The following is a 44,657-nucleotide window of genomic DNA, read 5'->3' as shown; positions in this document are numbered from 1 at the left end:
GAGGACGTATACGGTGTGACGCCTGCCCGGTGCCGGAAGGTTAATTGATGGGGTTAGCTTCGGCGAAGCTCTTGATCGAAGCCCCGGTAAACGGCGGCCGTAACTATAACGGTCCTAAGGTAGCGAAATTCCTTGTCGGGTAAGTTCCGACCTGCACGAATGGCGTAACGATGGCCACGCTGTCTCCACCAGAGACTCAGTGAAATTGAAATCGCTGTTAAGATGCAGTGTACCCGCGGCTAGACGGAAAGACCCCGTGAACCTTTACTACAGCTTTGCACTGAACTTTGAGCCTATTTGTGTAGGATAGGTGGGAGGCTTTGAAGCATTAACGCTAGTTATTGTGGAGCCGTCCTTGAAATACCACCCTGGTATGTTTGAGGTTCTAACTCTGGTCCGTTACCCGGATCGAGGACAGTGTATGGTGGGTAGTTTGACTGGGGCGGTCTCCTCCCAAAGAGTAACGGAGGAGTACGAAGGTGCACTCAGCATGGTCGGAAATCATGCAATGAGCATAATGGTATAAGTGCGCTTGACTGCGAGACAGACATGTCGAGCAGGTACGAAAGTAGGTCATAGTGATCCGGTGGTTCTGTATGGAAGGGCCATCGCTCAACGGATAAAAGGTACTCCGGGGATAACAGGCTGATACCGCCCAAGAGTTCACATCGACGGCGGTGTTTGGCACCTCGATGTCGGCTCATCACATCCTGGGGCTGAAGCCGGTCCCAAGGGTATGGCTGTTCGCCATTTAAAGTGGTACGCGAGCTGGGTTTAGAACGTCGTGAGACAGTTCGGTCCCTATCTGCCGTGGGCGTTGGAGATTTGAGAAGAGTTGCTCCTAGTACGAGAGGACCGGAGTGAACGAACCTCTGGTGTTCCGGTTGTCACGCCAGTGGCATTGCCGGGTAGCTATGTTCGGACGGGATAACCGCTGAAAGCATCTAAGCGGGAAGCCTCCTTCAAGATAAGATCTCCCTGGGAACTTGATTCCCCTAAAGGGCCGTGGAAGACTACCACGTTGATAGGCTGGGTGTGGAAGCGTTGTGAGGCGTTGAGCTAACCAGTACTAATTGCCCGTGCGGCTTGACCATACAACAGAGATGGTTACTAACGACTAGCGCAAGCTAGCGGATTGTGAGTTAGAGACACACAATTGATCGACTTGCGGTGTATTACTACAGATTGTTTTACCGACTTATTTGGGGTTATCGCCGGTCATATGACCGAGGCAAACAGCGATAACACGGCAGGCCAAGCAAAATTGCTTATAAGACCAACGCCAACCCAAGCCAGTTTGCCTGACGACCATAGAGTTGTGGAACCACCTGATCCCTTGCCGAACTCAGAAGTGAAACGCAACATCGCCGATGGTAGTGTGGGGTTTCCCCATGTGAGAGTAGGTCATCGTCAGGCTTCTAATCCGAAAGGGCCACCCAGTTGGGTGGCCCTTTTTTTATGCGTGAAAAAATATTTAATAAAATAAAAAATAAAAAATATCGGTTAAATAAATTAATAATAAAAACAGAAAAGCTAGAGAGATTAGAATTGGATCCTGGGTTGGAATTTATCGCCAGAAAAAATAGCCAAAAATCTGGCTGGAAAATCCAATAAGAAAAATACACGCTCAGAAAAATCCAAGAAAACCTCTGGCGCTTTTAATAAAGGCTTTTTCCCACACACCTTTACCACGAAAATAAATAACAGCTGCTATTTATTAATATCTGTCCTCCCACCACTGAGTTTATCTGAATAGTTTTACCGCACTACTCGTAGGATTCTCAAAATAAATACTTCGAATAACAAGAAAACCTCTACCGCAAAAAAAAGAAATTCCACTGAAAAAAATACTGAAAAAATACCGATAAGGCATCGGTGATTTTTTGTGCGCTTGGCCGATGTCACACAACTGTAAGGCCGGGAGCGGATATACCAGAGTTATGCACAAGTCTATCCAAGCATTCTGTTAATAACGGCAGACTTGTGGAAATCCCCCAGAATCGGTGGTGTTTTTTTACACGGTAAAACGGTCCCCACGGGAAATGGGGCCTGGCAGTGGATATCCCTGAGTTATGCACAGGTCTATCCATGGATTCTGTTAGTAACAGCCTCGTCATGAACCTGTCATCGGTGATAAACAATAAGCGGCTTTGGGAACTGTGGGTAAAAGCGGGGTTGGTACGGAAGTCTTCAGGGGGGACGCTGGGAAAAAGCCCCTTGAGTGGGGCTTTAGAATCAGTAACAGTCTGTGGGCGCGGTATTACTGCTCATAAGCATTATCTGGAACCAAATCGTAATTCATTTCCTTTAAGCTGAGCTCGTCAAGGGGAACCAGTTGGGTAGGCAAAGAGAAGCTGCGCAGTGGTTTATCCTCAGACCAATCCAGGATCTCAATTACCTCAGCCTCTTCTTGCAATTCGTGCAATAAGGCCTTTAGGGCAATGGTGTTGGCTGAAGCTAGGGAGTGATAATGATGTTGTCCACTCAGCTTGACGAAACGCGATTCTTTGTCGGCCTCCTCAATACGCAACCAGGCAGTACCATTGTTCAGGCCAGACTCACCCAGGATCAGAGGCCCGAGAGGATCTTCACAGACTGTGGTTAAGTTAGCGTCTGTGGGGGGAAGTAATGCGCCAACCCAGACCCAACCAGAGAGACTAATACGACTTAATTGCCATTCGCACAGCCAGACAGTTTGGTCATCATCAATACGAAACTCTCGGTATTCTCGTTGCCCAAGGTAGCTGTCAAAGCTGACTTCCTCATTGGGGTTATCCCGACGGAAGCTGTGTAGTTGCTGGGTCATCTCATAATTGACTTCCCAATGTTTTCTGAGACGCCACTGCATAGGGTATTGGCCCCATTCAACGAGGTACTCCTCTCTCTCGCGAACGGTTTCAACTACTCGCCAGAAGGCCCCGTCAATTAATATGCAGGTATCACCAATTTTGCAGCCTGGGGCGATGATGCTGCATTCCGGTGAAGCTTCCGAGGCGCTGACAATATGTTCTGCGCGCCCTTCTATCACATCGTACCAGGGGAACCCGTGGCGCAAGGGTGGGGGGAAGGCCAATGGTGGCCGGCCGCCGAGTAAGCGACGAAAAGTACCGACTTCTCAATTTCCAGGTCAGAGAGTGTATAGCCTTCCTGCTGGGTGATCTGGCCCCAGGCAAAGGCGGCTCGGATTAAGTGTTTTTCACGGTCTGAAAAGCTCATGGATACAGTCATGGGCAAGCTAAAACAGAAACCTTACCACTGTGGGCAGACGGGTGCTAATGCAATTCAGTGGCATAGGGTAGTAAGCGACAGGATCAGTCAAGGTTCGATACACTGGAATACTCGCCATATAGATAAGGAGAAAATTGTCGTGATATGGATGTGGAGGTTATTTTTCTGCTGCGTTGGGTTGAGTGGACTTGTCTCAAAAGCAGTGATGGCAGGCCAGGAGAAAATTAGTCTGGAAGACTGCTATCTGGATGGCTGGCAATATTCTTTGCAGTGTTCACGGCTTGCGGTAGGGGAAGGCGATGTCCAGGTTAACCTGGCTGTGATGGTATCGCCGGCGTTAGATGAGAGCGGAGTGGAGCCTCTGTACCTTCTTGCTGGGGGGCCAGGTCAAGCCGCAAGTGATCTCGCAGTTCTGTTGAATAAGTTCCGTAAAATAAATCAGAATCGAGCAATTGTACTGGTGGATCGGCGAGGGGCAGGACTGTCCCGTCCTTTCAGCTGCGGCATCGATCGCGATACACCAAATGATTTGGACCTGATTTCAAAGTCACTGGCAGACTGTTATCTAAAGCAGACAACATTTGCTAACTCACTGAGCAGTCGCCAGACGGTTGAAGATCTTGAATTGGTGCGTAAATATTTCGGGCACGAGAAAATCTCTCTATGGGGGGGCTCCTGGGGAACTCGAACGGCTTTGCTTTACCAGCAGTGGTACCCGGATAGTCTGAGTGCTCTGGTGCTTGATGCGGTGGCACCTATCGATACAAAGGTGTTTTTAAGTGCCTCGGCTGCAGAGCAAGCTATTCAAATTCTGGCGAGGGATTGTCAATCAGATCCGGGCTGTTCAAGGTTTGGTGACTGGAGAGAAGTATTGGATCAATTGCTGGTTGATTGGGATGATTCCATTGGAGAAAACCTTCCCGACCCAAGTACCGGAAGGTTTACTGCGCACACCATGTCACGCTGGGCATTGCAAAGTATGATCCGGGCAGCTCTGTATTCTCCTGAAGCATCAGCACAATTACCATTCGCGATTACTGAAGCTGGCCTGGGAAATTATTTGCCATTGGCAGGTATATCCGGCCTTTTTTCCGATACAACTACGGGGATGTCTCTCGGGCTGACCTTCTCTGTTGCCTGCTCAGAAGAGCTGTACCGTATCAGTGAGGAAGAGGTTTCTTCGGATATTGCCGGCACGTTTGTTGGTAACGCTTTCCTTGATTTTTTCTCCCGTGGCTGTGAAGTTTGGCCAGTACCGGAAAGGCGTTATGCAAAGCCTGAGCCTCGTGATCATCCTGTTCTTTTAATTTCGGGTGAAGCTGATCCGATAACGCCGCCTGACTATGCGAAAGAAAACCTTGATTACCTTTCCAACAAACAGCACCTAATTGTGAGGAGTGGTGGTCACATTAATTCTGTTAGGGGTTGTATTCCAACTTTGATCGGGGAGTTTCTTGAAGCTCCTGAAGTGCAGCTGGATCAGGCTTGTATCAAAGATATTCACAGGCCACCCTTTATGATCGGGGCCTATGGGCCAGAGTTGATTCACAGGCTAAATTCGGGCACTACAGAAAAGTCTACAAGGGGGGAGGAGCCGTGATCAAAGTTGATGCCGTCTGTAAGCAGTTCTCCGGAACCCCTGTGTTGCGAGACCTGAATTTTTCCATTCCGGATGGGCAGATAACAGCCTTGCTCGGTGCCAATGGCGCAGGTAAAACGACATGCCTGCGAATCATTACCGGTTTGTTAAAAGCGGATAGTGGAAATGTTTATGTCGGTGGTTTGGACACCTCAAAAAACCCAAAGGAAGTGCGCCGGCAATTAGGTGTTGTCGGGGACAGGGAAGGACTCTATGAGCGTCTAACGGTAGCGGAATACCTGTCTTTCTTCGCCAGTGCCCAAGGGTTGGCTGGAGTAGAGTTGGATGGAGCATTGCAGTCCGTAAGGGATGAGCTTGAGCTATCCAGTCTTTGGGGTCGTCGAACAAAGGGGTTTTCCCAAGGGGAGAGAATGAAGGTATCTCTTGCCCGTGCATTGGTGCATCGCCCCAGTCACTTGATACTGGATGAGCCCACTCGGGGCCTGGATGTTCTTGCTGCTAGATTGTTACGCAGAACACTTTTACAGTTGAAGGCAGAGGGGACAGCAATTTTATTTTCTAGCCATATTATGGCGGAGGTTACTGAACTCTCCGATAAGGTTTTAGTGATGGCGAATGGCGCCATTGTTGACAGTGGTACGCCGGATGAACTCAATACCCGGTCAGGAAGTAGTAATCTTGAAGACAGTTTTGTAAAACTTGCTTATGGCGCTCAAGCGGAAACCAGTCAACGGGGAGAAGTGGTATGAGCGTTATTGGAAATATTCTCTCGCAGCAATTACGAGCATTAATTCTCAAGGAGTTTCGTGAAGTTTGGCGTGATCGACGGGCTCTAATGATTGCTCTGGGTTTTACCCTATTATTCCCCGCGATAATGATCGGCAGTGGTGCTTTATCTTTTAAGGTGGTGTCTGAAACTGATTTCAGTGTAGCTATTATAGGCAGTGAATATGCCCCTTACTAGAGGAGCAGCTGCGTGGACCTGATTTTCGGGTTGAACAATTGAGCCAGGGGGCTCCACGCGAGCTTCTTGAGGAAAAGTATGATGCAGTCCTGCAAATAGATGAGGGCTTTGAAGCGGAATACCGTAGTTTTCTGTCTCCAAAAATCTATCTGTATGTCGATGGATCTAATAAGTCCGGGGGACGAGGTATACAGCTTATTCAAGAGCGCCTGGGGGCACTTCAGCGAGTAATTATGCAGCAGCGCCTCTCTGCAAGAGGGATTGCGCCCCAGGTCCTGACTCCTTGGCAGGTACAGGTCAGGGATGTCAGTACCCCATCCAGTCGAGGGCTGGCTATCCTGGGGTTAATGGTACCGACACTATTGATCATGGCGCTAATGGTGTGCAGTACGGCTCCGTCAATTGATACTTCTGCGGGGGAGCGTGAACGTATGAGTATCGAAACCTTATTGCAACAGCCTTTTAGTGGTTGGCAAATCATTGTGGCGAAAGTTATTGCGGTGACCAGTATAGGCTGGTCTGGAGCGCTTTTTTCGCTCGTAGTTTTAACCCTGTCCTTTAGTCTGCTTCCATTGGCAGAGATCGGTGTACAGTTTTCAGCAGGGGTTAGTGCGCTTATAGCTATGGGTTTATTACTATTGCCGCTCGCACTATTGGTGGCCGTCCTGCAGATTCTCCTGGCTCTGCGCTCTCAGTCCTTTAAGGATGCGCAAATCCAGCTGAGCATTCTGCAAGGGTTGCCTGTCACACTGTTGTTGGTAGTCAACCTGTCCAATATCGAGCTGGACTCTCCCGCCTGGCAGATGACCCCATTAATTGGCCAGCAGCAGTGGCTCAGTCTGTTGATGGCGGGAGAGTCAATTTCTGTGCCTTTGGCTCTGGCTGGCTCTATGGTCACCCTTTCTTTGGTTGGGCTGTGTATATTAGTAGGTGCACGTGCTCTGAGCCGTGAGAGCTTGCTTGGGGCGACCTAGCTGATGAATTGAGAGTTGTATTGGCATGAATGATTTCCGCGAGGGGCTGCTTAGCATTAATTTGCAGTCAATTGCAGATAACTACTTGGGGCTGACCAAGCGGTTGGCCGTTGGCAGTCGCTGTGGCGCAGTGGTCAAGGCGGATGCTTATGGGCTCGGCATGATTCAGGTAGCGCCAACCCTCTACCGGCACGGGTGTCGTGATTTCTTTGTTGCAACCCAGGCGGAAGGGGAGCGTCTTCGTGGCGAACTGGGTGATGATGTTCGTATCGTTATTCTCACCGGTGTGCGTACGGGAGCTGAATTGGAGTGTGCCCGTGCCGGGTTGATGCCAACATTGTTTACCCTGGAGCAGCTACGTAATTGGGTCGAAATTTGCGCCCGCGCCGAGCTTGCAGCGCCATGTGCGGTAAAAGTGGATTCGGGTATGACCCGCCTGGGACTCAGCTCTGAGGAGTTTGAATCACTGCTGGGAGACCGGCAATTATTGCAATCTGCTGATATTCGTATCCTCTTAAGTCATTTGGCTTGTGCGGATGAGCCCCACCACCCTCAAAATGACTTTCAGCTGCGCAGCTTTAAAGAGGCCGGAGAAAGATTACGTGACCTGTGCCCCGAGGTTCAATTGAGCCTCGCTAATTCCTCCGGCATTTTCCTCGGTGAGGATTATCATTTCGATATTGCGCGCCCCGGCTCTGCGCTCTATGGGATCAACCCGGTTCCAGGAACACCCAATCCAATGCGCTCCACCGTGGCGCTCAGTCTGCCTATAGTGCAAAAGCGCTTTGTAAGCTGCGAACAGTCAGTTGGTTATGGTGCCACTCAACAGGCCGCAGCAGGAAGCTGGTTGGCGGTGGCGCGTGGCGGCTATGCCGACGGTATAATCCGGGCCCAGGGGGGGCGTGGTCGAGGTTGGGCCTGTGGCCGCCAGTTGCCGATTGTCGGGCGTATATCTATGGATTCCACCACATTCGATATCTCTGCGTTATCAGACAAAGATCGGGAGTCCCTGCAGACGATAGAGATCTTAAACAGTGACCTGACGGTGGATGAGGTGGCAGGGTACGCTGGTACTATCGGCTACGAGGTCTTGACCAGCCTCGGGCACCGCTATTTCCGTCGCTATATAAAAAGTTGATTACCTTGCAAGAAACTATGGCAAAAAGCCCGCTCGAGCAGTTGCGCCCGGTATTGGAATTACTGGCGGATGGCGGCATGCATTCCGGTGAGTCTCTCGGCGCGACACTGGGTGTAAGTCGCGCAGCGGTGTGGAAGCAATTACAAAAGCTTGAGTACTACGGCTTGGTATTGGAATCGGTTAAAGGGCGGGGCTACCGCCTGCCCGGGGGGCTGGATTTACTTTCATCGGAAAAAATTGATAAAGGGCTCAGTGAAAAAGTTAAAGGGCTTTTGCGCGAGCTACTTCTATTTAACGAAGTAGGCTCCACCAATACACAGCTCCTGACTCGTATGGAGGAGGGCAGTGGGCATGGCGTTGCCATATTGGCCGAGCGCCAGAGTGCTGGCCGCGGACGTCGAGGACGCAACTGGATCAGCCCTTATGGGGCCGGGGTCAGCCTGTCCGTTGGCTGGGAATTTAGTGGCGGGGTACAGATTCTTGAGGGGTTAAGCCTAGCGGTGGGGGTGGCGTTGGCGCGGGCGCTGGAGCGCTTTTCTGTGCCTGATATCCGCCTCAAGTGGCCCAATGATATCTGGTGCCGTGGCCGCAAGCTCGCCGGAGTATTGCTTGAGCTAAAAGGTGATTTAACCGATCGCTGTGCTGTGGTTATCGGTATAGGCCTAAATAGTGGCCTGCGAGATGAAAGTGCCAATGCCATTGACCAGCCGTGGGCGGATTTACAGCAGGTTTGTCCAGGAGTTCCCCGCAATGATCTGGTTGCCGCGATACTTGATGAGTTATTGCCGCTGTTGCACGGGTATCCGCAGCGAGGTTTTGGTGCGTATCGCGATGTCTGGTCGAATCTGGATCAGTTTGCTGGCCAGCGGGTTACCCTGCAGGCGGGGTCTCAGGCTTGGACTGGTACCGCAGCTGGTGTGGATGATAAAGGTGCCTTTATCCTTGATATGGATGGAGAGCTGAAACACTTCCATGGTGGAGAAATTTCATTGCGGGGGCAGATTTGATACTCGAGATTGATATAGGTAATACCCGCGGTAAATGGCGCTTGCTGGAAGAGGGGCGGGTAAATACGCGTGGTCACTTCGGTACCGCTGAGCTTCGCGAGGGTCGGATGCCGGGAGGCTGGGATAAGCTGAGACTGGAGACACAGCCAAAAAGGGTGCGCGTAGTGAACGTAGCTGGACCTGTTGTCGCCGAGTCACTGGTGGAACATGTGCGTGCACTGTTTTCCCTGGAGGTGGAGTTTGCGCAGGTCCTGACAGAATGTGCGGGAGTGGCCTGCGGTTATGATAACCATCGTTTACTGGGAGCAGACCGCTGGTTGGCGATACTCGCCGCCTACGGCCGGGTCCAGCGAGCGGCGCTAATTGTGGACTGCGGCAGCGCGGTTACTCTCGATTTAATAGACAATAATGGCGAACATCTCGGCGGATATGTCGTTCCCGGAATCGGTTTGATGCAGCGCTCCCTGCGGCTGGATACACATGCAGCCAAAAGTGCAGAGGGATTAATCCTGATGGAATCCTTGGGCGCCGGGCGTAATACCGATGAGGCAATTAACCGTGGCTTACTTCTGATGGTGCTGGGGGCAATTGATCGGGCCCTCGCCGAGCTGCGTGAATGCACTGGTGAAGAGCCTATTATCTGGCTTACCGGTGGAGATGGGGCGCTGCTGTGTTCCCTTTATCAGAAGGAGCATCATCTGGTTCCGGAGCTGGTGTTGGATGGCTTGGCGTTGAGTAACCCCTAAATATAAAGACTGTTATGCGCTGGATCGCTCTTTTCTTAGTACTGCTTAACCTGGGGGTATTTGCCTGGTTTGCCGCTACCTCTTCGACAGCCGCTAATGCTGCCATAGCTAGTGGTGCAAGCGGGGATGCAGATGCCCGGGGAATTGTTCTTGTTACTGAGATGGCATCGGCGCAGCTGAGTCCGGTGAAAGAAGTGCCAGCCCCAGTATCGGTCGATGTCTCCGGTGAACAGTTATGCACCATAATCGGCCCCTTTCCTGAAGAGTACCGGGGGCAGGTTATTGTACAGCGTCTCTCAGCCCTCCAGGTTTCCGCCACTCTCCGAGAAATAGAAATGCAGGGGCCGATGCGCTATTGGGTATTTCTGCCACCACTACATTCTCGCCGAGAAGCGTTTAACCGGTTGCGTGAACTGCAGGCCCAGGGTATCGACAGTTATGTAATACCCAAGGGTACTCTCGCTGACGGCATTTCATTTGGTATTTTCAGCGACCGCGGCCGGGCTGAATCCCTTGCGGCAGAATTGGTGGCGAAGGGCATTGGGGCTCAGTCGCGCGAGGAGCCTCAAACCCATATGGAGCGGTGGATTATATTGGCACCGGGGCAGGCTGAGCATCTAGCTGGTGAATTCTGGCAGCAATTACAGGAAGAGCACCCCGAATTCGACCGGCGCCGGAACCTTTGTTCTGAGGTGGCGGAATGAAAGTCTCTCGGCTATAGGTCTTAATCCTCACGAGTTAATCTTTAGCGGCTGAATTTTTCTCCATGAGGCAAATGGCGACACAAAAAATTCTGATTTATCTGTAAAAAGGGTGTTGCGTGCCGGGATAACTTCCCATAGAATCCCGCCTCCATTGACGAGGCTGACTAATCAACTTCGACGATGGAAGGGATAGGGCTGGCGTAGCTCAGTTGGTAGAGCAGCTGACTTGTAATCAGCCGGTCGGGGGTTCGACTCCTCTCGCCAGCTCCATTTTATCCCGGTGCTGTCCATATTGAGTTTTGCTGCTAAGTCTGTGAAATTTAAAGAGAAAAATATTGACAGCGCGGCGGAAGGTGTGGAGAATGCACCCCGCATTGAGGCAGGGGTTCCCGAGTGGCCAAAGGGATCAGACTGTAAATCTGACGCGAAAGCTTCGGTGGTTCGAATCCACCCCCCTGCACCATTTTATACACCGTAAGGTGTTGCCGGCAAAACAGGTAGTTTTGTCTGGAGGCTCCCGCAAGCGGGCATAGTTCAATGGTAGAACCTCAGCCTTCCAAGCTGATGATGCGGGTTCGATCCCCGCTGCCCGCTCCAACTATGGGTTCGGCTGGGAGAGCTCTCCAGTAGGTGGGCCTTGTGGTCGCCTGAAGTGGCGAATTTTTGCTCATGTAGCTCAGGGGTAGAGCACACCCTTGGTAAGGGTGAGGTCGGCGGTTCAAATCCGCCCATGAGCTCCATATTTAATAGCCGCGAGAGTGAGAGCTCTTGCGGTTGTTTGTGTCCGGGGTCGGGGTTTTTCCGGGTCGGATGCGCATGTTCTGGACATAGATGATGTCATTGAAGGCTCATCTATATTAGGAGGCTGCAATGGCAAAAGAAAAGTTTGAACGTTCCAAGCCCCACGTGAACGTGGGCACCATTGGTCACGTTGACCACGGTAAAACCACCCTGACTGCTGCTCTGACCCGCGTATGTGCGGAAGTTTGGGGCGGTGACGCAGTTGCCTTCGACGGCATCGACAATGCTCCGGAAGAGCGTGAGCGCGGTATCACCATCGCTACCTCTCACGTTGAGTACGAGTCCCCGACTCGCCACTACGCGCACGTAGACTGCCCCGGACACGCCGACTACGTTAAGAACATGATCACCGGTGCTGCTCAGATGGACGGCGCTATCCTGGTATGTTCTGCAGCTGACGGCCCCATGCCTCAGACTCGCGAGCACATCCTGCTGTCCCGTCAGGTTGGTGTACCTTACATCGTTGTATTCCTGAACAAAGCGGACATGGTAGACGACGAAGAGCTGCTCGAACTGGTAGAAATGGAAGTTCGCGAACTTCTCGATCAGTACGAGTTCCCGGGTGATGACACTCCGATCATCGTTGGTTCTGCTCTGATGGCCCTGAATGGCGACGACGCCAACGAAATGGGTACTACCGCTGTTAAGAAGCTGGTTGAAACCCTGGACGAGTACATCCCTGAGCCAGAGCGCGCTGTAGATCAGCCGTTCCTGATGCCGATCGAAGACGTATTCTCTATCTCTGGCCGTGGTACTGTTGTAACCGGTCGTGTAGAGCGCGGTGTAATTAACACTGGCGACGAGATCGAAATCGTTGGTATCAAAGAGACCACTACCACCACCTGTACTGGTGTTGAAATGTTCCGCAAGCTGCTCGACGAAGGTCGTGCTGGTGAGAACATCGGCGCACTGCTGCGCGGCACCAAGCGTGACGAAGTAGAGCGTGGTCAGGTACTGGCTAAGCCGGGTTCCATCACTCCGCACACCAAGTTTGAAGCGGAAGTGTATGTGCTGTCCAAGGACGAAGGTGGTCGTCACACCCCGTTCTTTAAAGGCTACCGTCCTCAGTTCTACTTCCGTACCACTGATGTAACTGGTGCGTGTGAACTGCCAGAAGGCACGGAAATGGTAATGCCGGGCGACAACATTCAAATGGTTGTTACCCTGATCGCTCCGATCGCCATGGAAGACGGCCTGCGCTTCGCTATCCGCGAAGGTGGTCGTACCGTAGGTGCGGGCGTTGTTGCTAAGATCATTGAGTAATCTTTGATCTTCGTGCCGCCGGGGTTCCTCGGTGGCGCACTAGATGAGGGGGCAAGCTGTAGTCCTCTCCATCTTCGGGTGCCAAGGTGCTCGTGATGTACAGGCCAGTAGTTCAATTGGTAGAGCACCGGTCTCCAAAACCGGGTGTTGGGGGTTCGAGTCCCTCCTGGCCTGCCATTTTCAAACACTCCACTTTGAATGAGTTTGGGGGTGTCGCAGAACCCTACTTGTCAGTGGGGCTTTTGTGTTTTTAGCACTAAGGGCTTATCTATAGTGCGCTAAGGGCTTCATATATGAATGCTAAAGCAGAAGCGAAAACCTTTCGTCTTGACGGCCTGAAGTGGCTGCTAATAGTGCTGCTGGTTGGTGGTGCTGTGGCGGGCAACTCTTATTATGCCGAGTTTCCCCTGATCTACCGCGTGTTGGCAGTTACTGCCATCTGCTTGGTCGCTCTGGTTGTGGCAGTAAATACCGCCAAAGGTAATGCTCTCTGGCAACTGTTGCGCGAGGCGCAAACTGAGGTCAGGCGCGTGGTTTGGCCGACTCGCCAGGAGGCAACTCAAACCACAGTGGTTGTTGTGGTTTTTGTGTTGATTATGGCGTTAATTCTCTGGGCGCTGGACTCCGCTTTAGGTTGGGCGGCTTCCAAACTCATCGGCTAAAGGTTGATACATGTCAAAGCATTGGTATGTGGTCCAGGCTTACTCGGGATATGAGAAGCGTGTTGCCAGCACTCTGAAAGAGCGCATTGAGCTGCACGAAATGGATCATCTGTTTGGTGAAGTGCTGGTTCCCACTGAAGAAGTGGTGGAGATGCGGGCAGGGCAGAAGCGTAAGAGTGAGCGCAAATTTTTCCCGGGCTATGTCCTGGTGGAAATGGAGCTGAACGACGACACTTGGCACCTGGTGAAAGAAACTCCGCGAGTGCTCGGTTTTATCGGCGGTAAGGCAGACAGGCCTGCCCCTATTACTGACCGCGAGGCACAGGCTATCCTGAATCGCATTGACGATTCAGTTGACAAGCCCAAGCCCAAGACTCTGTTCGAGCCAGGTGAGATGGTTCGGGTTATCGACGGTCCATTTAATGACTTCAACGGTGTGGTCGAAGAAGTCAATTACGAGAAGAGCCGCTTGCGAGTGGCGGTATTAATTTTCGGGCGTTCCACCCCGGTTGAACTGGAGTTTGTTCAGGTAGAAAAAACCTGATACCAGTTTATTTATTTAGCCCTCTTTCGCCGCAAGGTGGAAGGGGGTTTTCGCGTCCCCGGAAAATAAGTTCATTCGGGGGTTTGGGGAGCCTGCTCCTTTAACCATAGCGGTTAGTTGTAGCGGGCGTTACCACCCATCTAAGAGGAGAGCTGTAATGGCTAAGAAAGTCGAAGCTTATATCAAGCTGCAAGTTAAGGCCGGTCAGGCCAACCCGAGTCCGCCCGTAGGTCCCGCACTGGGCCAGCACGGCGTGAACATCATGGAATTCTGTAAGGCGTTCAACGCCCAGACCCAGAGCCTTGAGCCGGGCCTGCCGGTGCCAGTTGTGATTTCTGTATACAGTGATCGCTCCTTCACCTTCATTATGAAGTCTCCGCCCGCAGCGGTACTGCTGCGCAAGGCCGCCAAGATCAAGAGTGGTTCCGGTCGCCCGAACACCGAAAAGGTGGGCAAGGTTACCCGTGCACAGCTGGAAGAGATCGTAGAAATGAAGAAGGCCGATCTGACTGCATCCGATATGGACGCGGCCGTGCGTACTATCGCCGGTTCCGCACGCAGTGCCGGTATCGAAGTGGAGGGTCTCTAAGTGGCTAAATTGAGCAAGCGTCAGCGCGCAATCGCTGAAAAAGTGGAAGCTGGCAAAGCGTACGGCATTGAAGAAGCCGTTGCTCTGCTGAAAGAACTGTCCAACGTCAAATTTGCAGAGACCGTAGACGCCTCTGTAAACCTGGGCATCGACCCGCGTAAATCCGACCAGGCTGTTCGTGGCGCGACTACTCTGCCGCACGGTACAGGTAAAGAAGTACGTGTTGCTGTCTTCACCCAGGGTGCCAATGCTGATGCCGCTAAAGAAGCGGGTGCTGATCTGATCGGTATGGACGAACTGGCTGCTGACGTGAAGGCTGGCAAAATGGACTTCGACGTAGTGATCGCCTCCCCGGATGCGATGCGCGTTGTGGGTCAGCTGGGCCAGATCCTCGGCCCGCGTGGCCTGATGCCGAACCCGAAGACCGGTACCGTAACTCCAGACGTCGCTACTGCAGTTAAAAATGCCAAAGCTGGTCAGGTGCGTTTCCGCGCTGACAAGGGTGGCATCATCCACGGTGGTATCGGCAAGGTTGGCTTTGAGCTGAATGCACTGCAGGAAAACCTGGAAGCACTGATTGCTGACCTGAAGAAGGCCAAGCCGGCTTCTGCCAAAGGTGTATTCCTGAAGAAGATCACCCTGAGCACCACTATGGGGCCAGGCCTGGTTATCGACCAGTCTTCTCTGAACATCTAATTATGGCTGTGCAGTCCCTGGGGGCTGCGCGCCGAAATGAACTTTGGGGTCCACCCTACGCTTCGGCAGGTGGGTGGGCCGTCAAAGACCGTAGGTGCCCGTTACGTTGAGGTTTAACGTGTCTGGCTTAATCCGAACTTCGGCCAGGTTGGCCAAAAAGAGGTTCGAGCCTACGCAGACGGTGTCGCCCAAACCAGTATTTTTACTGGATTTGAGCTTTATGCACCGGAACGGATCGGGCGATTAAGTCCGGTTTTTTTCAAATCCAGGAGTGACACTATGGCTATTGGACTCGTAGACAAGAAAGCGATTGTCGCAGATGTCCAGCAAGCTGCTGAGGGTGCCTTGTCTGCGGTAGTTGCGGATTCCCGCGGCGTGACCGTAAATGACATGACAGCCCTGCGCAAAGAGGCTCGCGAGAACGGCGTTTGGTTAAAAGTCGTCCGCAATACTCTGGCGCGTCGCGCTCTGGCAGGAACCGAATACGAATGTCTGACTGACAAATTCGTAGGTCCTAGCATTGTTGCATTTTCCAACGAACACCCAGGTGCCGGCGCGCGCATCCTGAGCAAGTTCGCTAAGGGCAATGACAAGCTGGAACTGAAAGGTGCTGCCTTCGAAGGCGTGATCACCGACGTCGAATTGTTGGCAAGTCTGCCGACATACGACGAGGCGATCGCCAAGTTGATGAGCGTGTTGAAAGAAGCATCTGCTGGCAAGCTGGTCCGCACTATTGCGGCCGTTCGCGACCAAAAAGAGCAGGAAGCTGCGTAATACATTCGCATTGGCGAATCGCGGTTTCAAAACGAAATACGAGCAGCTACTGCTCAAACCAATTCAGGTAATGACTCATGTCTCTGACTAAAGAAGATATCATCAACGCTGTTGCCGAAATGTCTGTAAAGGACGTTGTTGAACTGATCGAAGCAATGGAAGAGAAGTTCGGTGTAACTGCTGCTGCAGCAGTTGTTGCTGGCCCAGCTGCTGCTGAGGCCGCTGAAGAGAAGGATTCTTTCGACGTAGTCCTGACTTCCGCTGGCGATAAGAAAGTGAACGTGATTAAAGCTGTTCGCGGCCTCACCGGTCTGGGCTTGAAAGAAGCCAAAGGTCTGGTTGACGGTGCTCCGAGCCCGCTGAAAGAAGGCGTAACCAAAGACGAAGCTGAAGCCGCTAAGAAAGAGCTGGAAGAAGCTGGCGCAACTGTAGAACTGAAGTAATTCAGTTGTTGCGATTCCCGCTAACAGTCGCGTAAAGCGACAGGTAGCGGTAAGGCTGGTGGACTTTTGTCCGCCGGCCTTTTTGCCGTTTGCGGTACTGGGGTTTTTAGTGGTGCCGGCGGAACAAAAAAACCGTGGCAAACCTCATTTAACCATAGCGCAGCTGTGCTGCCTAAATGCAAGCGGAGAGGTTTCTGACCAGGACAGTCAATCTGTGTTGCTCAGAGGCTTCTCGCCCGGAGGGGCTCCCGACTGGAGTCCCACGAAGTCTTGTCACTGATCAAGCTGGGGAATTTGAATGGCTTACTCATATACTGAGAAAAAACGTATCCGCAAGGATTTTGGCAAACTGCCTAAGGTCATGGATGTGCCCTTCCTGCTTGCGATACAGCTGGATTCATATCGCAATTTTACGCAGGCCGATAAACGCCCCGACGACCGTGTGGACGTTGGCCTGCAGGCGGCGTTTAAATCTGTATTTCCGATTGTCAGCTATTCCGGCAATGCCGCTCTGGAGTATGTGAGTTATACGCTGGGTAAGCCCGCCTTTGACGTTAAGGAATGTACTCTGCGTGGTGTGACTTATGCATGCCCGTTACGCGTGCGAGTGCGCCTGATTATTTACGATAAAGAGTCTGCGAATAAGTCCATCAAGGACATCAAGGAGCAGGAAGTGTACATGGGCGAGATTCCGCTCATGACCGATAACGGTACTTTCGTGATCAACGGTACCGAACGTGTAATCGTATCCCAGCTGCACCGTTCCCCGGGTGTATTCTTCGATCACGACAAAGGCAAGACTCACTCTTCCGGTAAGTTGCTGTACGCTGCGCGCGTCATCCCCTACCGTGGCTCCTGGCTGGATTTTGAATTCGACCCGAAAGACCTGGTATTCGTACGTATCGATCGCCGTCGTAAACTGCCAGCCACCATCCTGTTGCGCGCCCTGGGTTTCTCCTCTCAGGAAATGCTGGAGATGTTCTTCGAAAGCAGCAAGTTTGAGCTGCATGATGATCACGTCAGCCTGGAGTTGATTCCGTCCCGCCTGCGTGGTGATGTTGCCTCCTTTGATATCAAGGATGGCCAGGGTAAGGTAATTGTGGAAGAGGGACGCCGGATTACCCCGCGTCATATCCGTCAGCTCGAAAAAGCCGGTGTGGAAAAGCTGGAAGCACCGCTTGAGTACCTGTTCAGCCGTGTTCTCGCGAACGATATTATCGATGAGTCCACAGGTGAAATCGCCGTTGAGTGTAATACCGAGATCACTGCAGAAGTGATCGCGCAACTGCGTGAACTGAATATTAAAAGTTTCGAGACGCTGTACACCAACGACCTGGATCGCGGTCCATTTATTTCTGACACCTTGCGCGCAGACCCTTCCCGCACCCAGTTGGAAGCCCTGGTGGAAATCTATCGCATGATGCGCCCGGGCGAGCCGCCCACCAAGGAATCCGCAGAGTCCCTGTTCGAGAACCTGTTCTTTACCGATGAGCGCTACGACCTGTCCGCAGTTGGCCGTATGAAGTTCAACCGCCGCCTCGGTCGTGAAGATGAAACTGGTGCTGGCACCTTGAGCAAAGAGGATATCGTCGACGTATTGAAGACGTTGATTTTTATCCGCAATGGCCAGGGTATGGTGGACGATATCGACCACCTGGGTAACCGTCGTGTGCGTTCCGTGGGCGAAATGGCTGAAAACCAGTTCCGCGTCGGTCTGGTACGTGTAGAGCGTGCAGTTAAAGAGCGTCTGTCTATGGCGGAGTCCGAAGGCTTGATGCCGCAGGACCTGATCAATGCCAAGCCGGTTGCCGCAGCCGTGAAAGAGTTTTTCGGCTCTTCGCAGCTGTCCCAGTTTATGGATCAGAACAACCCGCTGTCAGAAGTGACGCACAAGCGTCGTGTTTCCGCGCTTGGTCCGGGTGGTTTGACTCGTGAGCGTGCAGGCTTTGAGGTCCGCGACGTACACCCGACCCACTACGGTCGTGTATGTCCCATTGAGACGCCGGAAGGTCCGAACATTGGTCTGATCAACTCCCTGGCGACCTATGCTCGAGCCAACCACTACGGCTTCCTCGAGAGTGCCTATCGCAAAGTGGTTGACGGTAAAGTTACCGACGAAATCGAATACCTGTCAGCGATTAACGAAGCTAACTATGTTATCGCCCAGGCATCTGCTGCTGTTGATGATGAGGGTAGCTTCACCGATGACCTGGTGAGTGTGCGCCATCACAACGAATTCGCCCTGAAGGCACCGGCTGAAATCCAGTATATGGATGTGTCTGCCAAGCAGGTGGTTTCCGTGGCTGCGGCGATGATTCCGTTCCTCGAGCACGATGATGCCAACCGCGCCTTGATGGGCTCGAACATGCAACGCCAGGCGGTTCCGACCCTGCGTGCTGAAAAGCCGCTGGTGGGTACCGGCATGGAGCGTACCGTAGCGCGCGACTCGGGTGTGTGTGTGGTAGCCAAGCGTGGCGGTGTGATTGAGCGTGTCGACTCCAGCCGTGTAGTGGTGCGAGTGGCAGACGCCGAGGTTGAAGCCGGTGATGCAGGTGTGGATATCTACAACCTGACCAAGTACATCCGCTCCAACCAGAATACCTGTATCAACCAGCGCCCGATTGTTAGCACTGGCGATCGCGTATCCCGCGGCGACATCCTCGCCGATGGCCCATCTGTAGATCTGGGTGAGCTTGCCCTGGGCCAGAATATGCGCATCGCCTTTATGCCTTGGAATGGTTACAACTTTGAGGACTCCATCCTCATCAGTGAGCGCGTTGTACAGGAAGATCGCTTCACAACCATTCACATTCAGGAGCTGACCTGTATTGCCCGTGACACCAAACTGGGCAGTGAGGAAATCACCGCAGATATTCCCAATGTGGGTGAGTCTGCGCTGAACAAACTGGACGAATCCGGCATCGTCTATATCGGTGCGGAAGTGGGCGCGGGTGACATCCTTGTCGGTAAGGTAACTCCGAAAGGCGAAGCCCAGCTGACTCCAGAGGAGAAACTGCTGCGTGCGATCTTTGGTGAGAAGGCGTCCGATGTTAAGGACACTTCCCTGCGAGCGCCCAGCGGCACCCGCGGTACCGTGATTGACGTGCAGGTGTTCACCCGTGATGGTCTGCAGAAAGACCAGCGCTCCATCGATATCGAGAAGGCGCAGCTGGACGAAGTTCGCAAAGACCTGAATGAAGAATACCGCATTGTTGAAGGCGCAACTTTCGAGCGTCTGCAGCAAGCACTGCGGGACCAGAAGGCCGCTGGTGGTAAAGGTATCAGCAAGGGCCAGGAGCTGACCGCTGAATTGCTGGCTGCGCTGCCCCGCGAAGACTGGTTCAAGCTGCGTATGGAAGACGAAAGTCTGAACGAGCAGCTGGAAAAAGCCGAAGTCCAGTTGAAAGAGCGCCGCAAGCTGCTTGATGAAGCCTTCGAAGACAAGAAGAAAAAACTGGAGTCCGGTGATGACCTGGCTCCGGGCGTGCTGAAAATCGTTAAGGTTTACCTGGCGATCAAGCGCCGTATCCAGCCGGGTGACAAAATGGCCGGTCGCCACGGTAACAAGGGTGTGATCTCCGTGATCAAGCCGGTTGAGGATATGCCTTACGACCAGAATGGTGAGCCGGTGGATATCGTCCTGAACCCGCTGGGCGTTCCTTCGCGGATGAACGTGGGTCAGGTTCTGGAAATGCACTTGGGCATGGCCGCTAAGGGCCTCGGCGTAAAAGTCGACAAGATGATCAAGGAACAGCAGGAAATCGCCAAGGTGCGCGGATTCCTGGAAGAAGTCTACAACTCCACTGGCGGACGTAAGGAAGAGCTGGACGAGTTCTCCGATGAGGAAGTCATGACCATGGCGCAGAACCTGCGTCGCGGTGTACCCATGGCGACCCCGGTATTTGACGGTGCCGATGAAAGTGAGATCAAGCACCTGCTGCGTCTTGCGGATATCCCAGACTCGGGTCAGATCACCCTGCACGACGGCCGTACAGGCGATGCTTTCGAGCGTCCGGTGACTGTGGGCTACATGTACATGCTGAAGCTGAACCACTTGGTGGACGACAAGATGCACGCGCGTTCTACCGGTTCCTACAGCCTAGTTACCCAGCAGCCGCTGGGTGGTAAGGCACAGTTCGGTGGCCAGCGCTTCGGGGAGATGGAAGTGTGGGCACTGGAAGCTTACGGTGCTGCTTACACCCTGCAGGAAATGCTCACGGTTAAATCCGATGACGTGGAAGGGCGGACCAAGATGTACAAGAACATCGTGGACTCCGACCATCGTATGGAGCCGGGTATGCCGGAGTCCTTCAACGTACTGGTCAAGGAAATCCGCTCTCTCGGTATGAACTTCGAGCTCGAGCACGAGTAAGACCGAGTAGTGCAGCAACCTGTTAGCAGGTGAATTGAGACAAGCGCCGGTGCCCCTGAAAGCAGTAGGGCACCGGCCTACCCGGCACAGCGTATCGGCCGGGTTGACTACCCCTAGTGGAGGAAAGGCCTTGAAAGATTTATTAAATCTGGTGAAGTCCCAGGAACACCTGGAAGAGTTTGATGCGATTCGCATCGGTCTGGCCTCGCCGGACATGATTCGTTCCTGGTCCTACGGCGAAGTGAAAAAGCCGGAGACCATCAACTACCGTACCTTCAAGCCCGAGCGTGAAGGTCTGTTCTGCGCCAAGATCTTCGGTCCGGTGAAGGACTATGAGTGCCTGTGCGGTAAGTACAAGCGCATGAAGCACCGCGGTATTATCTGTGAGAAATGTGGCGTTGAAGTGACTAAGGCCAAGGTGCGTCGTGAGCGTATGGGCCACATCGAACTGGCCAGCCCGGTTGCGCACATCTGGTTCCTGAAGTCCCTGCCGTCCCGTATCGGCCTGTTGTTGGACATGACCCTGCGCGATATCGAGCGCGTTTTGTACTTCGAATCCTACGTGGTTACCGAGCCGGGTATGACCACCCTGGAGCGCGGTCAGCTGCTCAACGATGAGCAGTACTTCGAGGCGATGGAAGAGTTCGCCGACGAGTTTGAAGCGAAGATGGGTGCCGAGGCGATCCAGGAGCTGATGAGTGATATCGAGCTGCCTGCGGAAATCCAGCGTCTGCGCGAAGAGATTCCGGCGACCAACTCCGAGACCAAGATCAAGAAGTTGTCCAAGCGTCTGAAGCTGTTGGAAGCCTTCTACAAATCCGGAAACAACCCGGAGTGGATGATCATGCAGGCCCTGCCGGTATTGCCGCCGGATCTGCGCCCGCTGGTACCGCTGGATGGTGGTCGTTTCGCGACCTCCGACCTGAACGACCTCTACCGTCGTGTGATCAACCGTAACAACCGTCTGAAGCGTCTGCTTGAGCTGAACGCGCCGGACATTATCGTGCGCAACGAAAAGCGCATGCTGCAGGAATCTGTGGACGCACTGCTGGATAACGGCCGTCGCGGCCGCGCGATCACCGGCTCCAACAAGCGCCCGCTGAAGTCCCTGGCGGACATGATCAAAGGTAAGCAGGGTCGTTTCCGTCAGAACCTGCTGGGTAAGCGTGTGGACTACTCCGGTCGTTCCGTGATCGTGGTTGGTCCGACCCTGCGACTGCACCAGTGCGGCCTGCCCAAGAAAATGGCCCTGGAGCTGTTCAAGCCGTTCATTTTCGGCAAGCTCGAATCCCGTGGTCTGGCCACTACCATCAAAGCCGCGAAGAAAATGGTAGAGCGCGAGGAAGCGGTCGTTTGGGATATCCTCGACGAAGTGATCCGCGAGCACCCGGTACTGCTGAACCGCGCACCGACCCTGCACCGTCTGGGTATTCAGGCATTCGAGCCAGTACTGATTGAAGGTAAGGCAATCCAGCTGCACCCGCTGGTTTGTGCGGCCTATAACGCCGACTTCGATGGCGACCAGATGGCGGTACACGTACCGCTGACAATCGAGGCGCAGTTGGAATCCCGCGCGCTGATGATGTCCACCAACAACATCCTGTCGCCCGCCAACGGTGAGCCGATCATTGTACCCTCCCAGGACGTGGTACTGGGTCTGTACTGGATGACCCGCGAACGCGTTAATGATAAAGGTGAGGGCATGTTCTTCTCCGATATCAAAGAGGTGAGCCGTGCCTTTTATGCCAAGCAGGTAGGCCTGCAGGCGAAGGTTAAGGTGCGTATCCGCGAGAAGATCCTCGGTGAAGATGGTGAGAAACACGAAACCATCTCCGTACAGGACACCACTGTAGGCCGTGCACTGCTGTGGAATATCGTACCGGAAGGACTGCCCTTCGAGCTGGTTAACCAGCCGATGAAGAAGAAGTCTATTTCCCGTGTATTGAACGAGTGCTACCGCAAGGTGGGACTGAAGGCGACCGTAATCTTCGCCGACCAACTGATGTACACCGGTTTTGATTTCTCCACCAAGTCAGGCTCCTCCATCGGTGTGAACGATTTTGAGATCCCGGCCGAGAAGGCCGAGCTGATCGATGCCGCAGAAGCCGAAGTGAAGGAAATTGAAACTCAGTTCGCTTCCGGCCTGGTAACCCAGGGTGAGAAATACAACAAGGTCATCGACGTTTGGTCGCGCACCAACGACAAGGTGACCCAGGCGATGATGGCCGGTATCAAGAAAGAGAAGGTGATTGATCGCGAGGGCAAGGAGACCAAGCAGGACTCCTTCAATTCCGTCTTTATGTACGCCGACTCAGGCGCACGGGGTTCCGAGGCGCAGATTCGCCAGCTTGCCGGTATGCGTGGTCTGATGGCCCGTCCGGATGGCTCCATTATTGAGAACGCCATTACCGCGAACTTCCGTGAAGGTCTGACCGTACAGCAGTACTTCATCTCGACCCACGGTGCACGTAAAGGTCTGGCAGATACCGCACTGAAAACCGCTAACTCCGGTTACCTGACCCGTCGTTTGGTAGACGTGGCGCAGGATGTGGTAATTACCGAAGTGGATTGTGGTACTGACGACGGCCTGACTATGGCGCCGGTGATCGAGGGCGGTGACGTAATCGAGTCTCTCGGTGACCGTATCCTCGGTCGTGTTGTAGCCCGAGATGTCCTCAAACCCGGCAGTGAAGAGATCGCTGTTTCCGCCGGCACCATGATCGATGAGAAATGGGTTGAGCGCATCGAAGCCATGGGGATCGATGAGGTTCTGGTTCGCTCACCGATCAGCTGTACTACTTCACACGGTATCTGTGCCCAGTGTTATGGCCGCGACCTGGCCCGAGGCCATCGCGCCAACTCCGGTGAGTCTGTGGGCGTTGTTGCAGCCCAGTCTATCGGTGAGCCGGGCACCCAGCTGACCATGCGTACCTTCCACATCGGTGGTGCGGCAAGCCGCGCCTCTGCAGCTGACAGTATCCAGATCAAGCAGTCCGGTACTGTGCGTCTGCACAATCTGAAAACTGTAAAGACCGAAGTTGGCACCCTGGTAGCGGTTTCCCGTTCCGGTGAGCTGGCCATTGCCGATAGCGCCGGCCGCGAACGCGAGCGCTACAAGCTGCCTTATGGTGCGGTGATCAGTGTTTATGAAGGTGCCGAGGTTGACGGTGGCAAGATTGTAGCCAAGTGGGACCCGCATACCCACCCGATCATCACCGAAGTTGCCGGTTGGGTAAAACTGTCCGGAATGGAAGACGGGCTCTCTATCCGCAAGCAGACCGATGAAATTACCGGCCTGTCCTCTATCGAGGTGATCGACCCAGCTGAACGCCCGGCTGCAGGTAAAGACCTGCGTCCGGCGGTAACTCTGGTTGACGAAAACGGTAATGAGCTGACCCTGGCCAACAGTAATGCGCCCGCACACTACGCATTGCCACCGCGTGCCATCCTCAGCCTGGCCGACGGAAACAAGGTGAATGTGGGCGATGTTATCGCACGTATTCCACAGGAATCCGGCGGTACCAAGGACATTACCGGTGGTCTGCCACGCGTTGCTGACTTGTTTGAAGCGCGCAAGCCGAAAGAGCCGTCCATCCTGGCGGAGATCTCCGGTACTGTTTCCTTCGGTAAAGAAACCAAGGGTAAAGTCCGTCTGCAGATTACACCGCGTGACGGCAAGCCACTGGCGAACGGTAAGGACCACTATGAGGTTCTGATTCCTAAGCACCGCCAGTTGACTGTGTTTGAAGGTGAAACTGTAGAGAAGGGTGAGGTGATCTCTGATGGCCCATCCAACCCACACGACATCCTGCGCCTGAAAGGTGTTGAAGAACTGGCTCGTTATATCACCAACGAGATTCAGGAAGTTTACCGCCTCCAGGGTGTAGGTATTAACGACAAACACATTGAAACGATTGTGCGTCAGATGCTGCGCAAAGTGGAAATCACCGAAATGGGTGATTCCGGTTTCATTAAGGGCGACCAGGTTGAATACCAGCGCGTGATCGAAGAGAACGAGCAGCTGCGTGCCGAGAACAAGCAGCCTGCCCAGTTCGAGCGTCTGTTGCTGGGTATCACCAAGGCGTCTCTGGCCACCGAGTCCTTCCTGTCTGCAGCCTCCTTCCAGGAGACCACCCGCGTCCTGACCGAAGCGGCGGTAACCGGCAAGGAAGACAGCCTGCGCGGCCTGAAAGAAAACGTGGTTGTGGGTCGCCTGATCCCGGCGGGTACCGGTCTGGCCTACCATGCCGAGCGCAAGCGCAAGCGCAGCCTGCAGTTGGAAGAGAGCTTCGGCGAAGGGCCTTCCGCAGCAGAGGTGGAAGCTGCATTGACCGAGGCTCTGAAGTCCTCTGGCGAATAAGGCGTATACCCATCCCGTCCTTGTGGCGGGGTGGGGTATGCCCAGGCACTTCGGTGCCGAGTAAGATTGGCGACTGTCTGTGATGTAAGCACTTACTTCTGTCGCCGATTGACTAGGCGGGTTGTCGCTTATAGAATGCGGCCCCCGCTGATGTGGGGTGTTTCGTCCGACTTCCGGGTCGGCGTTACACACAGACGACAGGCCCTCACTGTTAGAGGTGGGGGCATTTTATTTTTGGAGTGATTTTTAATGGCAACGATCAACCAGTTGGTTCGTAAGCCGAGAAAACGCAAAGTCGAAAAAAGCGACGTTCCCGCCCTGCAGGCTAGCCCGCAGCGTCGTGGAGTTTGCACTCGTGTGTACACCACTACACCGAAGAAGCCGAACTCCGCACTGCGCAAGGTTTGCCGTGTGCGTCTCACCAATGGTTTCGAAGTAACTTCGTACATCGGTGGTGAAGGCCACAACCTGCAGGAGCACAGCGTGGTGCTGATTCGCGGCGGTCGTGTAAAAGACCTGCCGGGTGTGCGCTACCACACTGTACGCGGTGCACTTGACTGTGCCGGCGTAAACGACCGCAAGCAGGGCCGTTCTAAATACGGCGCCAAGCGTCCTAAAGGTTAATCACCTTTAACGATTTGCGTTTCGGTTTCCAACCGGAGTAAGGCTGAGCTCGCCGGATTGTAAAGTTTTACGGCGGCGTCTCAGATTAACCCTGAAGAGAGGCAATTCCTATGCCGAGAAGACGAGTAGTCGCTAAGCGCGAAGTACTGCCCGACCCCAAGTTCGGGAACGTCACACTGGCCAAGTTCATGAACCACGTCATGATCAGCGGCAAGAAATCAGTAGCAGAGCGTATCGTATACGGTGCCCTTGATACTATTTCTGAAAAATTGAACAAAGACCCGATCGAAGTATTTGAAGAGTCTTTGGAAAATATCGCGCCTATGGTGGAAGTAAAGTCCCGCCGTGTTGGTGGTGCGACTTATCAGGTGCCTGTAGAAGTGCGTCCCTCGCGCCGTACGGCTCTGGCAATGCGTTGGCTGGTAGAGTTCTCCCGTAAGCGCGGTGAGAAGTCCATGGCCCAGCGCCTGGCCAATGAAATGATTGATGCGGCTCAAAACAAGGGCGGCGCAGTCAAGAAGCGTGAAGATGTACACCGTATGGCGGAAGCCAACAAGGCGTTCTCTCACTACCGCTTCTAAGTCTGATGATTACCAACATCGGAAATTAATACCGAAAGGCAGCACGGAAATTTCCAGGCTGCCTTTTGCCGTTATATCGAGGATACAACTGTGGCACGTAAAACGCCTATCACACGTTACCGCAATATCGGTATCGTCGCCCACGTAGACGCTGGTAAAACTACCACTACAGAGCGCGTACTCTTCTACACCGGCTTGTCCCACAAAATTGGTGAGGTGCACGAAGGCGCCGCCACCATGGACTGGATGGAGCAGGAGCAAGAGCGTGGAATTACCATTACTTCCGCTGCAACGACCTGTTTCTGGGCTGGCATGCAGCAGCAGTTCGATCAGCACCGTGTAAACATTATTGACACTCCAGGACACGTTGACTTCACCATCGAAGTTGAGCGCTCCCTGCGTGTACTCGACGGTGCTGTTGTTGTGCTGTGTGGCTCCTCTGGTGTTCAGCCTCAAACTGAAACCGTTTGGCGTCAGGCGAACAAATACGAAGTACCGCGCATGGTATTCGTCAACAAGATGGACCGCGCCGGTGCTAACTTCCGCGGCGTAGTAAGCCAGCTTAAAGACCGCCTGAACGCAAACGCTGTCCCTCTGCAAATGACTATCGGTGCTGAGGACGAGTTTAAAGGCGTTGTCGACCTGGTGAAGATGAAGGCCATTCTGTGGAATGAAGCCGACCAGGGCATGACTTTCGAATACGCTGACATTCCCGCTGAGATGCAGGATGAGTGCGACGAGATGCGCGAGTACCTGGTAGAGGCTGCGGCCGAAGCCAGCGAAGAGCTGATGGAAAAGTACCTGGAAGAGGGTGAGCTGACCGAAGAAGAAATCAAGGCAGCAATCCGTCAGCTTACTCTGGCCAACGAAATCGTACCGGTTCTGGGCGGCTCTGCGTTCAAGAACAAGGGTGTACAGGCTGTGCTGGACGCAGTTATTGAATACCTGCCGGCGCCGACTGAAGTTAAGGCGATCGAAGGTACTCTGGAAGATGGCGAAACTGTTGAGAGCCGCGAAGCTGACGACAATGCACCGTTCGCTGCGCTGGCGTTCAAAATTGCTACCGATCCCTTCGTTGGTACCCTGACTTTCTTCCGCGTTTACTCCGGTAAGCTGGAGAGCGGTACTGCGGTGTACAACTCCGTAAAAATGAAGAAAGAACGTGTTGGTCGTATGGTGCAGATGCACTCTAACGACCGCCAGGAGATCAAAGAAGTACTGGCAGGTGATATTGCTGCCGCGATCGGCCTGAAAGATGTAACTACTGGTGACACCCTGTGTTCCGAGAGCAACAAGATTGTTCTGGAGCGTATGGAGTTCCCAGAGCCGGTAATCTCTGTAGCGGTTGAGCCTAAGTCCAAGCCGGACCAGGAAAAAATGGGTATCGCATTGGGCAAGTTGGCCCAGGAAGACCCGTCTTTCCGTGTGAAAACCGACGAAGAAACTGGCCAGACCATCATCTCCGGAATGGGTGAGTTGCACCTGGACATCATCGTTGACCGTATGCGCCGTGAATTCAGTGTTGAGGCGAACATCGGTAAGCCTCAGGTGGCCTACCGCGAGACCATTCGCAACACCTCTGAGATCGAAGGTAAGTTCGTTCGTCAGTCCGGTGGTCGTGGTCAGTACGGTCACGTATGGGTGAAGTTCGAGCCCGCAGAAGACGAGTCTCAGGAAGGTCTGGAATTCGTTAACGAAATTGTGGGCGGTGCGGTACCGAAGGAATATATTCCGGCGGTGCAGAAAGGTATCGAAGAGCAGATGAAGAACGGTGTTCTGGCTGGCTACCCGCTGCTGGGCCTGAAGGCGACTCTGTACGACGGTTCCTTCCACGATGTGGATTCCAATGAAATGGCGTTTAAAATCGCCGGCTCCATGGCGACCAAGAAACTGTCCAGTCATGGCGGTGCAGTGCTGCTCGAGCCGATGATGAAGGTGGAAGTGGTAACGCCAGAAGAGAACATGGGTGATGTGGTTGGCGACCTCAATCGTCGTCGTGGCCTCATCCAGGGTATGGAAGATAACCCCGCTGGTAAGGTTGTTAATGCGGAAGTACCTTTGGCTGAGATGTTCGGTTATGCAACCGATCTTCGCTCTGCTACCCAGGGCCGTGCTACCTACACCATGGAGTTCCTGAAGTACGCCGAAGCGCCGAAAAATGTTGCCGATGAGATCATGGCAAAGAACAAAGCCTAATTAACTTCTGCTCAAAAGAGCCCCGGTGGATACTGGGGTTTCTTTGGCAAACTTTTAGCTAGAGGACATCTAAGATGGCAAAAGAAAAGTTTGAACGTTCCAAGCCCCACGTGAACGTGGGCACCATTGGTCACGTTGACCACGGTAAAACCACCCTGACTGCTGCTCTGACCCGCGTATGTGCGGAAGTTTGGGGCGGTGACGCAGTTGCCTTCGACGGCATCGACAATGCTCCGGAAGAGCGTGAGCGCGGTATCACCATCGCTACCTCTCACGTTGAGTACGAGTCCCCGACTCGCCACTACGCGCACGTAGACTGCCCCGGACACGCCGACTACGTTAAGAACATGATCACCGGTGCTGCTCAGATGGACGGCGCTATCCTGGTATGTTCTGCAGCTGACGGCCCCATGCCTCAGACTCGCGAGCACATCCTGCTGTCCCGTCAGGTTGGTGTACCTTACATCGTTGTATTCCTGAACAAAGCGGACATGGTAGACGACGAAGAGCTGCTCGAACTGGTAGAAATGGAAGTTCGCGAACTTCTCGATCAGTACGAGTTCCCGGGTGATGACACTCCGATCATCGTTGGTTCTGCTCTGATGGCCCTGAATGGCGACGACGCCAACGAAATGGGTACTACCGCTGTTAAGAAGCTGGTTGAAACCCTGGACGAGTACATCCCTGAGCCAGAGCGCGCTGTAGATCAGCCGTTCCTGATGCCGATCGAAGACGTATTCTCTATCTCTGGCCGTGGTACTGTTGTAACCGGTCGTGTAGAGCGCGGTGTAATTAACACTGGCGACGAGATCGAAATCGTTGGTATCAAAGAGACCACTACCACCACCTGTACTGGTGTTGAAATGTTCCGCAAGCTGCTCGACGAAGGTCGTGCTGGTGAGAACATCGGCGCACTGCTACGCGGCACCAAGCGTGACGAAGTAGAGCGTGGTCAGGTACTGGCTAAGCCGGGTTCCATCACTCCGCACACCAAGTTTGAAGCGGAAGTGTATGTGCTGTCCAAGGACGAAGGTGGTCGTCACACCCCGTTCTTTAAAGGCTACCGTCCTCAGTTCTACTTCCGTACCACTGATGTAACTGGTGCGTGTGAACTGCCAGAAGGCACAGAAATGGTAATGCCGGGCGACAACATTCAAATGGTTGTTACCCTGATCGCTCCGATCGCCATGGAAGACGGCCTGCGCTTCGCTATCCGCGAAGGTGGTCGTACCGTAGGTGCGGGCGTTGTTGCCAAGATCATTGAGTAATAGTTACTCTTGATCTGAATAAAAAGCCGTAGCGGAGACGCTACGGCTTTTTTTGTTACGTACTCTAATTGCTGCTCGGTCATTTCTGTGATGTTTGTGAGAAGGGGTTGATCACCAACAAGAGCATGCAACGGATTCGTAATCCTTATGAAAGGGTAAGCGCTCAACTAACACTGTAGTGGCCAACTGTTTCCGGACAGTAAGTTAAGTTTTTCCTCTCCCTTTGCGGGTGGTATACCATCGTTGTGCTGATGAGGACGCTCTCTGTTGTAGTAGGTCATTAGGTAGTGACTGATGTCCATACTTGTCTCGGTGATGGAAGCGTAGCCAAGAGACGGTATCCATTCACTTTTCAAGCTACGAAACAGTCTTTCCATAGGTGCACTGTCCCAACAGTTTCCGCGACGACTCATACTCTGAGTCATCCGGTAGCGCCATAGCTGCCGCAGGAATATACTGACTACCTTGATCCGAGTGGAACCTGACGCCTGCCGGCTGACCGCGCATTTCTAGTGCGTTTACCGTCAGAGCTGCGTCCGGCTGTGCTGAGATTGCCCACCCAACAATACGACGTGCATACAGGTCTATCACTGTAACGAGATAGCACGAGCGTGAGCCGGCCCAGACATACATAATATCACCACACCAAACTGTATTTGGCTTCTCCACATTGAACTCGCGATTAAGCGCATTCGGTATATCCGGTCGTTCGACGGTTGCCTTTTTGTATTTGTGAGGAAGTAACTCCCAGCTGGTTGAGCAGCCCGATGATTGTTCGGCTGCCCGTAGCATTACGGCTACGATGAAAGACCCCGGTGTCCTTAAGCTACTTTACCCATCGGCGGATGCCGGTGGTGCCGACATCCAGTGACCGGGCCACTTCAGAAATCGAATAGCTCCGATCGACGACCAGGCGGGCAGCATCTAATTTTAACTCAGGAGAAAAAGATCGACGTTGTTTACTCATTGAACACCTCTGTCTCAGACGGCGACTTTACCAACTAAATTGGTGTCTGGGTTTAGTAGACCACTACAAATTGAGACCTTCTTGAACTACAGCGTGAAATCCCGATGTGTACCTTTTGCCGTCATACCTCACCTCGCTTGCGAGTTTTACCATCTTAGCGAAGCACCTGGAAATGATAGGCTATAAGATGTGAGTTGCTATACTTAAAAAAATTGCTTTTCCTTTATATTCCTGATGTCTTTTTCAATCAATATATTTAGTTGGTTTAGAACTATATCTGCATGAGTTTCTATAAAAAAGTGTTTACCAGGAAATTGATAGATCTCGGGGATAGATTTAAAATATTGCCCCCACTCACTGAGCCTACTCATAGGAACATTGTTATCTTTATTACTTCCAAATACACTTATTGAACAGTTAAAAAGTTTCCTTCTATTAAATTTATATGTGTCGGCAATAGAGAAATCAGCTCTCAAAGCAGGAAGTAATAGAGAGATAAGTTCCTTGTTATTAAAAATATCATCGGTCATGCCTCCGAATTTTCTCACCTGTGTGAGAAATTCTTCCCGTGGTAAATCAGAGATAGACGAGCGATGCAATTTTTTACTTGGTGGCAAGCTGCCGGATGCAATGAATCTAAGTGGCTCAGGATTACCTCTGATCTTAAGTTGGTATATTAGTTCTAGTCCAACACGGCTACCAAGACTGTGTCCGAAAATTATATATGGCCTATCCAGATACGGCTCGATCTCAGGAACCATTTCTTCAATAAGTGCCTCCATTGTAGTAAAAGGAGGTTCAAAAATTCGGCTGCCGCGACCGGGAAGTTGTATAGCATTCATCTCCGCTCCAAGTGATAGCTCTTTAGCCCAGCCGATGTAAGTTCCTACCCCACCGCCTGCGTAGGGTAAGCAAAAGACACGTATTTCAGCATCATGCCTTTTTCGTGGTTGCACAAGCCAGTGATTGCTCATGAAATATCCTAAAAATTACTTATTACTTATGCTTATGTATATGAAGTTGGGAAGGACGTTTCCCTATATACTTAAATCTAATAAGTTTCAATATTCTAAACAAATAGAAAGTAGAAGAGTATCAGGAATTTGAATTTTTTAAGCGTATAGGTACACGGCTTGCAATACTCGAATCTACACATGCGAAACCTAGAGAGTTTTAACTGGTGACTGCTGCTTATGGCATGCAACTATGAGAAAAACAACCCTAGAATTATTTTGACGAGAAGACGCTCTATAAATATTTAGTGTGTCTGTCTCGTTTAGCGTTTTCGATCAATCTGAATAAAGTTGGTTGAAAATAGTTATTGATATTTTGTAAATGTTGTATTTATTAAATTTCTAAATTCTGAACAAGAGCTGAGATTACGATCTTGCTGCTCATTGTGAGCTAAAAATATCTCAGCCTTAGCCTTATGTTTCACATACTCCCTTGCGTCAATCCTGACAAATTTCACACAAGATTGTTATTGCTTGAACCAAATGAGTTGTTTTTAACTTGATTGACGCAGATAAGTTCAAAGATTAACGGATCATACGCTACTACTGGGGTTTATCCAAAATTTAAGTGTAGAGTTTCTCGTTAAAATATTCTGTTGCTAATAAATGAGCTAGGTCCCGCCATGCCAGTAAGTACTTTTCGGTCACCTATGTAACTTTCACGACCATGACTAAAACGCATGTTATCCAGTAGCAGTAAGTCATTTCTCCTCCATGAAAATCGAATGGTATGTTTTTCATAGGATTTTCGGATTAACTCCAAAGCTTCCGGCTCTATCTCACTGCCGTCACCGTAGTAGGCATTCCTTGGTAGTCGATCAGTGCCAACAACCTTTAGCAAATCTTCGGTAACCTGCTTGTCCAAGCTAGAAATGTGAAAGAGGTGTGCCTGATTGAACCATATACGCTCTTTGCTTTCAGGGTGGACAATGAAACTTGGATTAACTTGGGTTGTTCTAAGTGATCCATCTTTGCTCCATTCACAATTTATATTATTATTCAAGCAGAAATGTTCCACTTCAGAGCGATCTTTGGTGCCAAAAACAACATCCCAAGGTAAATCGATATCCGAATAATTCCGTACGTACATGACGCCTTTGGACTCAAACTTCTCACGGATAGGAAGAGGAATATCAAGGTAGACATTTCTACTATTGGCAATAGGTGTAGCGCCCCCTGTATCGCTATCTACAACACAAAGGAATCCAATGCGAGTAGGCCAGTTGTTGCTGTACGAGTTTTCATTATGCTGTGGGATAAGCAGGTCGCTATGATATTCCGTTGCAGTAAATACATGACCTTTGAGTTCTGTTCTAGGTGTAGATCTGTAGATATAAGGGAGTAGTTCCATACCGAATATTTGTTGAAGTAAAGTTCCAAACTGTCGACTGCCGCCAATTGGCAACCCCCGAATCAACAAAGCACCGTGGTGACTGAGAATGTTATTAATGATAACGTTATTTTTTTGAATCCAATCGTATGTCTTTTTACCTTGGGGATTCACATCAACTTGGAATAGGGCTCCTGTTTTCATATCCTCCGGTATTAATTTTCCCTTGGAAAAATCCCCTTCCAGCTTGTTTACTTCAATAGTCATACTTCTTCCTTTTGATTTATTAACACTTTGCTGACAGATAAGCATATTTTTTCAAGCTTACCTATAAATTCATGATGGATAAACTCAATCTGGCTTGGCGATAGATGCTGGCGTGAAAATTCCAATTTGCAAGTGATGTCATTTCCTATGGGAGCGGCAGATATAAATAGTTTGATGGCATGATGGAAACGATCCCGAGTATATCGGAGTGAAATCGAAGCACCTTCCATTACAGTGTCGATAGGTACCGAGTTGTGATAATTTACGTAATTAAAAGAAGCATAAGTTAGATCTTCGACACCTTTGGTTTCAGCAAGGCGATCAAGAGGATACATACTATAAGTGTCCAAGTGGTAAAGCTGATTACCTATTTCTACTAGATTCTCTGACTGGTCTTCACCCAGCAGGAGATTTACTGGTAATAGATTCCAGAAGAGACCAAAAGCATGCATTGGGTCAGAGAGGCGTTCAGTTCTCCCATTAGTAACAACATCTACTGTTATGTTATGCGTTGCTAAAAGTCCTGATAGTGTTTCCATGTATGCCAGCAATAGAATGTTTTTAGCTGGTATGTTTTTATCGCGTGTAAAATTTGTTAGCTTTTTGGCTAAGCCTTCAGGAACTTTAAATTCTAATTCGTTAGGCTCTACATTGCCCCAGCTTTTCCGCAAAGGTATTGGAGGCATAGGTGCGAAATTGGAGAGAGATTGTTGCCACGCATCTGATGCTAGATCGGACTCACTAGCTTCAATCTCTAGAGCTACACGCTCTTTAAACACATTAGATGGTTTCAAATAGGGGAGGGATCCACCATTAGCCACTTTGTGGTAGAGAGTTAGCATTTCCTGCATTAACTCAATAAAACCCCAGCCATCTTCGATAGCATGATGCATTGAAATAAATAGACTGTGCTTCTTATCAGAGAGATTGCAAAGATGTATGCGAATTAGAGATTCACCTGACTCGGGGAGGAATGGTTTTTTGGTATCCTGTTCAATTAAATCGTGAAGATACTGATTTTTAGTGTTTTCTGATTTTCCGGTAAGATTGTGGTTTGTAACATAAAAATCGATGTTATCCCGAATAAATTGTATATATTTCCCTTCTTTCGATTTCCGGAATGAGGTTCGCAAAACGTCATGTTTATTTATAAGGTACAAGACAACTTGGCGAAAGATAACGGCATCTATTGCTACGCCATGTATTTCAAACAAAAGCTGTGGTTGGTAAATTCCTGGTTCCAGGGAGCTTTTGCTTGCCAATTTAAGCATGCACTTTTGTAGTGAAGTGACAGGATAGAAGTCATACTCACTATTTTGAGAATATTGCTCGGGGAGATTATTAGATAATAACTCCAAAGGCACCTTAGTTGCTACTTCATCGATATTGGTGAGTAGGCCGCTTGAAGATAGGGCACTAACAGTTTGATGGGCAAAGACATCTGCTACTGAAAATTGGACGCCTCTATCTTGAGAGTAACGTACTGCCTGAACTACTCGAATAGAATCTCCTCCTAAGCTAAAGAAATTCTCTTGAATACCAACCTTCTTCCTGTTGAGAACCTTTGCCCATGCATCACAAACAATCTGTTCTGCATAATTACGGGGAGGTTGATATTCTGTCCCCTCAATAGCACTTGACACCATTGAAGTAAGTGATTTCCGATCAACTTTTCCGTTCACTGTCAAAGGGATTTCGGCCAACCAAATGTATTGGGTTGGAACCATGTAACTGGGGAGAGACTGGTAGACATAGTGAGTCAGATCACGTTGTGCTGTTTCTTCAGAAATACCGACGACGAACGCTACGATTTGATTAAGGCCCTCATGCAGTAATGCTACACAGTGACTAACTGAGGTAAATCCTAGAATTAGTGACTCAATTTCTCCTAGCTCAATACGAAAACCTCGGAGTTTAATTTGATTATCTAAACGCTGTGCAAACTCGAGGCGACCATCGTCCAACCAGCGGACTCGGTCCCCGGTCTGGTAATATCGTCGAACCTGGCCGTCACCTGCATCGAGCCTCGGAAAGCGCTCGTTGGTCAGTTTCTGTTTATTGAGATAGCCGGTCGCCAAGCCTGCCCCTCCAATGAACAGCTCTCCAAAAACGCCAATAGGTGTTGGATGATAGTTATTATCAAGCACTCTCATAATAGTGTTGGGGATAGGGCGTCCGATTGGAACAGCGCCTGCTATTGGGAGTGAGTTCGATACAATTTCAACAACACAACCTACAGTCGCTTCAGTGGGACCATACTCATTTACGTACTCTGCCTTGGGTAAGATGTGTTGCCGCCATCGGGAAATCAGTGCTGCTGTTAATTGATCTCCTCCAATGATAAGACGGTGGGCTATAGGCGAGTTAATCCCCTCTAATAAGGGTATCAGGGCTTCCATGTGAGCAGGAGTGAGTTTAAATAGCAAGGGATCCGTTGAATCTCGGAGTAAATTTGCTAAGCCCTCAATGTCGGAGCTTGACTCTGATAATACAAATAACGTCTTTCCTGTCATTAGCGGAGTAAATAGGCTTGTGACAGTAGCATCAAAAGCAAGGGTAGAGCTAAGTACTGCTCCAGTTGTTCCTTCAGAATATGTCCTGGAATGAGCGAGGTAGTTGCCGAGATTGCCGTGGGAGACTAGCACACCTTTTGGTTTACCTGTTGAACCAGAAGTATAGATTGCGTAGGCGGCTGCTTTGCTTTGAACCTCCATGCCAGGTAAAGTATCTTCTCCGCCATAACCACTGAGCCATTCATCACTAGCTGCATCATCTAGAAGTAGTATGTCTGCAGCAGTAAGTGGAATTTTTGCTGATAGGTGAGACTGAATCAAAACCAGATCAATATCAGCATCATTCATAATATGACCCAGTCTTTCCTCTGGCAAGCTGGCTTCCAGTGGTACATAGGCAGCACCAGCTTTTAAAATACCTAACAGGCCAACGATAAGTTCCGCGGAGCGCTCAGCACAGAGGCCAATAAGGTGCCCAGGCTCAACTCCCGTCTCTAGTAAATAGCGAGCCAAACAGTCTGATTTCTGATCAAGTTCCTTATAGGTTAGAGCTACTGTCTCTGAGACTAGAGCGTGAACCTCTGGTGCCCTCCCTACTTGTATACGAAACTGATGTAGTGGCTGTAAGACATCTTTGTCGAGATGAGATACTGAGTTTTCTAGGAGTAATGTGTGTTCGGTTGGAGTGCGAAAATCAATTTCTAAAACTCGGCACCGGGGATTTTCCACAAACTTCTCAAGCGATGCCTCAAGATGGCTAGACATTCGCTTCACAGTCCCTTCCTTAAACAGGTCTAGGGCATACTCCCACAAAAATAAAATTCCATCATCCTGCTCCATAACATTTAAAGTTATATCGTATCGTGCTTGGTAACCGTCTTGCTCAAGGTACTCGCACTGAAGTCCAGTAAGATTGATATCACTTTTCTCATTATTGTGCAGTGATAGTAGAATTTGGACAGCAGGCTGATGACTTAAGCTCCTATCAGGTTGTATTTCTTCGAGCAGTTTTTCGAATGGAACCTGCTGGTTTTCATAGGCTGCTAATGAACGTTCCCGACTCTGATTAAGTAACTCGATAAATGTAGGGTTATCAGATAAGTCAGAACGTACGATCAGCGTGTTGATGAAGAAACCCACCAAAGAGGCAAGTTCAGAGTGGTCTCGATTTGCAACAGGTGTCCCTATGACAATATTAGTAGAGCCAGAATAGCGTGAGATGAATGTTGCGAAAGCAGCATTCATCAACATAAATAGTGTAACATCATGAGCTTGGGCAAGTTCTAGAAGGCGGTATTTTAATGATGCCGGCAGAAAGTGTGTATATCTACCACCGCGAAACGTAGCTACTGCCGGACGTGGGTAATCAAGTGGTAGCTCATGAATCGCTGGTATACCTGCTAACGCAGGTCGCCAGTAACTTAATTGTTTTTCAAGTCGCTCCCCACTTAACCATTCTCGCTGCCAAGCAGCGTAATCGGAGTACTGCAATGATAAAGTTGGCAGAGGATCGGGATCTCCAAGAGTAAATGATTCATATAAAGTAAAGAGTTCCCGAGTTAAAAGGCTCATGGACCAACCATCAGCAACAATATGATGCATATTGATGAGTAGTATATGAGAACTCTCAGACAGGCGAATAAGCGAAGCCCTAAGCATTAGGTCCTGCTCAAGGTTAAATGGTGTGTTGAGATCCTTACAAATGATCTTGCTAACAGTAGGTTCCGGTGTCGAATCACTAGAGAGATCAATAAGTGGTAAATCTAGATGGTTGTGATCAAGGACTACCTGTCTGACATCTCCAAATTCATTTTCTTTAAATACTGTACGTAGGACTGAATGGCGCTCTACGATTCGGCAAAATGCGCGATGAAACGCCCCTACATGTAGATCCCCCTTAAGCCGAATTGCCATTGGCATATTGTATTGATTACCCTCTGGATTTAGCTGGTGTACTAACCACAATCGCTGTTGGGCAAAAGATAATGGCTGTTCATTTCCTTGTGCTCGAGGAATCGTAAGGGGCTGTTTTCGGATACGATCAGAGAGGAAGTCAATAATTGCAGACTTATTTTTTTTAAGGAACAAGCGGGTCTCGTGGTTAATTGCTTCCAAATTACCCTCGAAAACTAACTTATCGCCGACTACGCGGGCCTTGACCCCCAAGTCTGCCAGGGCCAGCAATTGCTGCTTAATTCCCATCTTCCACTCCCACCAACTCATGAAAAACAGGTTCAATCACTTGGTCAGTTACGCGGCGATTGGCGATTTGATGAAGAGGTCGAAAATCCCTTGCACTGAGAAACTCTGGACGTGGCTTGTTGTGATCTGGCCTTGGAGTATTTGAGGTTGTGTTATAGGTAACGATAAGTAGGACTCGGTCTTGAGGTGAAAGATTCACAGAGGAAGAATGGGCCACCATCGGATCAAAAAGGGCCACATCGCCTGCCTCCCCCGTAAGGTACTTGACGCCATTATCGCGAACCAGACGATCGATATCAGCATGACCGATTTGGTAAGTCAAATCTTTGGATAGGTCCTGCTCCCAATCACCTGTATTTTTTGAGGATTCAGAGAGATCTCCAAATTTATGGCTGCCAGGTATTAAGCAGAGTGGGCCGTGTAACATATCTACATCATTCAATAGAATCGCAACATTAATTAGATTTGGACGAGGAATACCATCCCCATTTTTCCAAAAAATATAGTCCTGATGCCAGGGCCAAGCCTCACCTTTCATCCGTTGTTTCATATTAATTTTAAATTGATGCACATAACATGGCTCACCGAGGAATTCCTCAGCTGGTCCAAGGAGTCTAGGGTCGGCCACCAATTGCCTAAAGAAATTATCGTAAAGATGTGGACCATGGATACCTCGTATTGATTTTCGGTCATCTTCACGAACTATTCCCGGATGGGGTTCTTCAATATAGCGCGCAATGTGCTCATTGATTGCAACAATTTCCTCAGAACTGAAGCATTGGCGATGAATAGAGAGCCCATCCTGTTTTACTTGATCCGCAATACTCAAATTTCCCATGTTTCCTCTCCCCTTGTACGAATGTCCGTGTTCTGTGTGAGTTGGTTCAGGCGGTTTTCCTCGTCGATGAATTGAGCGAGGTCTCTTACTGTTTGGTAATCAAACGCAGATTTAATTGATAGGTCGATTGCCCATATGGACTGGGCTTCAGTAATTAATCGTGTGGCAAGTAGAGAATGTCCGCCGATAGCAAAGAAATTGTCCTTGACTCCAATACAATCTCGGCCAAGCAATTTCTGCCATAGGTTACACAGTCGAATTTCCGTATCAGTTTCTGGCTTTACATATCCGGTGTTCAGCAGATCACTTAGTTCGTACTGAGAGAGCTTTTTCCGGTCGACTTTGCCACTGCTATTTAGAGGTAGGTCATCCAGTAATACGATGGCCGTGGGAATCATGTAGTCAGGCAATAGCGATTTTAGGTGTTGACGTAAGGTCATTTCTAATCCTGACTCTTTCTTTGACACTACAAATGACACCAGCTGTTGACTATTCTCATCTACTAATACACAGTTATCGCGAACTGCAGAATGACCGGAGAGAGCAGTTTCTATAGCTCCTAGCTCTATACGGAAGCCTCGTAGTTTCACCTGAGTATCTAGTCTTCCCAGATATTCCAAAGTGCCGTCGGCTCGATAGCGGACGCGATCTCCAGTCTTGTAAAGTTTGGCCGTCTTATTGTTAGTGTTAAACGGGTCGGTTAGGAATGTTTTTGCTGTTAGATCATCTCGAGAAAGATAGCCGCGTGATAATCCAACACCGCCAATGTGTAGCTCCCCAACGACGCCAATGGGAACAGGCTTTAGGTGCGCGTCCAAGACATGAGCATCTATATTTGCTATCGGGCGACCAATAGACGGTAATTCAGGCCATGTCTTGCTTTGGCCTGACAACAAATGTGTCGTACATACATGAGTCTCTGAAGGACCGTAGTGATTGATTAGTTGGATATGTTGATGGCGTTTAAAGAATGTGCGGATCTGAGGAGTAATCTTCAGTTGCTCGGCAGTAGATAGGATTACTTTTACCTGCTCCAAAAATAAATCTCGCTCCAGAACCTCAGTGGTTAATGCTTGGAGTAGTGAGTAGGGCAGATTCATTACTGTCACTGATTGACGGCATATCAATTCTACTAGGCGGTCCAGATTAAGCCGGGTGGCTGAATCTATCATAACTACACGACCACCATGTAAAAGTGCTAAGCCAATATCAGTAAAGCTCATATCGAAGCCGATCGAAGCAAACTGGAGGGTGGTCATAGGACTACCAAGTGCAGGGGCATCCCAGTGCATTGTGCGGAGAAGGTTAACTAGCGGACGATGGGACATGCCGATCATCTTGGGTTCACCAGTAGATCCAGAGGTCGACAATACATAAGCTAAGTTGTCAGGGGTTACAGTAACCTCGGGAGCAGTGTCAGGATAACCTCCAAAATTATCCTTATCTAATACTACTGCAGGTACTTCCTGGAGATGCCTGAGAGTGGCTGTTGAGGCAACTACCTGACACGGTGCGGTTGCACGTATACGTTCGGCAATAATCGCATCGGTATAATCTGTGTCATATGGAACGTATGCGGCTCCAACTTTCCAAATAGCCAGGATTCCGGCCACCATGTCCAGCGAGCGCTCTAGGAGTAGACCCACTCGATCATCGGGAATGACTCCACGGGCAATTAGACAATGGGCGATTCGATTTGCGCGTAGTTCTAACTCTCCATAAGTCAAATGGTCATCACCAAAAACAACAGCAATTGAATTCGGTTTGTTTGCAGCATGAAGCTCAACAAATTTATGCAGACAAATTGGTTCAACCGTATCGTCTCGATACCCACTCACAATCTCAAAATAGTTACCCTTGGCTTTTTCAGATAAAAGAGGGAGTTCAGATATGGGAATATTTGGTGTTGTAAGAATACTGTCCAATAAAACGGCGAAACAATCTGCCATTCTTCGGATGCTATCTTCCATAAACAGATCTGTAGCGTATTCCCAAACCAGGGCAAGCCCATCTTGCGTTTCAGAAGCTGTCAGATTGAGGTCGAACTTGGCAATAGGCCATTCCGGCTGGATGTAATCTAAGGTTAAATCACCCAGGGATAATTCCTGTTGTTCGTTGTTTTGCAGGGAAAACATTATCTGAAATAATGGGTTGTGACTTAGGCTACGCTCGAGCTTTAGCTCCTCTACGAGCATCTCAAAGGGCACTTGTTGATGTTCATATGCTTCAAGAATATGAGCCCTGTTGCGTGTTAACAGTTCGGAGAATAACGGGTTGCCGTCAAGACGAGTACGCAAAGCAAGAGTGTTTACGAAGAATCCAACAAGAGGGGCCAACTCATTCTGTTCTCGGTTAGCAATGGGCGAGCCGATAACTACATCTTCCTCGCCTGAGTATCGGGCAATGAGACAAGCGAAAGCCGTTTGCAATAACATAAATAAAGTTGTGCTATGTGCATTGGCTAGGGCTTGCAACTTTGCAAGTTTTACCGTATTAATTTTTTGGTAGAAGTTTGCCCCTTTGAAACTGGAAGCTGCTGGTCTTGGGAAGTCAAGGGGGAGCTGGTGCAGGGGGGGAGTCCCTTCAAGAGTACGTTTCCAAAAATCTAATTTTTTAGCTAGGTACTCTCCTTGTAATCGTTTCCGTTGCCATACTGCATAGTCTGGATATTGTAGCTCTAACGGCTTTAGGGAGGAGTTACCAGTGATAAAATCACGATATAGTATACCTAGCTCATTTGTTAAAACGCTGATGGACCAGCCGTCAGAGGCAATGTGATGCATGTTTACTAGTAAGACATGATGATCGCTTTCGAGTCGGACTAGTTCCGCTCTTAACATTAGGTCACGGTCAAGGTGGAAAGGTTTCATTGCCTCATCGGCGGCAACAGATTTTAGTTTTTGTCGACGTGTCTTTTTTTCATAAATTGAAAAGTCATGAATCTCAAGGGGTACTGGCTGAGCTTTCTGAACAATTTGCCGAACCCCTTTTTCTGGGAGGTCGTGATAGGTAGTACGCAGAATCTGGTGTCGTGATAGAATTTGATTCAGAGCATAATTAAGAGCGGGAACAGAAAGCGATCCAACCATCTCCATAGCAATAGGCATATTGTACTGGATGCTGCCAGGTGAGATTTTATCGATAAGCCAGAGGCGATTTTGGGAATACGACAGAGGCCAGTTGTTTGAACCTCCAGTTGCAACGACTTTGTCAAGTGCTTGGGATTCGGATTGCTCAATTATCCCGGACAGCTCGTCGATAGTTTGGTGTTCAAAAACCGCACGTAAGGGTAGATCCACGCCAAAATACTCGCGGACCTTTGCCACCATCTTTGTTGCTGTTAGGGAGTTTCCACCGATGTCGAAGAAGGCTTCTCGGATGCCAATTTCCTGGTGCCCCAGAACCTCTCCCCAGATTGTGGCGAGAGTGGCTTGAGCTGGAGTCTCTGGCGCTTCGTGGGTGGCACCCAGCCGTCTAGGAGTATCCAAGGTAGCTAAGCGGCCCCGGTCTACCTTGCCGTTCTTATTTAAAGGGAAGCTGTCCACTACATGTAGAACCGCAGGTATCATGTAGTCAGGCAGGGTTTTGCGAAGTCGATTACGGACGGATTTCCCTATCGCTGCATTATCATTGGAGCCTGTAGACGGAGCGAAAAGTAGATAGGCTTCTAAGTGATTTTTCTCATCTTGCACTGTCACTACTGCGTCTTGTACGTCAGGGTCACAACGCAGAGCCTGCTCGATCTCAGGGAGTTCGATACGAAAACCACGGACTTTTACTTGGTAATCCTTCCGCCCGACGAACTCCAAAGTACCATTGTTTTGCCAGCGAACAAAGTCGCCTGTTCGGTAGAGCTTTTGTTTCTTGGGTGAGGTGAGAGCAATTTCAATTAACTTTTCGCGGCTCAACTCAGCTTGTCCAATATATCCTCGAGTTAGGCCGTTACCGGCTACATATAACTCCCCAATCACTCCCTGAGGGACTATTTGTTGTTTTTCGTCCAGAACGATCAGGTTGGCGTGAGGTGTGCTGCAAGAATACGATGTAGAGCTTCGTGGTGGACGAGCACCAATAGGTGCGCCACGTTCAAATTTGCCATTACGTGGGAAGGGGTAGCAACTACAGAATGTGGTAGTCTCTGTGGGGCCGTAGCCATTATAAATTTGGATTTCAGGGAAATGTTTGTAAACTCTGTGAACCGCATCAAAATTAACAATATCCCCACCAGCAAGAAGGAATTTTAACGAAGTTGACGGTGGTAAAGCTCGACTCCAGTGCTCGAAAAGAGATGCTGTGAGGAATATTGTATTGACACCATGGCGCTCAATTTCTGAATTCATACACTTTAGGTCAAAGATGTCTTCAGGGTATAAAATGAGCTCACCACCGTTAAGTAGGGGAGCCCATATTTCGAATGTAGCGGCATCGAAAGAAATTGATGAAATCTGTAAGGATTTTGTGGCCTTACTAAGTGGAATGAAGGCCCCGCTCTTAACCAAACTGGCCACAGAGCGTTGCTCTGTCATTACCCCCTTGGGGAGACCAGTTGAGCCAGAGGTAAAGCAAACGTATGCGAGATCATTCGGTGTTGAAGTCGTTTCGCTATCAGTAAGATCTTCTTCACATAGGTGATCTAGATCTTCAAAAGCCTCAAGTTCAAGAACTTTACAGGAGGAATTACCGATTACATTTACGGTGTCTCGTGTAGCGATCACTAAAGTCAAGTGACCGACTTCGATCATGGTATGTAAGCGTTCTTCAGGATAGGAAGGATCTAGTGGAACATAAGCAGCCCCAGCCTTTAGGATGGCCAGCATAGCGGTGATGAGCTCGTAAGAGCGATACATACAGAGGCCAATAAGATCTCCATTGGTGACTCCTTGCAACTGCAACATCCGAGCAAGACGATTTGCCTTTTTATTCAGTTCTCCATAGGTGAGAGCCGTAGCGCCCATTCGAACCGCTATTGCCCCCGGATGGATAGCTGATTGACTTTCAAAAAGGCGTGCTAAAGGTGCGTCAACATCGTACTCCTTATCGTTAACACATGGGTTGTCTACAGCTTCAGCAATTTCTGTTTTTGTTAAGTATGGCAAGTGACTGATTGGAGTGCTAGGAGAGTGAACCACAGATTCGACCATTCGACCAAAATGTTCACTCATTCGTGTGATTGTCTCAGCATCAAACAAATCAACTGCGTACTCCCAATGAATAATGAGACCGTCTTTGCCTTCGACCATATTTACAGTCAGGTCATACTTTGCAATATTATTACTAGGGGCCTCATCGAAAGGGGTCAGTTTGAGTCCAGGTAATGAAAATTCACCAGTAACATTGTTTTGAAGTGCCAGCATTATTTGAAATAAGGGGGTGTAACTCAGACTTCTATCTGGCTTTAAGGTATCTACAAGCTGCTCGAAAGGAACTTGCTGGTGTTCATAAGCCTCAAGCAGTGTTTCGCGAATAGTGCATAGCAAACTATGAAAATTGGGGTCACCTTCCAATTGGGTTCTAATAACCAAAGTGTTGACAAAAAAGCCTACGATTCCCTCTGTACCAGACGCTTCTCGATTAGCCACTGGACTACCAAAAACGATATCTTTATCACCAGAATATCGATACATTAGGCAAGTAAAAACTGCACTTAAAACCATGAATAAAGTGGCATTTTCTTCTTGTGCAATACTGGTCAACCTATCAACAATTGACTGTTCAATCCGGTGAGTAACCTTTCTAGAGGGGCTCCTAAAGACAGCTTTGCGTGGTCGATCAAGTGGTAAGTTGTGTACTGCTGGGAGATCTACTAACTGCTCTCTCCAATACTCCAATTGACGTTCCAGCAGTTGCTTTCCAGTATGATTAGCTTGCCAGTCCGCAAAGTCTGAATATTGGATTTTTAGTGGGAGAAGATTACTTCGGTGACCAGCTGCGAAGGAGGTGTAATGATTGTTAAGTTCGTTGACTAGGATCGGAATAGACCAGCCGTCCGACGC

30 protein-coding genes, 5 tRNA genes, 2 rRNA genes and 1 pseudogene (2 of these 38 running past the window's edge) are annotated in these 44,657 nt (G+C 50.2%); 29 read left to right on the top strand and 9 right to left on the bottom strand.

The genetic code is table 11. The features are described from left to right. The 3 genes from GL2_RS04370 to GL2_RS21425 all read left to right on the top strand — a co-directional run. Nucleotides 1-1,094 (top strand): 23S ribosomal RNA (locus GL2_RS04370); it begins 1,790 nt to the left of the window's first position. A gap of 206 nt (nt 1,095-1,300) precedes the next feature. Further along, nucleotides 1,301-1,416: ribosomal RNA gene (gene rrf, locus GL2_RS04365) — 5S ribosomal RNA — on the top strand. A 42-nt stretch (nt 1,417-1,458) separates the two neighbouring features. Beyond that, on the top strand, nt 1,459-1,614 hold the full coding sequence (locus GL2_RS21425) for a hypothetical protein (protein WP_172621045.1): 156 nt from the start codon (nt 1,459-1,461) through the stop codon (nt 1,612-1,614). Nucleotides 1,615-2,260: 646 nt separating this feature from the next. On the opposite strand, the gene GL2_RS04360 is transcribed toward GL2_RS21425, so the two are convergent. Further along, nucleotides 2,261-3,028, bottom strand: coding sequence for a hypothetical protein (locus GL2_RS04360; RefSeq protein WP_232053762.1), 768 nt, complete (start codon nt 3,026-3,028; stop codon nt 2,261-2,263). Further along, nucleotides 3,025-3,216, bottom strand: coding sequence for a hypothetical protein (locus tag GL2_RS21830; RefSeq protein WP_232053761.1), 192 nt, complete (start codon nt 3,214-3,216; stop codon nt 3,025-3,027). Before GL2_RS21830 ends, GL2_RS04360 begins: the two co-directional genes overlap by 4 nt. Nucleotides 3,217-3,226: 10 nt before the next feature. Between GL2_RS21830 and GL2_RS04355 the strand changes: the two genes are divergently transcribed. The 26 genes from GL2_RS04355 (at nt 3,227) to tuf (GL2_RS04230) (ending at nt 29,534) form a co-directional block, all read left to right on the top strand. After that, nucleotides 3,227-4,828 (top strand): alpha/beta fold hydrolase, encoded by a 1,602-nt coding sequence (locus GL2_RS04355; RefSeq protein ID WP_232053760.1) that lies wholly within the window; start codon nt 3,227-3,229, stop codon nt 4,826-4,828. Continuing rightward, nucleotides 4,825-5,577 (top strand): ATP-binding cassette domain-containing protein, encoded by a 753-nt coding sequence (locus tag GL2_RS04350; RefSeq protein ID WP_143729463.1) that lies wholly within the window; start codon nt 4,825-4,827, stop codon nt 5,575-5,577. Before GL2_RS04355 ends, GL2_RS04350 begins: the two co-directional genes overlap by 4 nt. Then, nucleotides 5,574-5,792 carry a hypothetical protein gene (locus GL2_RS04345; RefSeq protein ID WP_143729462.1) on the top strand — a complete coding sequence of 73 codons (219 nt, stop codon included), beginning with the start codon at nt 5,574-5,576 and terminating at the stop codon, nt 5,790-5,792. Before GL2_RS04350 ends, GL2_RS04345 begins: the two co-directional genes overlap by 4 nt. A 38-nt stretch (nt 5,793-5,830) precedes the next feature. Beyond that, the gene (locus tag GL2_RS04340) at nt 5,831-6,766 is read left to right on the top strand and encodes an ABC transporter permease (RefSeq protein WP_172621057.1); all 936 of its coding nucleotides are present in this window, start codon (nt 5,831-5,833) and stop codon (nt 6,764-6,766) included. Nucleotides 6,767-6,791: 25 nt separating this feature from the next. Next, nucleotides 6,792-7,904 (top strand): alanine racemase, encoded by a 1,113-nt coding sequence (alr, locus tag GL2_RS04335; RefSeq protein ID WP_143729460.1) that lies wholly within the window; start codon nt 6,792-6,794, stop codon nt 7,902-7,904. A gap of 17 nt (nt 7,905-7,921) precedes the next feature. Next, a complete protein-coding gene (birA, locus tag GL2_RS04330; RefSeq protein WP_232053759.1) occupies nt 7,922-8,911 on the top strand; it encodes a bifunctional biotin--[acetyl-CoA-carboxylase] ligase/biotin operon repressor BirA in 990 nt (329 codons plus the stop codon). Next, nucleotides 8,908-9,657: a type III pantothenate kinase gene (locus tag GL2_RS04325; protein WP_172621056.1), complete on the top strand. Its 750-nt coding sequence runs from the start codon at nt 8,908-8,910 to the stop codon at nt 9,655-9,657. Before birA ends, GL2_RS04325 begins: the two co-directional genes overlap by 4 nt. A gap of 14 nt (nt 9,658-9,671) precedes the next feature. After that, nucleotides 9,672-10,361 carry an SPOR domain-containing protein gene (locus GL2_RS04320; RefSeq protein WP_143729457.1) on the top strand — a complete coding sequence of 230 codons (690 nt, stop codon included), beginning with the start codon at nt 9,672-9,674 and terminating at the stop codon, nt 10,359-10,361. 194 nt (nt 10,362-10,555) lie between these two features. After that, nucleotides 10,556-10,631, top strand: a tRNA-Thr gene (locus GL2_RS04315). A gap of 109 nt (nt 10,632-10,740) precedes the next feature. Beyond that, nucleotides 10,741-10,824 (top strand) — tRNA-Tyr (locus GL2_RS04310). 60 nt (nt 10,825-10,884) lie between these two features. Beyond that, nucleotides 10,885-10,958: transfer RNA gene (locus tag GL2_RS04305), tRNA-Gly, on the top strand. 68 nt (nt 10,959-11,026) lie between these two features. Continuing rightward, nucleotides 11,027-11,101 (top strand) — tRNA-Thr (locus GL2_RS04300). Between the two features lie 130 nt (nt 11,102-11,231). Beyond that, nucleotides 11,232-12,425 (top strand): elongation factor Tu, encoded by a 1,194-nt coding sequence (gene tuf, locus GL2_RS04295; RefSeq protein WP_143729446.1) that lies wholly within the window; start codon nt 11,232-11,234, stop codon nt 12,423-12,425. Between the two features lie 101 nt (nt 12,426-12,526). Next, a tRNA-Trp gene (locus GL2_RS04290) sits at nt 12,527-12,602 on the top strand. 116 nt (nt 12,603-12,718) lie between these two features. Beyond that, a complete protein-coding gene (gene secE / locus GL2_RS04285) occupies nt 12,719-13,087 on the top strand; it encodes a preprotein translocase subunit SecE (protein ID WP_143729456.1) in 369 nt (122 codons plus the stop codon). 10 nt (nt 13,088-13,097) lie between these two features. Beyond that, nucleotides 13,098-13,631 (top strand): transcription termination/antitermination protein NusG, encoded by a 534-nt coding sequence (gene nusG / locus GL2_RS04280; protein ID WP_143729455.1) that lies wholly within the window; start codon nt 13,098-13,100, stop codon nt 13,629-13,631. Between the two features lie 157 nt (nt 13,632-13,788). Next, on the top strand, nt 13,789-14,220 hold the full coding sequence (rplK, locus tag GL2_RS04275) for a 50S ribosomal protein L11 (RefSeq protein ID WP_143729454.1): 432 nt from the start codon (nt 13,789-13,791) through the stop codon (nt 14,218-14,220). Further along, nucleotides 14,221-14,916, top strand: coding sequence for a 50S ribosomal protein L1 (rplA, locus tag GL2_RS04270; RefSeq protein WP_143729453.1), 696 nt, complete (start codon nt 14,221-14,223; stop codon nt 14,914-14,916). Nucleotides 14,917-15,195: 279 nt separating this feature from the next. After that, the gene (gene rplJ, locus GL2_RS04265) at nt 15,196-15,690 is read left to right on the top strand and encodes a 50S ribosomal protein L10 (RefSeq protein ID WP_143729452.1); all 495 of its coding nucleotides are present in this window, start codon (nt 15,196-15,198) and stop codon (nt 15,688-15,690) included. A 77-nt stretch (nt 15,691-15,767) separates the two neighbouring features. Then, nucleotides 15,768-16,133 (top strand): 50S ribosomal protein L7/L12, encoded by a 366-nt coding sequence (gene rplL / locus GL2_RS04260; protein ID WP_143729451.1) that lies wholly within the window; start codon nt 15,768-15,770, stop codon nt 16,131-16,133. 298 nt (nt 16,134-16,431) lie between these two features. Further along, entirely contained in the window at nt 16,432-20,505 is a 4,074-nt protein-coding gene (gene rpoB, locus GL2_RS04255; RefSeq protein ID WP_143729450.1) for a DNA-directed RNA polymerase subunit beta, read from the top strand. Nucleotides 20,506-20,635: 130 nt separating this feature from the next. After that, nucleotides 20,636-24,865, top strand: a complete 4,230-nt coding sequence (gene rpoC / locus GL2_RS04250; RefSeq protein WP_143729449.1) for a DNA-directed RNA polymerase subunit beta' — start codon at nt 20,636-20,638, stop codon at nt 24,863-24,865. Between the two features lie 249 nt (nt 24,866-25,114). Beyond that, entirely contained in the window at nt 25,115-25,489 is a 375-nt protein-coding gene (gene rpsL / locus GL2_RS04245; protein WP_020411120.1) for a 30S ribosomal protein S12, read from the top strand. 110 nt (nt 25,490-25,599) lie between these two features. Then, entirely contained in the window at nt 25,600-26,070 is a 471-nt protein-coding gene (rpsG, locus tag GL2_RS04240; protein ID WP_143729448.1) for a 30S ribosomal protein S7, read from the top strand. A 90-nt stretch (nt 26,071-26,160) separates the two neighbouring features. Next, nucleotides 26,161-28,266 (top strand): elongation factor G, encoded by a 2,106-nt coding sequence (gene fusA / locus GL2_RS04235; RefSeq protein WP_143729447.1) that lies wholly within the window; start codon nt 26,161-26,163, stop codon nt 28,264-28,266. Nucleotides 28,267-28,340: 74 nt separating this feature from the next. Then, complete coding sequence (gene tuf / locus GL2_RS04230; protein ID WP_143729446.1) at nt 28,341-29,534, top strand: elongation factor Tu; 1,194 nt, start codon at nt 28,341-28,343, stop codon at nt 29,532-29,534. A 167-nt stretch (nt 29,535-29,701) separates the two neighbouring features. On the opposite strand, the pseudogene GL2_RS04225 reads toward tuf (GL2_RS04230), so the two are convergent. The 7 genes and pseudogenes from GL2_RS04225 to GL2_RS04200 form a co-directional block, all read right to left on the bottom strand. Further along, nucleotides 29,702-30,269, bottom strand: a pseudogene (locus GL2_RS04225) (IS3 family transposase); the annotation flags it as partial. 91 nt (nt 30,270-30,360) lie between these two features. Beyond that, on the bottom strand, nt 30,361-30,501 hold the full coding sequence (locus tag GL2_RS22290; RefSeq protein ID WP_370452110.1) for a transposase: 141 nt from the start codon (nt 30,499-30,501) through the stop codon (nt 30,361-30,363). 203 nt (nt 30,502-30,704) lie between these two features. Beyond that, the gene (locus GL2_RS04220) at nt 30,705-31,475 is read right to left on the bottom strand and encodes a thioesterase II family protein (RefSeq protein ID WP_143729445.1); all 771 of its coding nucleotides are present in this window, start codon (nt 31,473-31,475) and stop codon (nt 30,705-30,707) included. Between the two features lie 622 nt (nt 31,476-32,097). Beyond that, on the bottom strand, nt 32,098-33,111 hold the full coding sequence (locus tag GL2_RS04215) for a TauD/TfdA family dioxygenase (RefSeq protein ID WP_172621055.1): 1,014 nt from the start codon (nt 33,109-33,111) through the stop codon (nt 32,098-32,100). Further along, complete coding sequence (locus tag GL2_RS04210) at nt 33,108-37,826, bottom strand: non-ribosomal peptide synthetase (protein WP_172621054.1); 4,719 nt, start codon at nt 37,824-37,826, stop codon at nt 33,108-33,110. Before GL2_RS04210 ends, GL2_RS04215 begins: the two co-directional genes overlap by 4 nt. Next, nucleotides 37,816-38,664: a phytanoyl-CoA dioxygenase family protein gene (locus tag GL2_RS04205; protein ID WP_143729443.1), complete on the bottom strand. Its 849-nt coding sequence runs from the start codon at nt 38,662-38,664 to the stop codon at nt 37,816-37,818. The genes GL2_RS04210 and GL2_RS04205 overlap by 11 nt, the downstream gene beginning before the upstream one ends. After that, nucleotides 38,652-44,657, bottom strand: partial view of a non-ribosomal peptide synthetase gene (locus GL2_RS04200; RefSeq protein WP_143729442.1) — the 3' portion only. 540 nt of this gene lie beyond the right edge of the window; only the last 6,006 of its 6,546 coding nucleotides appear in the window; the start codon falls outside the window, past its right edge; the stop codon is at nt 38,652-38,654. The genes GL2_RS04205 and GL2_RS04200 overlap by 13 nt, the downstream gene beginning before the upstream one ends.

Source organism: Microbulbifer sp. GL-2, assembly GCF_007183175.1.
GTDB lineage: Bacteria > Pseudomonadota > Gammaproteobacteria > Pseudomonadales > Cellvibrionaceae > Microbulbifer.
This window is presented reverse-complemented; position numbering and strand designations above follow the sequence as displayed.

Bases quoted from the DNA above. Each gene is read 5' to 3' on its own strand.
- GL2_RS04355 (WP_232053760.1), top strand. From the start codon at position 3,227: ATGGGCAAGCTAAAACAGAAACCTTACCACTGTGGGCAGACGGGTGCT.
- rpsG (WP_143729448.1), top strand. From the start codon at position 25,600: ATGCCGAGAAGACGAGTAGTCGCTAAGCGCGAAGTACTGCCCGACCCC.
- GL2_RS21830 (WP_232053761.1), bottom strand. From the start codon at position 3,216: ATGAGCTTTTCAGACCGTGAAAAACACTTAATCCGAGCCGCCTTTGCC.
- alr (WP_143729460.1), top strand. From the start codon at position 6,792: ATGAATGATTTCCGCGAGGGGCTGCTTAGCATTAATTTGCAGTCAATT.
- rplL (WP_143729451.1), top strand. From the start codon at position 15,768: ATGTCTCTGACTAAAGAAGATATCATCAACGCTGTTGCCGAAATGTCT.
- rpsL (WP_020411120.1), top strand. From the start codon at position 25,115: ATGGCAACGATCAACCAGTTGGTTCGTAAGCCGAGAAAACGCAAAGTC.
- GL2_RS04220 (WP_143729445.1), bottom strand. From the start codon at position 31,475: ATGAGCAATCACTGGCTTGTGCAACCACGAAAAAGGCATGATGCTGAA.
- GL2_RS22290 (WP_370452110.1), bottom strand. From the start codon at position 30,501: ATGAGTAAACAACGTCGATCTTTTTCTCCTGAGTTAAAATTAGATGCT.
- secE (WP_143729456.1), top strand. From the start codon at position 12,719: ATGAATGCTAAAGCAGAAGCGAAAACCTTTCGTCTTGACGGCCTGAAG.
- GL2_RS04215 (WP_172621055.1), bottom strand. From the start codon at position 33,111: ATGACTATTGAAGTAAACAAGCTGGAAGGGGATTTTTCCAAGGGAAAA.
- rplK (WP_143729454.1), top strand. From the start codon at position 13,789: ATGGCTAAGAAAGTCGAAGCTTATATCAAGCTGCAAGTTAAGGCCGGT.
- GL2_RS04210 (WP_172621054.1), bottom strand. From the start codon at position 37,826: ATGGGAATTAAGCAGCAATTGCTGGCCCTGGCAGACTTGGGGGTCAAG.
- tuf (WP_143729446.1), top strand. From the start codon at position 11,232: ATGGCAAAAGAAAAGTTTGAACGTTCCAAGCCCCACGTGAACGTGGGC.
- rpoB (WP_143729450.1), top strand. From the start codon at position 16,432: ATGGCTTACTCATATACTGAGAAAAAACGTATCCGCAAGGATTTTGGC.
- GL2_RS04205 (WP_143729443.1), bottom strand. From the start codon at position 38,664: ATGGGAAATTTGAGTATTGCGGATCAAGTAAAACAGGATGGGCTCTCT.
- GL2_RS04345 (WP_143729462.1), top strand. From the start codon at position 5,574: ATGAGCGTTATTGGAAATATTCTCTCGCAGCAATTACGAGCATTAATT.
- tuf (WP_143729446.1), top strand. From the start codon at position 28,341: ATGGCAAAAGAAAAGTTTGAACGTTCCAAGCCCCACGTGAACGTGGGC.
- birA (WP_232053759.1), top strand. From the start codon at position 7,922: ATGGCAAAAAGCCCGCTCGAGCAGTTGCGCCCGGTATTGGAATTACTG.
- nusG (WP_143729455.1), top strand. From the start codon at position 13,098: ATGTCAAAGCATTGGTATGTGGTCCAGGCTTACTCGGGATATGAGAAG.
- rplJ (WP_143729452.1), top strand. From the start codon at position 15,196: ATGGCTATTGGACTCGTAGACAAGAAAGCGATTGTCGCAGATGTCCAG.
- GL2_RS21425 (WP_172621045.1), top strand. From the start codon at position 1,459: ATGCGTGAAAAAATATTTAATAAAATAAAAAATAAAAAATATCGGTTA.
- GL2_RS04320 (WP_143729457.1), top strand. From the start codon at position 9,672: ATGCGCTGGATCGCTCTTTTCTTAGTACTGCTTAACCTGGGGGTATTT.